Source organism: Terrimonas ginsenosidimutans, from assembly GCF_022012415.1.
In the GTDB taxonomy this organism is placed as follows: domain Bacteria; phylum Bacteroidota; class Bacteroidia; order Chitinophagales; family Chitinophagaceae; genus Terrimonas_A; species Terrimonas_A ginsenosidimutans.
The window spans coordinates 1-57,671 of record NZ_JAKLTR010000028.1 but is presented as its reverse complement, the minus strand read 5'-3'; the positions used below and the strand labels follow the sequence as shown (position 1 = coordinate 57,671).

At 45.2% G+C, this 57,671-nt stretch carries 54 protein-coding genes; 26 read left to right on the top strand and 28 right to left on the bottom strand.

The genetic code is table 11. The annotated features are described in order from the left end of the window. The first annotated feature begins 8 nt into the window (after positions 1 to 8). The 3 genes from LZZ85_RS26905 (at position 9) to LZZ85_RS26895 (ending at position 2,878) form a co-directional block, all read left to right on the top strand. Entirely contained in the window at positions 9 to 1,436 is a 1,428-nt protein-coding gene (locus tag LZZ85_RS26905; RefSeq protein ID WP_237876952.1) for a S41 family peptidase, read from the top strand. A gap of 162 nt (positions 1,437 to 1,598) precedes the next feature. Continuing rightward, positions 1,599 to 1,823, top strand: coding sequence for a hypothetical protein (locus LZZ85_RS26900; protein WP_237876950.1), 225 nt, complete (start codon positions 1,599 to 1,601; stop codon positions 1,821 to 1,823). 56 nt (positions 1,824 to 1,879) lie between these two features. After that, entirely contained in the window at positions 1,880 to 2,878 is a 999-nt protein-coding gene (locus tag LZZ85_RS26895) for a glycosyltransferase family 2 protein (RefSeq protein WP_237876948.1), read from the top strand. On the opposite strand, the gene LZZ85_RS26890 is transcribed toward LZZ85_RS26895, so the two are convergent. Together LZZ85_RS26890 and meaB are read right to left on the bottom strand one after the other, a co-directional pair. Next, positions 2,875 to 3,711 (bottom strand): glycosyltransferase family A protein, encoded by an 837-nt coding sequence (locus LZZ85_RS26890; RefSeq protein WP_237876946.1) that lies wholly within the window; start codon positions 3,709 to 3,711, stop codon positions 2,875 to 2,877. The two genes, LZZ85_RS26895 and LZZ85_RS26890, sit on opposite strands and share 4 nt — an antisense overlap. 30 nt (positions 3,712 to 3,741) lie before the next feature. Continuing rightward, positions 3,742 to 4,650 carry a methylmalonyl Co-A mutase-associated GTPase MeaB gene (gene meaB, locus LZZ85_RS26885; protein ID WP_237876944.1) on the bottom strand — a complete coding sequence of 303 codons (909 nt, stop codon included), beginning with the start codon at positions 4,648 to 4,650 and terminating at the stop codon, positions 3,742 to 3,744. 28 nt (positions 4,651 to 4,678) lie between these two features. On the opposite strand from meaB, the gene LZZ85_RS26880 reads away from it, so the two are divergent. From LZZ85_RS26880 to LZZ85_RS26855, 6 genes are all read left to right on the top strand, one after another. After that, the gene (locus tag LZZ85_RS26880) at positions 4,679 to 5,911 is read left to right on the top strand and encodes an O-antigen ligase family protein (protein ID WP_237876942.1); all 1,233 of its coding nucleotides are present in this window, start codon (positions 4,679 to 4,681) and stop codon (positions 5,909 to 5,911) included. 51 nt (positions 5,912 to 5,962) lie between these two features. Beyond that, positions 5,963 to 6,613 (top strand): LON peptidase substrate-binding domain-containing protein, encoded by a 651-nt coding sequence (locus LZZ85_RS26875; RefSeq protein WP_237876940.1) that lies wholly within the window; start codon positions 5,963 to 5,965, stop codon positions 6,611 to 6,613. Between the two features lie 119 nt (positions 6,614 to 6,732). After that, positions 6,733 to 7,458, top strand: coding sequence for a type III pantothenate kinase (locus LZZ85_RS26870; protein WP_237876938.1), 726 nt, complete (start codon positions 6,733 to 6,735; stop codon positions 7,456 to 7,458). A 19-nt stretch (positions 7,459 to 7,477) separates the two neighbouring features. Continuing rightward, entirely contained in the window at positions 7,478 to 8,860 is a 1,383-nt protein-coding gene (locus tag LZZ85_RS26865; RefSeq protein ID WP_237876936.1) for a porin family protein, read from the top strand. Beyond that, entirely contained in the window at positions 8,853 to 9,446 is a 594-nt protein-coding gene (gene lptC, locus LZZ85_RS26860; RefSeq protein ID WP_255724362.1) for an LPS export ABC transporter periplasmic protein LptC, read from the top strand. The genes LZZ85_RS26865 and lptC overlap by 8 nt, the downstream gene beginning before the upstream one ends. Before the next feature lie 1,683 nt (positions 9,447 to 11,129). Next, on the top strand, positions 11,130 to 11,951 hold the full coding sequence (locus LZZ85_RS26855; protein WP_237876932.1) for an SDR family oxidoreductase: 822 nt from the start codon (positions 11,130 to 11,132) through the stop codon (positions 11,949 to 11,951). A gap of 79 nt (positions 11,952 to 12,030) precedes the next feature. Here the strand turns inward: LZZ85_RS26855 and lysS are convergent, their stop codons facing one another. Beyond that, the gene (gene lysS / locus LZZ85_RS26850; protein ID WP_237876930.1) at positions 12,031 to 13,578 is read right to left on the bottom strand and encodes a lysine--tRNA ligase; all 1,548 of its coding nucleotides are present in this window, start codon (positions 13,576 to 13,578) and stop codon (positions 12,031 to 12,033) included. 410 nt (positions 13,579 to 13,988) lie between these two features. Here lysS and LZZ85_RS26845 point away from each other — a divergent pair, with 410 nt between their 5' ends. Then, the gene (locus LZZ85_RS26845) at positions 13,989 to 14,711 is read left to right on the top strand and encodes a DUF4197 domain-containing protein (protein ID WP_237876928.1); all 723 of its coding nucleotides are present in this window, start codon (positions 13,989 to 13,991) and stop codon (positions 14,709 to 14,711) included. Positions 14,712 to 14,965: 254 nt separating this feature from the next. On the opposite strand, the gene LZZ85_RS26840 is transcribed toward LZZ85_RS26845, so the two are convergent. Further along, positions 14,966 to 15,847, bottom strand: coding sequence for a flavin reductase family protein (locus LZZ85_RS26840; protein WP_237876926.1), 882 nt, complete (start codon positions 15,845 to 15,847; stop codon positions 14,966 to 14,968). 210 nt (positions 15,848 to 16,057) lie between these two features. On the opposite strand from LZZ85_RS26840, the gene LZZ85_RS26835 reads away from it, so the two are divergent. Next, complete coding sequence (locus LZZ85_RS26835) at positions 16,058 to 16,762, top strand: head GIN domain-containing protein (RefSeq protein WP_237876924.1); 705 nt, start codon at positions 16,058 to 16,060, stop codon at positions 16,760 to 16,762. Between the two features lie 894 nt (positions 16,763 to 17,656). On the opposite strand, the gene LZZ85_RS26830 is transcribed toward LZZ85_RS26835, so the two are convergent. After that, positions 17,657 to 18,151, bottom strand: a complete 495-nt coding sequence (locus LZZ85_RS26830) for a hypothetical protein (protein ID WP_237876922.1) — start codon at positions 18,149 to 18,151, stop codon at positions 17,657 to 17,659. A gap of 223 nt (positions 18,152 to 18,374) precedes the next feature. Between LZZ85_RS26830 and LZZ85_RS26825 the strand changes: the two genes are divergently transcribed. After that, positions 18,375 to 18,623 (top strand): helix-turn-helix domain-containing protein, encoded by a 249-nt coding sequence (locus tag LZZ85_RS26825; protein WP_237876920.1) that lies wholly within the window; start codon positions 18,375 to 18,377, stop codon positions 18,621 to 18,623. 377 nt (positions 18,624 to 19,000) lie between these two features. Here LZZ85_RS26825 and LZZ85_RS26820 read toward each other — a convergent pair whose 3' ends face one another. Further along, the gene (locus LZZ85_RS26820; protein WP_237876918.1) at positions 19,001 to 19,531 is read right to left on the bottom strand and encodes a hypothetical protein; all 531 of its coding nucleotides are present in this window, start codon (positions 19,529 to 19,531) and stop codon (positions 19,001 to 19,003) included. Between the two features lie 486 nt (positions 19,532 to 20,017). Between LZZ85_RS26820 and LZZ85_RS26815 the strand changes: the two genes are divergently transcribed. The 5 genes from LZZ85_RS26815 (at position 20,018) to LZZ85_RS26795 (ending at position 26,810) form a co-directional block, all read left to right on the top strand. Continuing rightward, a complete protein-coding gene (locus LZZ85_RS26815; RefSeq protein WP_237876916.1) occupies positions 20,018 to 23,467 on the top strand; it encodes a response regulator in 3,450 nt (1,149 codons plus the stop codon). Between the two features lie 99 nt (positions 23,468 to 23,566). Then, on the top strand, positions 23,567 to 24,382 hold the full coding sequence (locus tag LZZ85_RS26810; protein ID WP_237876914.1) for a CheR family methyltransferase: 816 nt from the start codon (positions 23,567 to 23,569) through the stop codon (positions 24,380 to 24,382). Then, positions 24,383 to 24,961: a chemotaxis protein CheB gene (locus tag LZZ85_RS26805; protein WP_237876912.1), complete on the top strand. Its 579-nt coding sequence runs from the start codon at positions 24,383 to 24,385 to the stop codon at positions 24,959 to 24,961. Continuing rightward, entirely contained in the window at positions 24,958 to 26,385 is a 1,428-nt protein-coding gene (locus tag LZZ85_RS26800; protein ID WP_237876910.1) for a response regulator, read from the top strand. Before LZZ85_RS26805 ends, LZZ85_RS26800 begins: the two co-directional genes overlap by 4 nt. 17 nt (positions 26,386 to 26,402) lie before the next feature. After that, positions 26,403 to 26,810 (top strand): response regulator, encoded by a 408-nt coding sequence (locus LZZ85_RS26795; protein WP_237876908.1) that lies wholly within the window; start codon positions 26,403 to 26,405, stop codon positions 26,808 to 26,810. A 225-nt stretch (positions 26,811 to 27,035) separates the two neighbouring features. Here LZZ85_RS26795 and LZZ85_RS26790 read toward each other — a convergent pair whose 3' ends face one another. Together LZZ85_RS26790 and LZZ85_RS26785 are read right to left on the bottom strand one after the other, a co-directional pair. Beyond that, positions 27,036 to 28,040, bottom strand: a complete 1,005-nt coding sequence (locus LZZ85_RS26790; RefSeq protein WP_237876906.1) for a fumarylacetoacetate hydrolase family protein — start codon at positions 28,038 to 28,040, stop codon at positions 27,036 to 27,038. A 130-nt stretch (positions 28,041 to 28,170) separates the two neighbouring features. After that, the gene (locus tag LZZ85_RS26785; protein ID WP_237876903.1) at positions 28,171 to 28,680 is read right to left on the bottom strand and encodes a GNAT family N-acetyltransferase; all 510 of its coding nucleotides are present in this window, start codon (positions 28,678 to 28,680) and stop codon (positions 28,171 to 28,173) included. 176 nt (positions 28,681 to 28,856) lie between these two features. Here LZZ85_RS26785 and LZZ85_RS26780 point away from each other — a divergent pair, with 176 nt between their 5' ends. After that, a complete protein-coding gene (locus tag LZZ85_RS26780) occupies positions 28,857 to 29,531 on the top strand; it encodes a sterol desaturase family protein (RefSeq protein ID WP_237876901.1) in 675 nt (224 codons plus the stop codon). 53 nt (positions 29,532 to 29,584) lie between these two features. Here the strand turns inward: LZZ85_RS26780 and LZZ85_RS26775 are convergent, their stop codons facing one another. Next, positions 29,585 to 29,905, bottom strand: a complete 321-nt coding sequence (locus LZZ85_RS26775; protein ID WP_237876899.1) for a hypothetical protein — start codon at positions 29,903 to 29,905, stop codon at positions 29,585 to 29,587. A gap of 233 nt (positions 29,906 to 30,138) precedes the next feature. Between LZZ85_RS26775 and LZZ85_RS26770 the strand changes: the two genes are divergently transcribed. Further along, positions 30,139 to 32,952, top strand: coding sequence for an outer membrane beta-barrel protein (locus tag LZZ85_RS26770; protein ID WP_237876897.1), 2,814 nt, complete (start codon positions 30,139 to 30,141; stop codon positions 32,950 to 32,952). A gap of 170 nt (positions 32,953 to 33,122) precedes the next feature. On the opposite strand, the gene LZZ85_RS26765 is transcribed toward LZZ85_RS26770, so the two are convergent. The 3 genes from LZZ85_RS26765 to LZZ85_RS26755 form a co-directional block, all read right to left on the bottom strand. Then, on the bottom strand, positions 33,123 to 33,881 hold the full coding sequence (locus LZZ85_RS26765) for a TIGR02757 family protein (protein ID WP_237876895.1): 759 nt from the start codon (positions 33,879 to 33,881) through the stop codon (positions 33,123 to 33,125). Positions 33,882 to 33,894: 13 nt separating this feature from the next. After that, positions 33,895 to 34,041, bottom strand: a complete 147-nt coding sequence (locus tag LZZ85_RS26760; protein ID WP_237876893.1) for a lmo0937 family membrane protein — start codon at positions 34,039 to 34,041, stop codon at positions 33,895 to 33,897. Between the two features lie 78 nt (positions 34,042 to 34,119). Then, entirely contained in the window at positions 34,120 to 35,259 is a 1,140-nt protein-coding gene (locus LZZ85_RS26755) for a cystathionine gamma-synthase (protein WP_237876891.1), read from the bottom strand. A gap of 14 nt (positions 35,260 to 35,273) precedes the next feature. Between LZZ85_RS26755 and LZZ85_RS26750 the strand changes: the two genes are divergently transcribed. Together LZZ85_RS26750 and LZZ85_RS26745 are read left to right on the top strand one after the other, a co-directional pair. Beyond that, on the top strand, positions 35,274 to 35,441 hold the full coding sequence (locus LZZ85_RS26750; protein WP_237876890.1) for a hypothetical protein: 168 nt from the start codon (positions 35,274 to 35,276) through the stop codon (positions 35,439 to 35,441). A gap of 211 nt (positions 35,442 to 35,652) precedes the next feature. After that, positions 35,653 to 36,099: a hypothetical protein gene (locus LZZ85_RS26745; protein ID WP_237876888.1), complete on the top strand. Its 447-nt coding sequence runs from the start codon at positions 35,653 to 35,655 to the stop codon at positions 36,097 to 36,099. 74 nt (positions 36,100 to 36,173) lie between these two features. Here the strand turns inward: LZZ85_RS26745 and asnB are convergent, their stop codons facing one another. The 7 genes from asnB to LZZ85_RS26710 form a co-directional block, all read right to left on the bottom strand. Beyond that, positions 36,174 to 38,045, bottom strand: a complete 1,872-nt coding sequence (asnB, locus tag LZZ85_RS26740) for an asparagine synthase (glutamine-hydrolyzing) (protein ID WP_237876886.1) — start codon at positions 38,043 to 38,045, stop codon at positions 36,174 to 36,176. A 107-nt stretch (positions 38,046 to 38,152) separates the two neighbouring features. After that, a complete protein-coding gene (locus tag LZZ85_RS26735) occupies positions 38,153 to 38,794 on the bottom strand; it encodes a DUF2911 domain-containing protein (protein ID WP_237876884.1) in 642 nt (213 codons plus the stop codon). A gap of 12 nt (positions 38,795 to 38,806) precedes the next feature. After that, the gene (locus tag LZZ85_RS26730; RefSeq protein ID WP_237876882.1) at positions 38,807 to 39,370 is read right to left on the bottom strand and encodes a DUF2911 domain-containing protein; all 564 of its coding nucleotides are present in this window, start codon (positions 39,368 to 39,370) and stop codon (positions 38,807 to 38,809) included. Between the two features lie 96 nt (positions 39,371 to 39,466). Continuing rightward, positions 39,467 to 40,069 (bottom strand): acyl carrier protein phosphodiesterase, encoded by a 603-nt coding sequence (locus tag LZZ85_RS26725; protein ID WP_237876880.1) that lies wholly within the window; start codon positions 40,067 to 40,069, stop codon positions 39,467 to 39,469. A gap of 154 nt (positions 40,070 to 40,223) precedes the next feature. Beyond that, positions 40,224 to 41,645 (bottom strand): alpha/beta hydrolase family protein, encoded by a 1,422-nt coding sequence (locus LZZ85_RS26720; RefSeq protein WP_237876878.1) that lies wholly within the window; start codon positions 41,643 to 41,645, stop codon positions 40,224 to 40,226. Between the two features lie 2 nt (positions 41,646 to 41,647). Beyond that, positions 41,648 to 42,313, bottom strand: a complete 666-nt coding sequence (locus tag LZZ85_RS26715) for an SdpI family protein (RefSeq protein WP_237876876.1) — start codon at positions 42,311 to 42,313, stop codon at positions 41,648 to 41,650. A gap of 1 nt (position 42,314) precedes the next feature. After that, positions 42,315 to 42,578: an autorepressor SdpR family transcription factor gene (locus LZZ85_RS26710; protein ID WP_237876873.1), complete on the bottom strand. Its 264-nt coding sequence runs from the start codon at positions 42,576 to 42,578 to the stop codon at positions 42,315 to 42,317. Positions 42,579 to 42,874: 296 nt separating this feature from the next. Between LZZ85_RS26710 and LZZ85_RS26705 the strand changes: the two genes are divergently transcribed. The 3 genes from LZZ85_RS26705 to LZZ85_RS26695 all read left to right on the top strand — a co-directional run bounded on the left by LZZ85_RS26705 (position 42,875) and on the right by LZZ85_RS26695 (position 45,650). After that, positions 42,875 to 43,312 carry a hypothetical protein gene (locus LZZ85_RS26705; protein ID WP_237876871.1) on the top strand — a complete coding sequence of 146 codons (438 nt, stop codon included), beginning with the start codon at positions 42,875 to 42,877 and terminating at the stop codon, positions 43,310 to 43,312. Between the two features lie 437 nt (positions 43,313 to 43,749). Beyond that, positions 43,750 to 44,193, top strand: coding sequence for a hypothetical protein (locus LZZ85_RS26700; protein ID WP_237876869.1), 444 nt, complete (start codon positions 43,750 to 43,752; stop codon positions 44,191 to 44,193). Between the two features lie 482 nt (positions 44,194 to 44,675). Continuing rightward, on the top strand, positions 44,676 to 45,650 hold the full coding sequence (locus tag LZZ85_RS26695) for a deoxyhypusine synthase family protein (protein ID WP_237876867.1): 975 nt from the start codon (positions 44,676 to 44,678) through the stop codon (positions 45,648 to 45,650). 128 nt (positions 45,651 to 45,778) lie between these two features. Here the strand turns inward: LZZ85_RS26695 and LZZ85_RS26690 are convergent, their stop codons facing one another. From LZZ85_RS26690 to LZZ85_RS26670, 5 genes are all read right to left on the bottom strand, one after another. Continuing rightward, entirely contained in the window at positions 45,779 to 46,255 is a 477-nt protein-coding gene (locus tag LZZ85_RS26690; RefSeq protein WP_237876865.1) for a hypothetical protein, read from the bottom strand. A gap of 83 nt (positions 46,256 to 46,338) precedes the next feature. Next, on the bottom strand, positions 46,339 to 47,874 hold the full coding sequence (locus tag LZZ85_RS26685; protein ID WP_237876863.1) for a M28 family peptidase: 1,536 nt from the start codon (positions 47,872 to 47,874) through the stop codon (positions 46,339 to 46,341). A 223-nt stretch (positions 47,875 to 48,097) separates the two neighbouring features. After that, entirely contained in the window at positions 48,098 to 48,553 is a 456-nt protein-coding gene (rpiB, locus tag LZZ85_RS26680) for a ribose 5-phosphate isomerase B (protein ID WP_237876861.1), read from the bottom strand. A 181-nt stretch (positions 48,554 to 48,734) separates the two neighbouring features. Further along, a complete protein-coding gene (tatC, locus tag LZZ85_RS26675) occupies positions 48,735 to 49,592 on the bottom strand; it encodes a twin-arginine translocase subunit TatC (protein ID WP_237876859.1) in 858 nt (285 codons plus the stop codon). Positions 49,593 to 49,757: 165 nt separating this feature from the next. Next, positions 49,758 to 51,005: a hemolysin family protein gene (locus tag LZZ85_RS26670; RefSeq protein WP_237876857.1), complete on the bottom strand. Its 1,248-nt coding sequence runs from the start codon at positions 51,003 to 51,005 to the stop codon at positions 49,758 to 49,760. 195 nt (positions 51,006 to 51,200) lie between these two features. On the opposite strand from LZZ85_RS26670, the gene gmk reads away from it, so the two are divergent. Continuing rightward, on the top strand, positions 51,201 to 51,776 hold the full coding sequence (gmk, locus tag LZZ85_RS26665) for a guanylate kinase (RefSeq protein ID WP_237876855.1): 576 nt from the start codon (positions 51,201 to 51,203) through the stop codon (positions 51,774 to 51,776). A gap of 166 nt (positions 51,777 to 51,942) precedes the next feature. Here the strand turns inward: gmk and LZZ85_RS26660 are convergent, their stop codons facing one another. From LZZ85_RS26660 to LZZ85_RS26645, 4 genes are all read right to left on the bottom strand, one after another. Continuing rightward, a complete protein-coding gene (locus LZZ85_RS26660) occupies positions 51,943 to 52,368 on the bottom strand; it encodes a cupin domain-containing protein (RefSeq protein WP_237876853.1) in 426 nt (141 codons plus the stop codon). A gap of 99 nt (positions 52,369 to 52,467) precedes the next feature. Further along, positions 52,468 to 53,778 carry a UDP-N-acetylglucosamine 1-carboxyvinyltransferase gene (gene murA / locus LZZ85_RS26655; protein WP_237876851.1) on the bottom strand — a complete coding sequence of 437 codons (1,311 nt, stop codon included), beginning with the start codon at positions 53,776 to 53,778 and terminating at the stop codon, positions 52,468 to 52,470. 141 nt (positions 53,779 to 53,919) lie between these two features. Next, positions 53,920 to 54,645 carry a DUF4290 domain-containing protein gene (locus LZZ85_RS26650; protein WP_237876849.1) on the bottom strand — a complete coding sequence of 242 codons (726 nt, stop codon included), beginning with the start codon at positions 54,643 to 54,645 and terminating at the stop codon, positions 53,920 to 53,922. A 294-nt stretch (positions 54,646 to 54,939) separates the two neighbouring features. Continuing rightward, on the bottom strand, positions 54,940 to 56,139 hold the full coding sequence (locus LZZ85_RS26645) for a choice-of-anchor E domain-containing protein (RefSeq protein WP_237876847.1): 1,200 nt from the start codon (positions 56,137 to 56,139) through the stop codon (positions 54,940 to 54,942). Between the two features lie 308 nt (positions 56,140 to 56,447). On the opposite strand from LZZ85_RS26645, the gene LZZ85_RS26640 reads away from it, so the two are divergent. Beyond that, positions 56,448 to 57,590, top strand: coding sequence for a glycosyltransferase family 4 protein (locus tag LZZ85_RS26640; RefSeq protein WP_237876845.1), 1,143 nt, complete (start codon positions 56,448 to 56,450; stop codon positions 57,588 to 57,590). Positions 57,591 to 57,671 lie beyond the last annotated feature (81 nt).

The following is a 57,671-nucleotide window of genomic DNA, read 5'->3' as shown; positions in this document are numbered from 1 at the left end:
ATAATTTTATGAAGTACTTAATTCTGATCTGTTTCTCTGCGGCATTTCTATCCGCACAAAGCCAGCCAGCCTGCACTGCGGCGAAATCCTTTGATAGTTTACACTTATTCCTTAAAGAGAATTACGCGGGTTATTCTGATAAGGTGAATGCATCTAACAAAAAAGAATTTGCATTATTTACAGAAAAACATATCCGTGCCATTCAGAAGACAAAGAAGAAAGCATACTCTTACCAGGTTATCAAAGACTGGCTGAAATTCTTCAAAGATGAACACTTAAGCATGTCAGTTCAATTTGACACAGCTAATGGAAAACTGGCAAGAGATATTGCGGCAGTCGAGCAGTTTCCTATGGAAGGAATTTCCACACCGTTCCTGGAGAAGACGACTTCTGCTTCGATCGAAGGGATTTATTACACCAGTGATTCTTCCTACAAGGTAGCCGTTGTTAAGAATGATAACGGTTTCCGAAAATATGCCGGTATCATTTTATCCGCAAAAGCCCCCGAGTGGAAGCCCGGCAATGTAAAATTCGAGCTTGTTCCGGGTAAAGGCAGTAACGAGTATGACGTGATCTGGTACAATCGCTATCACTATCCCATATTTGGGGAGCTTGATTTTTCAAAGGGAAATTCATTTCACACGCAAGGGTGGTATAAAAGCAATTACGAAAAACCGGGCCTTTCGAATTCCTACACTCCGTTGTTTGAAGAAGAAAAGCTGCATAATGCGTTCTTCAGGCAATTAGACGATCAGACTTCTTATATCCGTATCAGCAGCTTCGATGCAAACTTTATCCAGTCGATTGATTCGGTGATCAAAACCAATACCGCATTGCTGGAATCGCTTCCGTATATGATCATCGATGTTCGTGGTAATGGGGGCGGCGCTGATATTTCTTACAGGCCGTTAAAGAGGTTTATGTATACGGACCCTGTAAAGAACATTGGTGTTGATCTCCTTGCTACGCCGTATAACATTGACATTACTCTTCAGCTGATCAACAGTATTTCAGGAATGCCTGAAGCTGATAAAAAAGAGTATAGCGACCTGATGGAGAATGCAAGAAAAAGTAATAAGCGGATGTTCAATTTTTTCCCGGATACAACGATAACATCAGAAGCTATTCCTTTCCCAAAGAAAATTGCTGTAATAATAAATGGCCGGTGTGGCAGTACAACCGAGCAGTTTCTTCTTGAAGCAAGGCAAAGTAAGAAAGTGAGATTATTCGGAACGCATAGCATGGGGGTGCTTGACTATGCGAACGTGCGGGAAAAGGAGATCTGTAACGATTTTACTGTTAACTATCCAACCACCCGTTCACGAAGGATAGACATAGGAGAAGGGATAGATAATGTAGGCATCAGACCGGATGTAGTCCTGGATTTTAACAATCCGGATTGGTTGATAACGGTCCAAAAGGAAATAAAAAAATAATATGTTCGCGAACGGGTGATTTCATCTAAGTGTTTTCTCCGGAACGTGTAAATAACAGACAGAATAGCCGGAATTTCCGGCTATTCTGCATTTGGGGATGACAGATCATTTAATCAGATTTTTTCAGTGTGCTTTCACTATTTTTGCGGTGAAATTGAACTGATGAAAAAGAGGGTATTGGTTTATTGTCTGATTGCATGTTTTTCAATTGTTCTGCCTGTTGTGGCAGAAGCACAATGTTCTATCTGCACAAAAACAGCTCAGCAACTCGGTGAGAAGCCTGCACAAGGTCTTAATTCAGGGATTTTGTATCTGGCCTTCACACCGATGCTTCTTATAGGTTACATCAGCTATAAGTGGTGGCAGAACAATAAGCAGCAGCAGTAGTAGCGTCAGTATCGCCTACGTTCACCGGGGAAACCCTTTAAGGGACGATCACCAACATGCAACAAAGTACGATTGTATCCGGCGTCTCCGTCGTCATACCAAACTATAATGGTCTTTTGCTGTTGCAGGACATACTACCGGCAGTCGTGATCGCTATAGAAGAAACCAAGCTCCCGTTTGAGATCATCATCAGCGATGACTGTTCCTCCGACAACTCGATCCCTTTCCTTACACAAGAATACCCTGATGTGATAATTCTGGAAAACGAGACCAACCAGGGATTTTCACCCACCATTAATAAAGGTATTTTCAAAGCCAGGTATTCACATTTGCTTTTGCTGAACAGTGATGTGAAGCTTGAACCCGGTTACCTTGTTCATCTTCTCCGTTATTTTGATAAGCCCGATACGTTTGGTGTAATGGGAAAGATAATCGGTTGGGATGATGACTATGTACAGGATGGCGGCAAGTTTCCTTCTTTTCACGGCCTTAAGATCAAGACCTCCGGGAATTATTTACCAGTAAAAAAAGAGTCTGGGCAGTGGCTTTACAGTATGTATCTGTCAGGTGCCGCTGCGTTTGTTGATAGATCGAAGGTTATTTCACTTGGAGGATTCAATGAGTTGTTTGCTCCTTTTTATGTGGAAGATTATGATCTTTCACTAAGGGCATGGCGGATGGGCTGGAAGTGTTACTACGATGACTACGCGGTCTGCCGGCATAAAGTTTCAGTGTCTATAAAGCAAAGTCACCGGAAGAAAAGTATAAAAGTGGTGTACGATAGGAATAAGATGTTCCTGCATGCTATTCATCTTAGTTATTTCAAGCGATTTCAGTGGTTTGTACAATTTTCCTTTGAGAGCCTGGCCTATCTCTTCATGTTCAGGATCACCTGGCTGAAATCCCTGCTGTCATTTATCCGGCATTATAATGGGGTGATCGAAAGCCGGAGAAATCTTTTGAAAGCCGCTAACGGGCGGGAATTGCTCACGGTGAATCAAGTGGTAGAGTTAGTGAGATCTTCGGTTGAAAAAAATGAGATCACCCGATTCTAGCTGCGTTTGCCCTCCGTAACAGTTTTCCTGTAATGCTTTTTGTGATTTGTTCTGCCGAAAAAGAGCTTGATCCCTTCTATCCATTTTACCAGGAAAAAAAACGGGCCATTGCTAAGCCGGTTGCTTCTTGGCGATTTACACAAAACAAATTTGGTGCTCGGTGTTTGAATAAACCGGCTACGCATTTTATAGCCATACTGATCAAGAAAATTCTTTTTGTGGAGTGCAAGGTCTTTCAGATTTCCAAGGCTAAGATGCTCTGCCATAAATGGGATAACATAGCAATTATAGCCGAGGTGATCAGCGAGAAGACAAAGATCGGCTGCATACATGTGAAAGCCTGATAGGTTTGACGAAACAACAATATTCGCCGAACGGCGAATGATCAGCAGGTTCTCATCGAGTGAAAAAACCCTCATCGGAAGGTTCTCATGAGTGATAGTTTTTCCCGCATTTACGATATAACGCACATCACGGTGGTAGCCCGCAGCACCTGCATTTCCGCACACCGCCCATTTCGGATCTTTTGCAGAAAGATCATTCAGTATTTGAGATAACGAATCTGCCCTGTCTATACATCTCACATCCTGATGGACGATGATGATGTACTCTCCTTTAGCTTCCCTGATAAAACGGTTAATTGCCGTATATGCATCAAATTGATTGCCCTTTGTATTATCTGCAATGATGTATTCGCAACCCTTTTCAAAACCACACTGCTCAAAGCTGATTTTCATTTCTTCGAACTCCTGCGTGTTGGTCACAATACTGCAAACAGAGAACCGTAGTTCCGCCGGAGAAGGTGTGACAGAAAGAGATGACGTGATAGCCATGATTAAAAATACAAAATTAGGGCGTGCGTATTAAACAGAACTGCGGTTGTTCACCTCGTTTATAAATGAGAACAGGTTAAAGTCTCCTTTTGTAAGTTTATAAGTGATCTCCTGCGCAAGACTTCGCTGATCGAGGTCTTTCATCCGGAGTTTTTGAAGAATATGCCAGGCTTTCGAAGCCAGCAGAAAAGCTTTGCGTTGAGTGTTGGCCGTGGAAGAATGGTTATTGATAGCTTTTGCTAGGAGATCAATGCCGGTCTTTTTTGACGCGACGGTTTTTAGGATAGGCACTTCTTCCTGTTTATTGAAGGAAGGCGCCAGCATAAGCCGGAGATTTTTTACAAAATGATCAGCATCCGGGCGGTCGGCCTTGTTCACCACAAAAATATCCGCGATCTCCATCAGGCCGGCTTTCATCGTTTGGATCTCGTCACCAGCTTCGGGTACCAATACGACGACAGTTGTATCTGCGAGACCGGCAATCTCTACTTCACTTTGTCCAATGCCGACTGTTTCAATGATAATATGATCGAATCCCGCTGCCTTTAACACATAGGTGATCTCAATGATCATCGGATGAAGGCCTCCCATGCTGCCCCTGCTCGCAAGAGACCTGATGTATATGGATGGGTTAGTGTACCAGTCGCTCATCCTGATCCGGTCGCCAAGCACTGCTCCAAGATGAAACGGTGATGAAGGATCGATACAAAGTACCGCGATCTTTTTACCGGCGGTAACCAGTTCACCTATTAAAGCATCTACAAGTGTACTTTTACCTGCACCCGGTGGCCCTGTGATACCGATAATGTTTGTCTTATGTTCCGGTAGTTTTTCAAGAAATGTATCATATCCGGCAACAGCATTTTCGACAAGAGTGATCGCTCTTGCCAGAGCCCTGATGTCTCCGCTTTGTAATTGTATGGATAGCTCCTGCCACATCGAAAACTTGTTGTAGGTTTACAAATGTATGAGGATTCTTGTACAGAATGAATGGCGGAACAAAGCCATTTTCGCTGTGATCATTTTAATGCTGGGGAGCTTATTTGTTTCCCGGGCAATGCTGTCAATGAGCATGGTCCTCTTTATTGCGATGACCACCCTGCATAGTGGTTTTGTGCAACAGTGCAGGATTTTTATGAGATCAGCATTACTGCTGAGTATTTCCTTTTTATTCCTGATCCCGCTTATTTCGGGTTTGTGGAGCGCCGATTCACGGGAATGGGCGGAGGTGATGGTCATAAAACTTCCATTTCTATTATTGCCACTCGCTTTTGCCGGGAATTGGAAATTGGCGTCCAAAGACAACCGCCGGATCGCAGTATGTTTTATTGTTTTTACTATAGCAGCATGTAGCTGGAGCCTGGCTCAGTATTTCATGAATGCGGAACTTATCAATGAAAGTTATCTGCGTGCAAAAACGATCCCCACGTTGTTGGGCGATGATCATGTAAGGTTCAGCTGGATGGTATTTCTCGCTATCTGGATAGCGGTTTTTTTGGCCGGTGACAAAAATGCTGCAGGACGGAAACGGGCGTTCCTTCTGCTTGCGGTAGTATTTCTCGTTATCTATTTGCATTTGCTGGCAGCGCGTGCGGGTTTGGTGATGCTATACCTGTTTGCCTTTTGCTATGCCCTTCATAAAATAAGAACAAGACCGCGTCTGGCATTCACTGTAGTGACGGGCATCGTTGCTTTATTGTTGATCGGCTGGTTTTGTTTTCCCACATTCAGAAATCGTATCAGCTATAATCTGTATGATCTTTCTTTTATCATCAAGAATAAGTATCGGTCAGGCACAAGTGACGGCAACCGGGTCGCGTCTCTAAAAGCTGGTTGGGCACTTTTAAGCGAGCATCCGTTTACCGGGGTTGGTGCTGGTGATGTGTGGCATCAGGCCGATCGCTGGTATGATAAGAATATCAACGGGATCCAGCATAGCGATAAGCTGTATCCAAGTAATGAATGGCTGGCGCATGGATGCATGGCAGGCTGGCCCGGGATTTTATTCTTCAGTGGAGTTGTTTTTCTGCCACTATTGCGGCGAAGAATAAAAAACCGATTCTTCTGGGTCACGTTTCATCTTTCATCCATCTGCCTTTTTGTGGTCGAAACAAGTCTTGAAATGCAGCATGGCATCTTTATTTATACATTTTTTAGCCTGTGGTGGTGGAAATGGCATTGTTTTGAAGCGGACTATTAAGCAAATTGCGGGTACGGAAAACACGTTTTTGCGGGAAGACAATTTCTAACTATGACTAATTTCATTCCGATATTTCCTCTTGGTATTGTGGTATACCCGGGAGAGCAATTGAACCTTCATATTTTTGAACCCAGATATAAACAATTGATCAGGGAGTGTCATGAGCAAAAGAAGCCGTTCGGTATTCCGACTGTGATTGATAACAACCTGCAGGATATGGGTTCGCTTGTCGAGATCCATGAGATCTCAAAGATCTATGATAATGGAGAAATGGACATCCGCACTGTTGGCAGCCGTGTATTCCGGATCCTGGAAGTGATCAAAGAGATCCCGGACAAATTATACAGCGGTGCGATCGTCAATTACCCGGATAACCGGGAACAGGGCAATGTTGAACAGATGCGCAAAGTGATGGCCAGCATCCGTGAATTACACCAGCTATTGAACCTCTCCAAGGATTTTGCAAAAACGGATGAGCAGATCAGCGCTTATGATGTGGCGCATCATGTAGGTTTTTCCTTACAGGAAGAGTATGAGCTGTTAGGTTTGCTGGACGAACGTCAACGCCAGGAATACCTGAAACGACATTTGGTCAAGACACTTCCCATGGTGTCAGGCATGGAGCAGCTGAAAGAGAAGGTAAAGCTGAACGGACACTTCAAGAACCTGGGAGGGTTTGATTGGAAGTGGAAGGAGGTGTAAGGATCACTCGTTGAATGGTTTAAAAGCGTACAATTTAAGATGCGCTGGAAAATGGTGAACGAGGGAGCGAACCTTAAACTTTTGAACAAAAAAAACTTTCAACCCTTATCTTGCAGCCCATGGTTACCTTTTGTTTTGATTTTGGCAATACAAGGAGAAAGCTCGCGGTATTTACCGGCGATGTGATCGAGAAGGTGATTGTACTGGCGGATGATAATGCAGAGACGATCGGGGAATTGCTGGATACATACCGGCCAGGAAAAGCGATACTTTCGTCGGTGATCGATCATGATCCGATGCTGGAAGAACAGTTGGCAAAACATACCCGGTTCCATAAACTGAATCATTTAACCAGGCTGGATTTTACTACCCTCGTTGGCAAACCCGAAACGATAGGGGCAGACCGGCTGGCGCTTTTAGCCGCGGCAGTGAGGTTTTACCCTAAAAAGAATAACCTGATCATCGCCTTAGGGACCTGCATCACCTATAATTTTATTGACAAATATCATCGCTTTTCAGGTGGAGGTATCTCTCCGGGCATGGAAATGAGATTAAAGTCGCTTAACCATTATACCGCCAAGCTGCCGGTGGTCAGGGCCGATAGCAATGTGCCACTGATCGGCTACGACACGGTTACCAATATCCAAAGCGGAGTGACCCTCGGAATGGTCTACGAGATCGACGGATTTATAGACGAATACGCTAAAAAATTCGACAACTTTAACGTGGTCTTAACCGGGGGTGATATGGTACATTTGGGTTCGCACCTTAAAAACAAGATATTTGCAGACCCTGATTTAATATTTAAAGGTCTTTATGCCATTAGCGAACTTAATAACCCCTAAGAGAATCAACAAGTTAGGTGTGTTTCGTTTTTCAATAAGCGTTCTACTGACAACTGCTGTACTACCTGCTTTTTCACAGGATAACTCACCTTATTCGCGATATGGCATTGGTGATTTGACGCCCGGAGCAAATATTAATTCCCGTGGAATGGGAGGAATTTCCGCGGCAATTTTTGACGCCCCGGCGCCATTGTCAATTAACTACAGTAACCCTGCTTCGTACGCCTTTTTCCAATCGAGAAAAGAAAGCAAGTCAAACAAGCTTGCGGCTGGCCGTGCGATCCTGGATGTAGGTATCAATTTGGATAACCGCAACCTGATTGAGCCCAATAACACCAATAAATTCGGAACGAGTAACCTGCTTTTTTCGCATGTGCAACTTGGTGTTCCCCTGCGTCAGAATTGGGGTTTGTCGTTTGGCATCCGTCCGGTGTCAAGAGTGAGCTACCAGATCGCGTCTACAGAACGCCTGGTTGATCCTAATACCGGTCAATCGATCGATACGGCAGGTACATTGTATCAGGGAAGTGGCGGTGCATTTTTGCCAAATCTCGGGATGGGATATAAATTCAATTTCGGAAAAAATGATCAGCTGGCAATTGGCGCTGGTGTAGGCTACCTTTTTGGATCCAAAGACATCAGCTCCCGTCGCTTTTTCCTGAACGATACTGTGTCCTATAACGCCGGTAATTTCCAGACTAAAACCACTTACGGAAACATCATGTTTAATGGTGGTTTGCAATACACGCACGCGTTCAATAAAGGATATGCGCTTACACTGGGTGCTTTTGGAAATATGCGACGCAAACTGAATGCGTCCCAGGATGTGATCCGCGAAACATATTATTACGATGAGAACCTGGGTAATACGAGAATTGACAGCTCATATGAAACTAAAGATATAAAAGGTGATATCATTTATCCGTCATCTTTCACAGTAGGTTTTGCCTTACGCCGCAACTTTGATTTTGAGCAGAAGAAAGGTGACTGGCTGGTGGGTGTTGATCTTGTGAGAAGCAACTGGGATGAATACCGTGTGTATGGAGCCGCAGATCCTACCGTGAAATCTAACTGGCAGGTACGTGTAGGTGGCCAGTTGCGTCCCTTCCCTGCAGCAAATTACTTCAGCAATGTTGCATACCGGGCGGGTTTCTTTGTAGGACCTGACTATGTGCAGGTTGAAAGCCGCAAGCTCAACACATGGGGTGCGTCCTTAGGATTTGGCCTGCCATTATCCAACTTCAGCCGTACTACTGCGCCTAACCAGATCACCGTGATCAATCTTGCACTAGAATACAGCAGAAGAGGAGATAATCAGAGTGCGCTGAAGGAAAGTTTGTTCCGTGTTTCAATAGGACTTTCACTGAGCGATCTTTGGTTCATGAAGAGAAAATATGATTAACAACGTGATCAGATCCTTTCCAAAATATTATCCCATAGCAGCTTTTTGTATAAGCTGCTTTTTTTTATGGGGTTGTGAAAACGATCAGAAAGTGATCAATGATCTGACGAGTGACGTTGCCTCCGTCGAGGAAGCAAGATCGATCGAGAGCTTTATCAGTTCAGAAGGAAAAATGAAGGCAAGGCTGACCGCCCCGGTCATGATCAGGATGGCATCCGGGAAATCTTCAGATACGCAGTACGTTGAGTTTCCCAAAAGTCTTCATGTTGATTTTTACAACGACAGCCTCGTGAAGGAAACCCGGCTTGACAGCAAATACGGCAAATACTACGAGACATATAACAAAGTTTACCTGCGCGATAGCGTAGTGGTCATCACGCTTAAAGGCGACACACTGAAAAGCCCGGACCTTTGGTGGGACCAGAACCTCGGCATCTTTTATACAGATAAATATGCGGAGTACCGCTCGAAAGATCAGCAGGTGCAGGGCCACAAAGGGCTGCAGGCGACACAGGATCTGAAAACGGTCACGTTCATTGAGCCAACAGCCTTACTGGATGTGAAGAGTAATGGGTTGACACCATAATGGATCAGGTTTAAGGACGAATGCGCCCCCCGGAACCCCTCCCGTCAGGAACCGGTCGTTGCCCATCAAGTGGTAAGCGACTCAAAGCCCATCCACCTCAGCTTCCCCCACGTTAATTAATGGGTACGTATACGCTGGATCTGCTTATACATCTCCCGATGCCCTGCCACTTCGGGAACCGGCAAACCTTTAGATTTCTGTCAGTCTGAAAAGAGTTCAAATTGACGGTATATTTCTTCCGCGCTCCAAAAACTGCCTCATTTTGCCGGGCCTGTGACGCAAAGCTGCCTTACCTGACCTGTGTTTGTCCTGGAGCCAGAAACAGGCTCTTTTCTTACGAGAAGAACACTACAGATTGAGCCGCAAAATCATGGAAGAACAACCATGTGACCGTTTGGGAGATTGACCTGGGCGGAATTCTTCGCGCTTGAGCTAAGCTCCAGCCCTATGATTAGAAGGCCAGCCCTGATGAGGACCCTCCCTGGCATACAGGGATCTCGTTTTCTCCAATCACCCCCTCAAAGCTTCCCGGTTGCCTGGTGCTGGTTAAGCAGGGTGGAAATATCCTTTGATCCCTGCTTTCCTTGACCCTGACAGTGACTTACCGCTTTAATATTGGGGGGCAGGGTTTAGATTTTCAGACAGACTTTACTTTCCCGGCTAAGCTGCGCCTTTCTGTATGGGCATCAAGCCAGGGTATAAATTCAATTTCACTGCGACGTGATTTTAAGTCGTTTAGGAAGTAAACGCGGAGACATACAGGTGATCAATTATTAACCCGAGATCATGGCCGGGGTAGTGGGCCGGGGGGCGACAGGCTGCGCTGCCTGATCGGGCGGCGTTGGATTTTGGTCCAACCCGACTTTCATTGTCCTGAACATTTTCTCATGCGCAGGCCAGCGCAAATCAGCGCAGACTTGCGCAGGCCAGCGTAAATCAGCGCAGATCAGCGCAGGCTATAAATGGGCATACGACGGCATCCGCATTGCTGCGTTTTGACCGTCGTCGCCCACTTTCATTTGTATAATTCCACATTTCCTATCTCACTATCCCTTTTTTTGATCATACCAACAATGAAAAAAAATTGCACCGCCCTTTTCAGGACTGCCCTCCTCCACCAGTCCTGAAAATGACGGTGACTAAGAAATTTCTCTGTTGTAAAGATCGCTTTAGGCCAAAGCGAATCCATGAGAAAAACACAACATCTTGCGGGAAAATAACGGGAGTATGCCGTTGAAAAAACTGCTTTCTGGATCTAAGAAAATAAGCCTTCTTAATTCGGATGAAAGCTGGCTCTCCGGCATTTCGGATGGACCTAACTACTTCCGGGAATAGTCTAAAAAGATTCAACCCCGGACTATCCGGGGTTGAATCTTTTTAGGGCCAAACCAAAGTGTTCTTCATGTTGCAGTTAGTCGGCTCAGAGGTTTTTCATTAGTACAGCTGTTGCCATTGCTTCAACTGTCAAAGGGTATATTGGAATAAAACGGGACTCACGGTTTGTACTGCCGGCCTGTTATGAACCGGTAACAGCATCAAATATAGAGGCGCTTTTTTATCGGCACCAGCGCAGATGTAACCATTAATATCCATTCCGGATTTACGGGTCATCTAGTGTATATACGAGGTAAAATGCTATTCCCCGGCGGCTTTTCATATCTTCAGGCAAACAAAAGATCTGCTATGTCATTGAAGAACAAAACGATCATCATTACAGGAGCGACCCGCGGTATAGGGAAAGCCATGGCATTACGTTTTGCGGCGGATGGAGCCAATATTGTAATAGCCGCAAAATCTGTGGAAGAGAATGCCAAACTCGGAGGAACGATCTTCAGTGCGGCTGCCGAGGTAGAAGCCGCCGGAGGAAAAGCGCTCGCCGTACAATGTGATATCCGGTTTGAAGACCAGGTGCAGAATGTGGTTGACAAAACCCTCGAAACCTTTGGTGGCATTGACGTGCTGATCAACAATGCTTCTGCGATCTCTCTCACCCCGACGGAACAAACAGAATCGAAGCGGTTCGACCTGATCTATTCAATAAATGTGCGCGGAACCTTCTTTGTTACAAAAGCTTGTATTCCTCACCTGAAAAAATCGGATCATGCGCATATTCTCACATTGTCGCCGCCGGTGAACATCAAGCCGAAGTGGCTTGCCGGCCATATTGCCTATACGATGACGAAATACAATATGAGCCTGATGGCAATGGGATGGGCCGAAGAACTTAAAAGCCACAACATCGGTTCGAATGCTTTATGGCCAAAGACAACTATCGATACAGCTGCTGTAAGAAATCTGCTGGGAGGTGAAACGCTTGCCAACATGAGCAGAACCCCGGAAATACTTGCAGATGCCGCTTACCTGATCCTCAATAAATCGCCCAAAGAATGCACGGGAAACTGCTTTATCGACGAAGAGCTATTCGCGGCAGAAGGAATTATTGATCTCGAAAAATATTCGGTCGTACCGGGTGCAAAATTGTACAGGGATCTGTTTGTCGACTGATCCGGTGCAACCACTTCAAAATTAAAAAAGCTCGTATCCGGGGATAACCAGGATACGAGCTTTGTCTTTGAAACTTTACTTATTTACTTTCTTCCTCTTTCGAAGTCTCCTGTGTTTGTTCAGGTCTCATCTGCGGGAAGAACAACACGTCCTGGATGGATGCTTGGTTTGTCAGCAGCATACAGAGGCGGTCAATGCCAAAACCGATACCGGATGTTGGAGGCATGCCGTACTCGAGTGAACGGAGGAAGTCATGATCGATGAACATGGCTTCGCTATCACCTCTTTCCAGTAAGCGAACCTGCTCTTCAAAACGTTCGCGCTGGTCGATCGGGTCATTCAGCTCGGTGTAGGCATTGGCGATCTCTTTACCGTTTACCATCAGCTCAAATCGCTCTACAAGCCCTTGTTTATCGCGGTGTTTTTTAGTCAGTGGACTCATTTCAACCGGGTAATCGATGATGAATGTCGGTTGCACATAATGTTGTTCACACTTATTGCCGAAGATCTCGTCGATCAGTTTGCCTTTGCCCATGGTATTGTCAACCTGGATATGCAACTCACGGCATACCGCACGTAATTGCTCTTCGCTCATACGACTTACATCATGCCCGGTATGTTCTTTGATCGCATCGTAGATACTGATGCGCTTGAATGGTGCCTTGAAAGAAATGTCTTTACCACCAACAACAATTTCCGTGGTTCCGCAAACGTCACGGGCAGCTTTTTCAAGCAATTGCTCGGTCGTTTCCATCATCCAGAAATAATCTTTATAAGCCACATAGAATTCAAGTACGGTAAACTCAGGGTTGTGTGTCCGGTCCATACCTTCATTACGGAAGTTGCGGCTGAACTCATACACCCAGTCGAATCCCCCGACGATCAGTCTTTTCAGGTAAAGCTCATTGGCGATACGGAGATAGAACGGGATGTCCAGTGCATTATGATGTGTAATGAACGGACGAGCCGCAGCGCCGCCGGGTATCGCCTGAAGTACCGGCGTGTCTACTTCGAGGGCATTATGGCTATTCAAAAACTCACGGATCGAGTTGATCAGCTTTGTCCTTTTGACAAATGTCTCTTTTACGGATGGGTTGATGATGAGGTCCGCATAGCGTTGCCTGTAGCGGAATTCAGGATCTGTAACAGCATCAAATGTTTGGCCTTCTGCCTCTTTCACGATCGGCAGTGGACGAAGAGATTTGCTCAGCAGCGTCAGTTCGGTTACATGTACGGAGGTTTCTCCGGTTTTGGTTACGAACGCATAGCCGCGGATCCCGATAATATCGCCGATATCAAGCAATTTTTTCCAAACGATGTCATACAGGCTTTTGTCTTCGCCCGGGCAGATATCGTCACGGCGGATATACAGCTGAATTCTGCCGGCGCCATCCTGGATCACGGCAAAGTTGGCTTTTCCCATATCGCGGACACTCATGATCCGGCCCGCCAGGCACACATCCTTGAATTGCTCCTTCGTTTCTTCCTTGAAGTTTTCTTTTATATAGACAGAAGTGCTATTAACCGGGTACAGAGGGGCCGGATAGGGTTCGATGCCCATCATGATCAATTCGGCCAGTTTCTCCCTGCGGAGTTGTTCCTGTTCAGACAAATGTTGCGTGCTCATATAGTGAAAAATTGGCTGCAAAGGTAGGGATATTCGTTGTCCGTTGACCGTTGTCCGTTCACCGTTGTCCGTTGACCGGATGCACAGATGGTCAATTTTCTGGCAGCAGGCATCTGTAATTCTTATTGGGGCCGAAAACTTTAAACCCCAGCACAACTATTATATGGCAATCCAGACAATGGTCTGGGGTCTCGGGTCTTCGGTCAACGGTCAACGGTGAACGGACAACGGGCAACGGACAACGAATCTTCCCCTTCATGCAGCGGATTTCATGAAACTATCGTCAATTCACTGTCTGCCTATTGGATTTTAACGGATTGGCGGTTAACTTGAGGCGCTGTTCATTCTGAATGATGGTTCAGACCCGTTGGAGAACAGACCAATCCTATTTTAAACATTAAAAACATCTGATGAAAACCTATCTCGTCGCTCTTCTTTTTGGTGCAGCAATCCTGCCGGCTACAGTTGACGCTCAAATAAAACTTCCTAAAATCCTGAATAAAGGCGGGTCTTCTGGTGTTTCTGAAGACGAGGCCGGCCAGGGTATTAAAGAGGCCCTGACCCAGGGAGTGGCAAATGCAGTACTGAATCTCAATAAAACAGATGGCTTCTTTGGCAGTGAGCTTTATAAAGTGCTTCTTCCGCCAGATGCTCAAAAGATCGAAAAAACATTACGCTCTGCAGGGATGGGAGCTCAGGTAGATAAGGCTGTTCTTGCGATCAACCGCGGTGCGGAAGATGCGGTGGCCTTCGCTAAGCCGATCTTCATTGATGCGATCAAAGAGATGACCGTAACCGATGCATTAAAGATCCTTACGGGCCCGAAAAACGGTGCCACTGAGTACTTCAAACAGAAGACCACACAGAAATTGGTTACGGCGTTTACTCCCTCAGTTCAATCTTCGCTGGAAAAAGTAGATGCCACAAAATATTACGGTGATATCGTTACAACGTATAACAAGTTCCCGACAACGATCAAGAAAGTGGATCCGGATCTCACTTCTTTCGTAGTTGGAAAAGCAGTTGACGCGCTGTTTGACCAGGTAGCAAAGGAAGAGGCCAATATCCGGGCTAATCCAATGGGCCAGGCATCTGCGCTCCTGCAGAAAGTATTCGGAAGTGTAAAGAAATAACTCTCCCGTTTTTAATCCCTACTCCACATAAGGGCTGCCACTGGCAGCCTTTTTTATTTTGAACGTACTCTTGCTCTTATCGATGGCCGATGATCGATGGCCGATGGCCGAAAATACACAGATCTATCAGACGGGATCATCTATACAGACTGGCAGCGATAACTTGAATCCTAATGGAGTCATCGGTCATCGGTCATCGGCCATCGGTCATCGGCCATCGGTCATCGGCCATCGGTCATCGGCCATCGGCCATCTCATACTCCTGCTAATAAGACCTGCCAGGCTTCCCTTACAAGCCCGAAATCCAGTAATTTCTTCGCGTGTAGGTGCAGTTCCTTCTCCATATCGTCAGGGTTCAGGCTGTAATACTGAATGATCTGTCTTAAATGATTGTCCTCATAGGCAGCGTCTACAACAGGCATTTCGTGTACGTTTGCAAGCTGACCCAGATGATTTCCGGTCAGGATCTGGCTGTTCCGGATAGAAGAAGGGAGGCTATCGAGCCCAATCCCAAGCCTTGTGTTTGGCTTTTCTACCTGGAAAAGGTTTGCCTCACTTACAGCACAGTACCAGTCGCCACCAAGCCTGGCCACATGATTGATCTTTCGCTGATCCATCTTCCGGTTCCCGTCAAGAAGCTCATCGTTGATATGCATGCGGATCACTTCCGCTATGACGAGGTTGCCTGCGCCACCTTCAGTTCCCAGTGATTTCACCTCCAGGACCCGGCATTCCATTTTGATCGGACTTTCCTTTACCATCGGTGGTCTGATGAGGGAAGCCGGTTCGGCAGTAAAACCTGCTTTGTAAAATTCATCCACACCTTTAGGATACTCGCAACTGGCGAGAGAAACCTGCTGTACCATCTCAAACGTCACAATATTGATCACCACTTCCGGTACTTCGAGAATATTCTCTAAGGTGTGCTTGGTCGTGTTATCACGCACGCGGCGTGCGGGCGAGAATACCACTACCGGCGGATTGGAGGAGAAAAGGTTGAAAAAGCTGAAGGGGCTAAGATTTATTTCCCCTTCGCTATTGATGGTGGATGCAAGGCAGATGGGCCTTGGGGCAATAGCATGCTGCAGAAAATATTGTTTTTCGGCCGCGGTAAGGCCGGCAAGATCAAGGGTCATAATTGTTATACCGGGCGGCTCTTAGCCCGATATGCAAAAGTGAACAGTTACGATCAAAAAACAACCAAAACCGCCGTGAATTTCCACTCAGCGGGTTTAAAAGCCATTCGTAATTATTTTGAAAATGCTGTAACAAAAAGAAATGCATCTTCGTTCTACGAAGGATTTCGTCATTAGCCATAATCAAAAAAACAATAAAACCATTTTATTATGAGAAAGATGTTAGCAATGCTTGCAATTACAGCCATGACCCTCCCTGGAACGGTTAAAGCACAGGAAAATGAAAAGTATGAAGGCAGTGGAAATGTGATCACGAGGGATGTTCCAGTGAAGTCATTCAGTCGGCTTACCGTTGGCGGTGTCTTTAACGTGGTTCTGTCCCAGGGGAGCACAGAAGCTGTAAAGGTTGAAGCAGAAGACAATCTCCAGGAACTGATACAGGTAGAGCAAAGCGAAGATGGATTAACTGTCAATATGAAGAAGCATACGAATATCAAGTCAAAAAAGAATATGACGGTTTATATCACGTTCAAACAGCTGAAATCAATTGATCTGAAAACCGTTGGCAACATCACCACCACGGGCACGCTTACCTTTGACGATCTGAAGATGAACAATTCAAGCGTTGGTAATGTAGAATTGAAGTTGTCTGCGCGTTCCCTTGACCTGGAAAACAAAAGTGTGGGTAACCTGGAACTGGAAGGTAAAGCTGATAATGCCGTGATCCGAAACAAATCAGTAGGCAGCCTTGAAGCAGCGAAATTTGTTGTGCAGACGATGGACATCGATAATAACGGCATTGGTGGCGCTGAAGTGAACGCGGAAAAAAGTTTGAAGATGAAGTCTTCCGGCCTCGGCGGTGTGAAGAATAAAGGAGGCGGAACTGTTACGAAGCGGAATAAAGTAGTGATATAGTGGAAGATTGCCGGGCGGGCAAGGCGCTTTTTTTTCGATGGGAGAATTGAAAGGGGCCTTCGGTTTTTTTGCCGGAGGGGCAAGGCGTTTTTTTTCGACGGGAGGTCGAAAGACTCCGTTTACTTTTTTTGCCTTGATGCAAAAAAAGTAACAAAAAAAGATCAAGGCTGGGAAAAAATGGCTAAAAATGGGAGGATGTCACCTGCACCAAAAAAACTCGCCCGTCCAGGTTTAGGATTGAATGGCGTGTTGGGCTCAGACAGTTTTTGGCGCCTTCGCACACCTGCGGTGTGGCTCAGACGGTGCCAGCCTCCCATTTTCTTAACGCCATTTTTTCCAAGGCCGGGGGCGTTGAGAGAGGGGGAGGCTTTTGCGGAGAAGATTCGTTATAGTTCCGATTCTGTATTATAATTTGAAGAGTTAACTTTTATGCTAAAGAAGAAATAAAGCCAGCGAAAACCGTTAGGCTACATTTCTATAAAGGCCTTCTCCCCGCTTTAAGAGGGGGCGGCATAGCGCAAATGGCGTTAAAAAAATTATGGGCGTAACCGACGAGCCGAAGGCGAGGGCGCTAAAATATTGTCTGAGCCAGCACGCCAATCAATTCCAAAACATTCTTCCGGCGAGTTTATTTTAGTGCCAGGTGAAGCCCATAATTTTTAGCCCCCGCATCGAGTGCGGGGCTGGCTATTTGCGCGTAGCCTTGATCTTTTTTTGTTACTTTTTTTGCCTCAAGGCAAAAAAAGTAAACGGAGTCTTCGAGGCAACCCCTCGAAAAAAAAAGCGCCTTGCCCGTCCGGCAAACTCCAAACAGAGCCCTCAACGCTCCCGTTAAAAAAAACTCCTTCCCCCGCAAAAGAAAAAAGCGCCCCGACCGCCGTCGAAAAATGACGGTTAGTACCTCGCAAACTCCCCCATCGACTTCATCAATTTCTCCATCCCATTAACAAAGGGGATCATTTCTTTTGGATTCCCCGTCTCTGCAACACTGTTGACTGATAATGCCGCACGCACCCAGTCGCGCAAGATCCGTTTCCAATCGGCTAACGAATACACAGTGAAAAACTGTTTGATCTCTGCAGGATGATCAGCATCTTGCCGCCTCCGCTTGTCACGATACAGGAGATAGCATGATTCGATAAGCTTTTCCATTTCCTCACTGAACTTCAGCAACACTTCCGGGTTGCGACCCGGCCAATAACAGGCAGGAGCAACAGCTGCTTCGCAAAACTCTTCGAACATTTCCTGCATTACCGGTAAAGGCGTTTTAGCAAATAACTGCTGAATAACCTGTTTGGGCTCAAGTGAAAGACAATCCGCAGAATGCTCCAGTGCGAGCCTGTTAAGAAAATAACGGGGATTAACAATTGCCAATGCTGATGTTGTCATAATAAATATTTTGAGCGGCTTGCCGCGGTGAATAATATGAATCATGGATCCCGGAGCTATAATATCGCGCAGGATCAATCAATAGAAAATAAAATGCTGAATGGGGGAAAAGTCGTGCTTAACAGTATATAGTCTAAGAAAGAATTGCTGCTGCAATTATTCTTCCACTAATCTACCGATTTTTATAAAAGACTTGATAAATCAGGTCAGTTATTTTTTTTAAATGAGTGATCTTACTATGATGCCGAGAAATAATAAGGATCAGAAAATGTTGAATGCATTCGGGCGAAAGCTGAAGCAGTTGCGCGAGGAACGTGGATTGTCAACACGCGAATTTTCCTACGCGGCAGATATTGCGTATAGCCAAGTGTGGACACTGGAAAGTGGTAAAGGTGATCCTACACTAACAACGCTGGTTGCCATCGCAAAGGCGCTGGACCTGCAATTATCCGAACTTGTACCAAAAGACTGAACTGAATTTGCCCGATCAACTATGGGCAGACAAATGGAAAAGAAGAATTACCGAAAAGAAACAGAGCCTTAACCCGGAACAATAGTTCCAACTTAAAAAAAATGAATCTTCATACGTAATGGCTTTGTTATTGTAAACTACCGAAAGAAAATTCAACAAATACAAGTTCAATCAGTTATTTCGAAAATTAAGGGTTAATTGTTTTTACTTTAGGTGTAAGCACTTAAGTTATGGCAAGGCTCTATCATAACAAAGAAATTGTATCAAACATTACACGAAGACACTGGGAACTGCCTGGGCGACTGATCGTCTCTACAATAACCCGGATAAAAAAGAAGCTGCCTCACAATGAACGGCAGCCTCTTCTCTGTTAGGCATTATTTAGGAATGCCATATCTCTCACAAACCGCTTCATAGCTCATGTCCATTCTTCCGGTAAGAGGTACTCCACCCGGAATGATAATGTAGCGGACATCATTACTATTGGCCGGCGTTCCGCTGGGAATAACATCTGCTATCACCCTGACCTTTGATAACATCAGGCCATGTTGAAATCTGTATTGGGTAGACGCTCCTCCCAAATTGTAGTAAACACTTGGCAGCGGTTTCGCAATGCCCGTTCCATCCGGATCATTTACGAACTTCATATATACGATCACGGTACCGCTATCAATGATCCCCTGCGTCACCTGTGGCGCATTGATATCAAAATAAAAAGTGCTTTTGCCCGATCCCGTTGATGTGGTGGATGGGATCCATGAAGTGGTTTTCATCCATGGTGAAAAAATTACGTTGGCCGTACCAGGCTCGCCTGCTGGTCCTTCATCGCCTTTTTTGCAGGCAAATACGATCGTCATTAAACTGAATAATAAGATTGCTGCTTTAAATCTTTTTGCTGTGTGTTTCATATTATGGTTTTTGATTAGAAAATTTATCCGTGAGCCTGGAATGAAAGCCCCGGGGTTTCTACGGATGAAAGGCTATATCGCTCGAAACAATCATTTTTGTATACCGGGTGATGGCTAATTTGACCATTTTGAGAAATTTCACTCAATTGAGGTAGCGCATTCTGAAAAGACAGGCTGCTTTTTTTAAGGAAGATCATCCGGATAAGATACATGTGAAGTGTTATCTGGAACGGCCAGTGTGCTGCTGTGATTTAATCTGATGCGATCATTATAAGAGTTTATGCTAAAACAAATGGAATGTTTCGGGGATTCACCACTGTTGAACACCGTATCGGTTCATAATGAACGAGATTGTCCATTTTTTACGCATGTGTAAGTTGATTTCTGTTAAACATGTTTTATTTTTAGCAGGGACATTTTCAGCACAGGAAAGAAAATGTATTCCGGCTGATCTGTACCTCCACTATCCCCAAAATTCAAGGTTTTATGAAGATGAGTTTAAGTCGCAGGATCTTGCTCGGATTTGCTGTTTGCACGTGTATTCTGGTGGCTGTAGCCATTTTTTCTTTTCGGAACAGTGAACGCTTTATGCGTGCCAGCCAGATGGTGGCTCATACGCATGAAGTCATGTATGAATTTGACCTGATACTGGCGGCAACTCTTGATGCTGAAAGTGCTGCGCGTGGATACATTATTACGGGGGATCGGGATCATCTTCAAAACTACCGGTCGGCAACTTCCTCCGCTGTTCAGCATCTTGATAACGCCGCCGAACTCACGCGGGACAATTCCATTCAGCAGGACAATGTGGCAAAACTTCGCCCTCAGTTAGAACTGCGGCGTAAGAACCTGGACGAGGCTATCAGCCGGAGAAGCCAGGACCTCACTGATGCCAGCACATTTATCAGCAAGGGAGAAGGAAAGTTAATTCAGGATGAAATAAGGAGGATCACCATTAACGCCCGCAACATCGAGATCCGGCTGCTTGAGCAAAGGAAGCTGATTAGCGAACATGATGCAAGCAACTTTACGATCGTCTTTATTTCCCTTCTTATTGTCATTGGCCTTACACTGCTTATTGTTTACTGGATCATTACTTCCAACCTTAAGGCTCTTAGGAGATCAGAACAGGAAACGGCGGAAAAGAACTGGATCCTTACTGCAAACCTGCAGCTAAATGAAAAGATCCGTGGAGAGACAGTCACAGATTCGATCGCACAGGCCGCACTTGAACAACTCTGTTCTTACCTGGACGCCAGGGTAGGTGCTATATATGTTGCCAATTACATCGGTCAGCTTAAGCTGGCAGGCGCCTATGGCTTGCCTGCCGGAACACCGGATACGCTGAGCCTGGGTGAAGGACTTGCCGGGCAGGCTGCCGCACAAAAAAAGCCGGTCCTTTTCAAAGAGGTTCCGCCAGACTATTTGCGTATAAGTTCCGGTACTGGTCAGACGGTGCCCCGGGAGATCATCTGTCTCCCATTGCTGGCGGGCGATGAGATCCGTGGCGTTGTTGAACTTGGGTCCGTACACAGCTTTTCTGCGATCGAGCAGGATCTGCTGAACAGGTTAAGCGAAACGATCGCTATTGCTATTGCCGCCTCGCAGTCACGTCAACGAACAGAAGAGCTGCTCGCAGAGTCTCAGCAGCAGGCAGAAGAACTCGAGGCACAACAGGAGGAGCTCAAGCAGTTCAACGAAGAGCTGCAGGAGAAAACAGATCTCCTGGAAAAATCAGAAGGAGAGCTCAAGGCTCAGCAGGAAGAACTTCAGCAGATCAATGAAGAACTTGAAGAAAAGGCAAACATGCTGGAGGAACAGCGTAATCAACTTGAAAATGCCCGGATAGAGCTTGAAACAAAAGCCAAAGAGCTTGAGCTGACAAGTAAATATAAGACCGAGTTCCTGGCAAACATGTCCCACGAACTGCGTACACCGCTGAACAGCATCCTTATTCTTTCCAAGATCCTATCCGAGAACAAAGAGCACCGGCTTAATGACAAGGAAGTAGAATTTGCCAGAAATATTTATAATTCAGGAAATGATCAGCTTAAACTGATCAATGAAATACTCGACCTTTCGAAAGTGGAAGCTGGAAAAATGGAACTGGAGATCAGTGAACTCACTCTTGATGAGATCGAATCCGGCAACCATTCGACGTTTGATGAACTGGCGAAAAGCAAATTCATTGAGTTTTCGATCGATCGTGATCCATCGATAGACAATTATATCGTTACAGATAAACAGAGGCTCCAGCAGATCCTTCGGAACCTTTTGTCCAATGCATTTAAATTCACTGAAAGAGGTGGCAAGGTTGTATTGTCTGTTCAGAAGGCGCCTGCTACACTTCGCTTTCGCAATCCGGCCCTGGGTATCCATGCTGAAGTGTTGTCTTTTTCGGTAAAAGATACGGGCATAGGAATTCCGGAAAATAAACTTGAAATGGTCTTTGAAGCGTTCCAGCAAGCCGATGGAAGTACAAAAAGAAAATTTGGAGGCACGGGGCTAGGGTTATCGATCAGCCGTGAACTGGCACATGCTCTCGGAGGAGAATTGATTGTGACCAGTGAGGAAGGGATCGGAAGTACATTCACCCTGTTTATTCCGCAACGGTTCAGCGAATCGTTCAACGTATCGGGCGACAGACGCTATGAGGCTAAAGAGAAAGAGCCACAACAGAAAATAACAGAGGAGAAAACGGTCACTATCTTCCCAAAAAAGGAAGGAGAAGTGAATGATGACCGCCATTCCATTTCTGAAAAAGATAAAGTGGTGTTGATCATGGAAGACGATCCATCGTTTGCTTCACTGTTACTTGACTTTGTAAGGGAGCGTAATTACAAAGCGATAGTGGCCGTGCAGGGTAATACAGGCCTGAGCTATGCCAGATACTATAAACCGGATGCGATCTTGCTGGACATGAAACTTCCGGTGATGGATGGTTCAGAGGTATTGAAATACCTGAAGAATGATCCATCCCTGCGGCATATTCCTGTACAGATCATTTCGGGGTATGACCTGAAAAAAGAAAGTCTTGAACTTGGAGCATTTGATTTTCTTCAAAAGCCGGTGGATCCAAACAACCTGATGAATGCATTCGATCGTATCGAGGAATTCACCAACAGGAAAATGAAAAAGCTGCTGGTGGTAGAAGATAATGAACAGCAGAATACTGCGATCCGGGAGCTGATAGGAAATGGAGATGTGAAATCATATCCCGCATTTTCCGGTCAGCAGGCAGTAGATATGCTGAACGGAGATCATTTTGATTGCATCATTGTTGATCTTGGCCTGCCGGATATGTCAGGATTTGATCTGTTGGAAAAGATCAAGGATACAGAAACACTGAAACGTATCCCGATCATCGTTTATACAGGCAAGGACCTCACGCGTGAAGAGAATATGCAGCTGATGAAGTATGCAAATACAGTAGTGCTGAAAACGGCGAATTCCCATGAACGCCTTCTTGATGAGACGATGCTGTTCCTGCACCGTGTGGAGTCAAGATTGCCGAAAGAAAAACAAACGATCATCCGCAAACTTCATCGCACGGATGAAGTGCTCGTGAAAAAGAAGGTACTGGTAGTGGATGATGATATCCGGAATATTTATTCCCTCACAAATGTGCTGGAAGAAGAAGGAATGGAATGCATTGTAGCCGATAACGGAAAGAGAGCGGTGGAAGAATTGCAAGAGCACCCTGAAGTGGATATCATTTTAATGGATATCATGATGCCGGAGATGGACGGCTTTGAAGCAACGCGTGCGATCCGGGCCATACCACACTTTGAAAAATTGCCGATCATCGCGCTTACGGCCAAGGCGATAAAAGGCGACCGGGAAAAATGCCTCGATGCGGGTATGTCTGATTATATTTCAAAGCCGGTGAATATTGAGCAACTGCTCTCCCTGATGCGCGTATGGCTTTATAAGTAAAAAAAGCAACACATTTTTTGACACCAGAATATTTTGTGTATCAAAATGGAGGTAAAAAGATGGGAACGATATTGGATGAATATCTGTAAAAGAAACTGAATGGAGTTAGATAATGGAGCCTTTAGAAATCTGTTGAAAGCGGTCCATTCTTCTTACGGATACGATTTTACAGGTTATGCCGAAGCCTCAGTGAAGAGAAGGATCATTCATTACATGGGAATGCACAGGATCAATGAACTGGCGGACCTGCAGTCATTGATCTTAAGAGATGAAAACATTTTCCGGGACTTTTTGCAGGAGCTGTCAGTGACCGTTACTGAAATGTTCCGCGATCCGGGATTCTATAAAAGTTTACGGGAAAAAGTGGTGGAAAGGCTGGCCACCTACCCGTTTATTAAGGTGTGGGTGGCAGGTTGCGCAACCGGCGAAGAGGTTTACTCCCTGGCGATCTTGTTCAAAGAAGCAGGAATACTCGACAGGTCGGTCATTTATGCAACAGATATCAATCAGCAGTCTTTGCAGATCGCAAAGGACGGAATGTATGACGCATCAAGTATGAAAGCATATACCGGCAACTATCAGAAGTCGGGAGGCACTGGTTCTTTTTCGCAGTATTATATGTCGAAGTATAACTCAGTGATGTTTGACAGGTCGTTAAAACAAAATATTGTCTTTTCTGCCCATAACCTGGCAATGGACAAGGCGTTTAATGAGTTTCAGCTGATCCTGTGCCGCAATGTGCTTATTTATTTTAACCAGGAATTGCAGAAGCGTGTGCTGGATCTTTTTCATGGAAGCCTGTGTATGTTTGGATACCTGGGGTTAGGTAACAAGGAATCTTTGCGCTTCGGAGCACAGCAACGGTCATTCGAAGAGGTTGACCGGAAGGAAAGGATCTATATGAAAATAAAATAAGTGCCTGGAGGAAAACGATATGAAGCGATTGTGATCGGAGCGTCAGCTGGGGGACTGCATGCTTTGTTCTATATCCTGGAGCATTTGCCCGAAAAATTTTCCCTGCCGGTGATCATCGTTCAGCACCGGATGGCAGAACAGCACGAATTGCTGGAAGAATTATTGCAATCAAAGACGGGGATGATAGTGAAACAGGCGGATGAGAAGGAATCGATAGAAAAAGGCATCATATACCTGGCACCGCCCGGTTATCATTTGCTGATAGAAACCGACAGGACGTTCTCGCTGACTGTGGATCAACCGGTAAGTTACAGCCGCCCTTCGGTGGATGTAATGTTTGAAACGGCAGCAGTCGCTTATCGCGAAGGATTGGTAGGGATAATTCTGACCGGAGCAAACAGGGATGGTGCTGCGGGGATAAAACGGATCAGTGATTATGGAGGGTTTACGATTGCGCAGGATCCAGCTGAAGCGCAGTTCCCATCGATGCCAGCTGCAGCGATCGCTACAAAGAGTGTGAAGAAAGTAGGTACGCTTAAAGAGATATCATTTTTTTTATCGAAAATTCCGGAGGTATGATGGAGAACGGCAAAGCTGTCATTTTAATCGTAGACGACAAACCCGCAAATATCCTGGTATTGGAAAGCTTGTTGGGGTCTCCCGACCGCACGCTTATTTCAGCTAATAGCGGAAGTGAGGCGTTGAAGAAAGCATTAGAAGAAGAAGTGGATCTGATCATTTTGGATGTTCAGATGCCGGATATCGATGGGTTTGAGGTAGCGCAATTACTGAAACAAAAGAAGCGCACCCGGGATATTCCGATAATTTTCGCTACTGCGGAAAGCAAGGAACACAGTTTCGTGATGCAGGGTTACAGTGAAGGCGCCATCGATTATTTATTCAAACCTCTTGATCCGGATATCGCGCGCGCTAAGGTGGCTGTGCTTCTCAAGCTCCAAATGCAGCAGAAAGAACTGCGGGAGAAGAATATTTCCCTGCAGAATGCGGCGCTACTGATCAACAACTCTGCGGATATTATAGGCATTATAGATGCAGAAAGCTTTATGATCGAAGAGATCAATCCCGCATTTCAGGTGATACTCGGGTTTTCACCACAGGAGGCGATCAATAAAAGTCTGTTCTATTTTCTTCAACCGGAAGATGAATCGCGTGTAAAAGAAATGCTCGATGCGCGGAAGGACCGCCTGTCTTTTGAAACCTATACGCTTTGTAAGGACCAGACATGGAAATGGCTTCACTGGAATATCGTTGTCAGCAAAGAAAAATGGTTTGTGAACACACGTGATATTACCGAACAGAAGTTTGCTGAAAAAAGAAAACAGGAACAGGAAAGGGCAGAGCAATCATTAAAACAACATAAACTGATCACCGAAGTAACGATACAGGCTCAGGAAAAAGAACGTACAGAGCTTGGACGTGAATTACATGATAATATCAACCAGATCCTGGCAACAGTAAGGATGTATCTGAAGATGTCTGCCACCAATCCTTCCAAGCAGGAAGAGCTTATCGCCCGCAGTGCAGATAACCTGGATCATGCTATTGAGGAGATCCGGAAATTATCAAAATCACTTGTTGCGCCATCTCTTGGAGATATGGGTTTGCTCGTGGCGTTGAAGGAACTGGCCGAGGAGATCAATATCGCCGGCGATCTGAAAGTGAGTGTGATCACCGAAATCACAGAGAGTATCAAGATCGATAAGAACATGGAGGTGATGTTGTACCGGATAGCGCAGGAGCAGCTTAACAACGTAAGAAAGTATGCGAGTGCGACTCATGCAGTTATTTCCCTTTCAATGGATAGACGCCACCTCTCCTTTTCAATAGCTGATGACGGCATTGGATTTGACACAACACAGAAGGCCAAGGGCATTGGTTTGAAGAATATCAGCAGCCGGGTTGACTTTTATTCAGGAGATCTTTCCATTAATTCCGAGCCGGGGAAGGGGTGTGAGTTGGAAATATCGATCCCACTGCATTAACTTGTGCATTCGAAACTATGAAACAGATAACCCTTGCTTTTGTTGAAGATCACAAGTTGGTACGTCAGATGTGGATGACTCTATTTGAAGAAATGCCGGAAGTTAAAATTGCCGGAGAGAGTGGTTCCCTTGCTGAGGCTATTCCAATGATCACCGAACAGCAGCCCGATATAGTATTACTTGATATCAACCTTCCGGACGCTTCCGGCCTGGATGCCGTGCCGTATATTCTTGAGTCTTCTCCCAAAACCCGCATCGTCGCAGTATCCATGCATAACCAGGCATCTTATGCACGGCAAATGCTTGAGCTGGGCGCCCGCGCATATGTCACCAAAAACTCTTCACCCGAAGAGATCTTTGAAGCCGTCAAGGCCGTGATGAGGGGGGAGCAGTATATCTGTGAAGAGATCCGCAACGCTAATTAACCACATAACGCGAATGAGCACGAATGGCCGCGAATGAACGCGAATGCGCACGAATGGCCGCGAATGAACGCGAATAGTGTCTGTCAGGTAAAGAAGACCCTATGACGCTGTTACAGGATATTTCTCCTCAGTAGGGCAGCATTCGTGTTCATTCGCGGCCATTCGTGCGCATTCGTGTTCATTCGCGTTCATTCGCGGCCATTCGTGCTCATTCGCGTTCATGGTTTATTTGCGTAGAGCGAGGAGACTCCAATCCCCTTCTTCCCTGGTTATGCTGTTGCTTAATGTTCCAAGCTGATCAATGTCCATTTCGACGATATCGCCGTCCTGGAGCCATTGTTCGGTGTAGTTGGGGTCGTTGAGTTTGCCGGTGCCGTTGAGTTCGAGGAAGCAACCGGTGCCGACAGTTCCGCTGCCGATCACGTCGCCGGGATGAAGGTCTACGCCGTAGGAAGCCCGTTCGATGATCTCTGCAAATGTCCAATCCATGTCGCCCAGATTTCCGAGGCTCACCTGCTGACCGTTAACACGGCATTTCATGGTCAGGTTCCAGTTTTTACCAGTATGATTTTCTTTGGGCGCGATCTCAAACTCTTTCAATTCGTCCAGTGTGACCAGCCATGGCCCGATAGTGGTGGCAAAATCTTTTCCTTTTGCGGGGCCCAGGTTCAGCAGCATTTCTTCCATCTGTAGCCTGCGCGCACTGAGGTCATTCATGATCATCAGTCCGCCAATATATTCATCTGCGTCTTCCGCTTTGATATTTCGTCCGTGCTTACAGATCACGATCGCAGCTTCCAGTTCGAAATCCAGTTTTTCGAAGTGATCAGGCATACAGGTCACCGGCCCTGGTCCTTTAACGCTATGATGATTGGTGAAATAGAAGATCGGGTATTGATCAAACTCGGGGATCATTTCCACTTTGCGGTTGCGGCGGGCCGCTGCGACGTGCTGGCGGAAGGCATATCCGTCACGGCAACTCGTAGGATAGGGAACGGGTGCGAGTAACTGAACCTCGCTCACCGGAGTGCGGCGGTTGCTGGAGCGTGATCCTTCGCGCAGCATCAATTCGCCGGCGGTGGCAATCGGAAGATAATCTTCCCAGTATTGTAAGAACATATTCATCGTTCCCGGCAGCTCAGGGTGCAGGGTCTCCATATCGTACACAAATCCATCGATGAGTACGCCTAATTGTTCGCGCTGATCTTTAACGTAAGAAACTAATTTCATTGTTTATTATTTTCATTGCAAGTGCAGCAAAGGTAATGGAGGAAGAGGTTTGCAGGACATCGCAGTCAGTTTAACAACGTCAACCCATACCCTGCTTGTTATCTTATACGATCATGGCAACAGGGGACCTTTACACCGCCAGTACTTTTTCGAAAGCTTTTCTTGGTGATCCTCTGAACGTGACTTCACCGCAGTACACATAACCCATCTTTTCAAAAATTCGAAGCATTCCTGCATTGTCAAAATTCGTATCGGCTTTCAGGCTGTTTATATGATTATCCAGTGCGTACTGTTCAATTGAACGCAGCATTTCCTGAGCAAGCCCTTTTCCGAGATGGTTTTCCGAAATGGCAACCCGGTGGTACACAACAAAATCTCCGTTTGTCAGCCATTTGCCTTTAATGTTGGCATACTCCGGCTCATCATTGATAAGTATGGCACAATAGCCAACAATGGTATTATTCTCAGTCAGAACGAAGCCATATCGATTGTCAATATCCTTACGGACAACATCAGGGTTGGGATAGCCGTCCTGCCATTGATTGCTGCCATCCAACCGGCGGCGCTCGATGGCCTGCTGCAAAATTTCCCAGATTGGATCAAGGTCGCCGATCTCCGCCTTTCTGAATAAAAGTTTCATAACAGGATCATTTTTGTAGAACCGGATGTTAAGGCCGGAATATTCTTTGCGCGGCAAAATAGCGATAATTGTGCAATTGCACCCCGTCGCACCATCCATGCATATTCACTCCCAGTTGATTATATATTAACACGTTAAGCTCCCGTTGCACACTACAATATCCTTATATTTGCCGCATGCAGTTTGAAAAGATCCATAACAAAGGTCAGGCACGTCTTTTCAAGAGTGACTACCTTGAAATGTTAACCAAAACCCACCCATTGGTGATTTGGGGAATGTATCTTCCTGTGATAGGATACATGTTGTATCATAGCAATGCCAATTTGAATTATCCGGTTCTTCGTGTCGCGCTGACTTTCGTTGGCGGTATGTTTTTCTGGACATTCTTTGAATACCTTGCCCATCGTTTCCTGTTTCATTGGGTAAGTGAGAACACAAAGGCGCAAAAATTTATCTACACGCTGCATGGTAATCACCATCACTATCCAAGGGATAAGCAAAGATTATTCATGCCTCCGGTTCCAAGCATTATCATTGCTTCTGCAATTTTTGCTTTGACCTACCTGTTTGTCCGTCAGCAGGCATTTATGTTCTTCCCTGGTTTTATCCTGGGATACCTGATGTATGGTACAATGCACTATGCAATTCACGCATGGAACCCTCCGTTCAAATGGATGAAGGGTCTATGGCGAAATCATCACCTGCATCATTACAAAAATGAACACAATGGATTTGGTGTCAGCTCCACGATCTGGGATCACGTGTTCGGAACGATGTTCGATCTGAAAAAGGAGAAGGAAGACAAAGAGAAAGTGAAGGAGTTAATGTTCGGGAAGGAAAAACAGAAATAAGAGCGATAAATAATTATTCAGACCCACGAATTCCGTGGGTTTTTTAATGCATGTCACCAGCGTTCATCTTCATTAATTTGATCATCGGAAGAATTGAACTCTCCTCTGGATCTGATCTTCTGTTGCTGGCGTTCTATCAATAATGAAGCGATAAGTTTCGCCGCATCTTCACCAGATTGTTTCTTCAGCAAGTCTTTCAGCTTATGTTCACTTACATCAACCCGGTAAAGTATGGCGATCAGCCTGTCAAAGTCGTGCACCAGCAGGCGGTTGATCTCCTCTTCCAAAGCGCCCAACAGATCAGGCCGATCCTGATGCCGAACCTCAAGACCGAGCTGGTCGCAAACCTGAATCAATGATTGTTCTCTCTCCACCTATGCTTTTTTAGGTCATAAAGATAGGGCTATTGCGTACGTATGAAATAGTTCGTACGAAATTGTTCATATTTCTTACATATGACGAATTTTATTATTAAAGGTTGATTAACAATACATTATCTAGAATTTCCTGGCCAATAAAATTTGCAAAATAAAAGTTAAAGCAGATGTTCGATGACTTTCGTACGAATATTATCGTAGTTTAGCGTCACTAAACCACTACCAATCGAATGAGAAAGATCTTATTGATGCTGGCCGTTATTTTCGGTCTGATCAGCATCGCCTCGGCACAGGGGACATTAAAGGGCAGGGTCATTGATTCTACAAACAAACAGCCTCTTAGCCTCGCAACCGTTACCATTTTCAAAGCGGTCGATACCGTTATCATTACCTACCGGCTGAGTGATCCTGAAGGGAACTTTAAAGTCCCGGGCATTCCATTTGACGTTAATTGCCGTATGGTGATCTCGTTTTCGGGATTTGGCGTTTATCGAAAGGAGTTCATTATAAGCGCTGGTGACGGAGTGAAGGATCTGGGCGATGTTTATATGGCGCCTGATGCAAAATCACTTGATGAAGTACTTGTGATCGCGGAGAGACCTCCCGTGATCGTGAAAAAAGATACGATCGAATTTAATGCATCAGCCTTCAAAACGCTTCCGAATGCACTTGTGGAAGACCTTTTGAAGAAGCTTCCCGGTGTACAGGTAGACAAGGATGGAAACATCGCCGTAAATGGTAAAGTTGTTAACCGGATCCTGGTAGATGGGAAAACATTCTTTGGGGATGATCCGAAAATGGCCACCCGAAACCTTCCTGCAAACGTGATCGATAAAGTACAGGTCACAGATGATAAAGATGAACTTATGCGCAATGGCGATGATAATATCAACAACGTTGGTAAAGTCATTAATATAACATTGAAGAAAGGCGTGAAAAAAGGATGGTTCGGAAAACTGTATGCAGGCGGCGGAACGGATGAGCTATACGAAGCGGGTGGGATTGCAAATATCTATCGCGATACCTTGCAGCTAAGCGTCCTTGCTTATGCAAACAACCTGAACAGACCTGGATTTAGTTTTTCTGAGCTGATGCAAACCGGGGGGATGCAGCGTAACCAGGCAGCGAGTAGCGGATCAAGTATTACCATTAACAACAGCAGTTCCGGATCTTCCAGCGTATCCATCAACGGTGTCAATTTTGGCGGAAGCCAGAACGGAGGTGTTGCGTCGAGTAAAGGTGTAGGGTTTAACCTGAACCATGCTCCTTCCGCAAAAAAATCTTTATTCCTCCAGTATTTTTATGGCAATGTGCGTAACAACCGTATTTCTGAAAGCGAAACACAGCAATTTAACGGAGATACCATCGTCTCTAACCAAACGGCCCTTCGCAGTTTAAGTATAACCAATGCGCATAATATTGGTGCAGGCGCCCGGTTAAAGCCTGACTCAGTAACAAATATCCTGATCAATGCTAATTATACGCTTGGCCTGACGAACGAGAACCGGGCAAGTGTGATCAATAGCTCCAGCAATATCCTTGGTGCGTTAAGTGCGGGAGATGTTATCCAGCGGAATCTTTCTGATAACCATTATTACAGACATTCTGTGAGCATTACCCGTATGTCAAAGACAAAAAAGGGGCGAAGGTTTACAGTCAATCATAATCTTGATATTAACAATCGTTACAACGATTTTAATACCAATACAGGACTCGATTTTTTCTATCCGACGCCTTATGATAGTCTGGCTGCTCAGTTAAGGAACGAGCGGATCCCGAGAACTGACGCAAGTGTTGCATTCAACTATAGCGAGCCGCTCTCAAAAAAAATGACCATCCGCATGGGCGGCAGGTATGAATATGGGAAGGTCAATAATGACGTCAATACTTTCAGCAAAGATCCGAACAATCAGGCGCCTGATGTACCGGATGCATTGCGTACAAGCAGCTTCGAACGTAATAGCAACCGCATCCTGCTGACACCAGGGCTTGAATTCAAATGGAAGAATCTCACTGTTACACCAAGTGCCAGAGCATTGTTCCAGTATGTAGATAATGACCTTGCGTCATTGCCAGCACCTCTTAAACAGAAAAGCACCAACATTCTTCCTGCGCTGGGTATCGTGTTCAAGCAAATCAACCTGAACTATAGCCGTGACGTGATATTGCCCTCTTACACTTACCTGATCCCCGTAACGGATAATACTAACCCATATTATATCTCTAAAGGAAACACGTCGCTTGAACCTTCCAGAAGGGATAACTTTTCTGTAAACTATTACTTCAATGACCCGAAACGTTTTATAAATGTCAACTTCTACGGTAGCGGATCATTTACCAGGAATGACATCATCCAAAGTATTATGGTAGATGAAAAAGGTGTACAGACCACAATGCCAGTGAATGCAGATGGCAGTAAGAATTTTTACGTCAACTATAACCTCTACAAACAATACAAGAACAATCAGAAATTCATCTTCTCCTGGAATACCGGGGCGTATTATAGCTACAACAGAAATCAGCTGCTATACAATAGTGAGATAAGCTGGCAATCTACCTGGACGCTGAATCAATGGGCCGGAATTGGCCTCAACTGGAATGATAAAATAGAATGGAATTCTAATGCTTCTCTGGGGCATAACTTTACCCGCTATTCAACTACCCGTTTTAACAAGCTGAAAGTAAATACCAGGTATTGGGATAACGAACTGATCATCAGATGGCCAAAACATGTGATCTGGGAAACACAATGCAGTTATGCCTTCAACAGCAATGCACCTGCAGGCGTACCAAAAGATGTTGTTCGCTGGAATGCTGCTGTGAACTTTACGATGCTCAAAGATGAAGTTGGCGTACTCCGTTTAAGCGTATTCGATATCCTTGACCAGAATCAGAACGCGAACGCTTATGTGAACAGGAATATGATCACATCAAGTTTTACCAACACGCTCACGCAATATTTCATGGCAACGTTTACGTATAACGTACGTGCAGCCGGAGTAAAAAAGAAGGTGGGCGGAAGAGAAAGATTCTTCCTGTTCTAACTTTTTAAGAGCTGACCACGTTAATGTGACCGCGTCCTCAATAAAAAGGAACAGATAATTTATAAAGAGCCCCTTCACGTCTTCCCGGTTTATTTTACCGTGAAGACGGAAGGGGTTCCTTCGTAAAGCAGATATCAATGACCCGGGAAATGGATATTCACCCGCCGTTGTTAATACCGATCTGCAATGCCCAATGTAAATAACGCAAAGTCATACTTCACCGGATCATCGGGATCAAGCCTTTTCAGTTGTGCGGTTAATTCCTCCGCAGCATCCCAGTCAGTTTGCTTTCGTTTCAGCATTTTGAATTTACGGGCAACTCTCGCAACATGCAGGTCGATGGGGCAGATCAATTGCGAAGGTGAAATGTTTCTCCAGATACCAAGGTCAACTCCCCTGTCATCGTTTCTCACCATCCATCTCAAAAACATATTCAACCGTTTACAGGTGGAGCCTCTATCCGGGGTGGCCACATGTTTTTTTGTACGCGGAGGTGCATCTTCCAGTGAAAAGAAGTAACGATGAAAGCCGGAGAGCATTTCTTCAATGGTGGATCCGTGTTTTGTAAATGCAGTTTCCAGTGATCGGGAAGAGCTGTAATGATGTTTGAAGAATTCTATAAAGTATAAAAGGTCGGTTGCATTAAATGTTCTGTGCTTGAAATTCAGCAGGTTTTTGAGGTCATTATCGGTGTGATAGAGACAAAACTGATGTGGCTGCATATTCATCAGTTGCATCAGTTCCCTTGATTTATTAATGATCGTTGTCCGATTACCCCAGGCAAAGGTTGCAGCAAAAAAGCCGGCAATTTCCTGGTCGGCAGGGTTGGTGAACAGGTGTGGAATGCAAACAGGATCATCTTTAATAAAAGAAGGTTGATTATATTCATCAACCTTCTTGTTTAAAAAATCTATTAACGATTTCGTCATATGTTTTAGTCCCTTAGACCGGGCTTTGACCCCGGATAAGGCGCAACAGTATCGCGATGATAGCAATAACCAGCAGGATATGTATAAGGCTTCCTACAGAAAAAACGAAAAAGCCCAGCGCCCAACCGATCAATAATATTATAGCAATAAGGTATAGCATAGTTGGTATTTTTAGTGATGAAATAATGTCTACCCTATACCTCATTTTGCAGATACAATGCCAAAACTTTCCGGACAATTATCCGATAGCTTGTTTCAGGTCGGCGATCAGGTCGTCTGCATCCTCAACGCCAACGCTTAGTCTGATCAATGAATCGGACAAGCCATTTTTGATACGCTCTTCGCGGGGAATCGATGCATGTGTCATCGTAGCCGGATGATTGATCAAAGATTCGACACCGCCAAGACTCTCTGCCAGTGAAAATAAATGTGTTGAGGAAAGGACGCGCATCGCTTCCTGCTGGCTGTCATCTTTCAGTTCGAAGCTGATCATGCCTCCAAAGCCGCGCATTTGTTTTTTTGCTATAGCATATCCTGCATTGTCCTCAAAGCCGGGCCAGTATACCCTTCCAACCTTGGGATGACTGCGAAGCCACTGGGCAATTTTTTCCCCATTGATGCAATGTTGCTGCATCCGCAAATGAAGTGTCTTGATACCTCTTAATACAAGAAAGCAATCCATAGGACCGGGAACCGCACCGCAGCTCTTTTGAATGAAGTAAAGTTTTTCACGAAGCTCCGGTGAATTCATCACCAGCGCGCCCTGGATCACATCGCTATGTCCACCCAGGTATTTGGTGGAAGAATGCATGACTATATCAGCTCCAAGATCGAGTGGGTTCTGCAGGTATGGGGAAGCAAACGTATTGTCGACACAAAGCATGGATCCTGCTTTCTTTGAGATAGCCGCAACGCCTTCAATGTCGGTAATATTCATCAAAGGGTTTGTTGGCGTTTCCAGCCAGATCAATTTTGTTTTTGGAGATACAGCCGCTTCGATTTTAGAAAGATCTGTTGTATCTACATAAAGGAATTTTATTCCGAATTTCTCGAACACTTTTGTAAAGAGACGATAAGTGCCGCCGTACATATCAGCAGCTGCTATTACTTCATCTCCGGGTTCCAGCAATTTGATCACAGCATCGGTTGCTGCTACTCCGCTTGAGAATGCCAGACCGAATTTTCCGTTCTCAATTTGCGCAAGCGCCTCTTCAAGTGCTTTCCTGGTGGGATTTTGACTGCGGGCATATTCGAATCCCTGATTTTTACCCGGAGCTTCCTGCACATACGTAGAGGTTTGAAATATCGGAGTCATAATAGCACCTGTGGAAGGGTCAGGAGTTGCTCCTGCGTGAATGAACTTTGTTGCAAGCTTCATATCAAAATGTTAAGATGATGAATTTATACCGGAAGGATAATCATAATAGCTCTGAAAAACCGTGTAAATACGAAGTATTAGCCCTTCCCGGAATACAGGATGCAAAGATGGGAAATAATTTCAGAATGCAATATCAACAACTGGTTGCCGCTCATCCACCAGCACAGGCTTTTAACAATTAGTTTAAACGGGGAATCTGCCTTGCTGAATCACGTTTCAAGATGCTAAAAACATATTTCGACCAGCTTAAACAGCGGTTCAGCAATGAGCATGCAACACATGATATTCCGGAAACATAAACTTCATTTACCAATAATACCTAAACGCTTGCCTTATGCTCATTGATGTCGGTACTTTGTATCAGCTAACGATTAATCATCAAAAACAGTAACCATGAAAAAATTATTATTAGCAGTAGCAATGATGGCCGGTGTGATCGCTTTTGCAGCTCCGAAGCCTGAGCCAACGGAAAAAGTGTTGAAAGCATTTAAAGAAACATTTGCCCTGGCAAAAGATATAACGTGGCATAACTACACTGACTTTGTGCAAGCGAACTTCAATCAAAACCAGATCCAGGTAAGAGCGCAGTTTTCAGATGACGGTACTTTGATCAAGACGATCCGTTATTATGGGGAGAGCGAGCTGCAGCCGAACATCCTGGCAAAATTGAAAAAAAAGCATAGCGGAAAAGAGATCTATGGTGTAACAGAAACAATGGCAGATAACGAAGTACAGTTTGTGATCAATCTGCGTGATGAGGAGAACTGGTACACGGTGAAATCTGATATCTACGGAAACCTTGAGACGGTTACGAAATTTAAACGTGCCGATAACAAATAAGCTTAGTTTTCTCAGCGTGTATAATGAAGGGAGTATGGCGAGCAGCGTACTCCTTTCTTCTTTAGTAATGTAACTCAGGCTGATGTAAACAAAGTGCTGGCAGCACTAAGATATCGCCAGTCATAATTATTCTTATCATACGCATCCGCAGGTTGAAGGGGTTTTGACAGCACTCTTTTATCCAATACATTTTCCGCTACCAGTGCAGATCTTGCCGCGTGCACCATCTCCTGCATTACTTTGTTTTGAAGCCATTGTTTCTGTGGCGGTTCGAAACCCGTTTTGTCTTTTCTCCAGGTAATTTCACCAGGAAGTTGGGGATCCATTTTTTGCCGCAGGATCCATTTCGTCCAACCTTGCCTGATCTTGTATTCCGGCGGAAGCGAAAAGACGAATTCCACCAGCTGGTGGTCAAGGAATGGAAGCCTTACTTCTCTTCCATGTGCCATCGAATTACGATCTGCATATCTCAATAATTCATTCAATCCGTGAATACAGGTATTAAAATGAAGTATCCCATTCAGGCTGCTTAATTCAGGCGTACTGTAATAAGCTTCTTTGCTTTGCAGCCTGACGAAGTCGCGATCAAGATCTTCCTGCGCCAATGCGTGGAACAGGTATTGTTTTTCGAGGATCACAGAGGCAAGGTCGGGAAGCAGGCTGGCGAGTACATTCTTTAGTCCAAAAGGTTCCTGAACGCCCAGCCTTCTCGCTGCGTCAATTTCTTTGCCGCGGATGAGCTTTCGCTGATGAAACAATTCCTGCCAGTACCATTTATAATACTTGTGATACCCGGCCAGGGTTTCATCGGCCCCCTGCCCATCGAGTAACACAGAGATATTATGCTGCTTTGCCAGTTCAAATACTTTGAATTGAGCAAAAGCGCTGGCCGAACTCACGGGTTCTTCCTGATGATGGCAGAATATTTTCCATTTATCCAGAAGATCATTTACTGTTACATTGGTAATATGTTGCTGCAGGCCGAATTTATCTGCTACAAGCCTGGCAAAGGCGATCTCATCTTTTCCAAAATCCGGGAAACCTGCCGTAAAACAATGTTGTGAGAATGTTTGACTGCTGATTGTATTGACCATGGACGAGATAGAAGAGCTGTCCAGCCCGCCGCTTAACGAAGTGCCCACAGGCATATCACTTCTTAGCCTTCTTTTTACCGATCCTTCCAGCATTTCTCCAAACCGTTCTATTGCCTCCTTTTCATTTTCGGGGCGATGTATGTCTGTGGACAATTCCCAGTAAGGTTCAATTACCAGTTCGCCGGTGGATGGGTAGAAGAACAAGGAGGATGCCGGCGGAAGTTGTGAGATATTATCAAAAAACGTCTCTTCCGGGCGTTCAGGATTATCAACATATCCGATGGTGATGAAATTGAAAAGCATTTTCAGGTTAGGAACTTTCCTGATCCCCGCGGCCCAAAGCGCTTTCATTTCAGATGCGAATAACAAAGCGTTTTGATCCCGGCAATAATAGAAGGGTTTTTCTCCAAAGCGGTCACGCGCGGCGAAAAGTTCTTTTTCTTTTTCATCCCAGATGGCAAATGCGAACATTCCATCAAACCGTAAAAGGCAGTCTTCATCCCAGCAATCATAGGCGGCCAGTATCACTTCCGTATCTGATGCCGTTTGAAAGCTATAGCCAAGCTTTCTCAGCTCGTCTTTCAGTTCCTGGTAGTTATATATTTCCCCATTGTAGACGATGCTGTAACGTTGATCAAATCCGGTGGGAGGTGTATAGTGAAGTGGTTGAGCGGCGGCGTCACTTGTATCGATGATCGCGAGGCGCAGATGACCGAGAAGGCAGGAGTTGTCTGCATTTTGCCAGTAACCCTCACCGTCGGGGCCGCGATGAGCCAGCACATGCATCATTTGCTGCACATGCTGTTTGTTATAGAGAGGCGCGTTTTGTATAGTCCCGGCAATCCCGCACATGATGTAAATATCTTAAATATTTCGGAGTGCTGGCCGTTTCCGGATCTAATAGGGATGGATATGATCAAGTATGTGACGTAAATATGGCAATGACCGTAAAAAGGAGATCAAAAACTCATTGGCATCTTTACAAGCACATCATCCCAACCAATAATAAGATCCGCTCCTGTATTTGTTTTTTCAAAAACGATGGTGAAATATTCCAGTGGTGGATTCCCGCTGGTGGCTGGAACGCGGAAACGTTCTACGTCTTTCGCCGGGTCCTGCTTCAGGCCCCATGTGTCAATGTTGTTATTGAAAATAATGGTCCACGCATCCTGGTGAGGGATGCAGTACATGATATATCTGCCGGCTTTGACTTTCTTACCCTGGATAGTTGCTTCTTTAAAAAGTTCGATCTCCGTTGATTCGTTGGCACCCAGTCGCCAGGGCTCATCATACTTAAGAATTCCTGCGAACAGGCGCCGGCGCTGAAGATGGGGACGGCTATACACTACCCGTGCAAGCGGTTGCGCTGCTGAACTATTGGCCATTTTGATCTTCGGATAATCAACAGGAAAGTAACTCATGTCCATCGGAGAGATATCAACCTGGGCATATGAATTCCCGCCGGGAATGTCCGGCGCGAGGTTAGGGATCGTATCCGCGGGAATGGATGTCTTTTCTGTGGTCTCTTCTTTCTTTTCTTGATCACAGGACAAAGCCAAAAACATGGTCAGAAAGATGATCGAATGCTGAAGGATCTTCATGGTTATTGTTCGTTAGAGCGTAATCGGAAGTTCTGTCTTCACATTTTCCCAGGCAACCACCAGGTTTACGCCTGATGCACTTCTTTCGAAAGTCATTGCTAGTGATTCAACCTGGTCTTTCATTGTCTGAACAGGAACATCCAGTCTTAACACATCATTCGCCTGTTTATATTTAAAAGATCCCCAGATATCTATGTCTTTGTTAAGGATAAATGTCCAGCTTTTTTCGTTAACAATAGCATATAAAGTATAGCGGCCTTTCGCTACTTTCTTCTGCCCGATCATCACGGGTTTGAAAAATTCAATTTCCGTCGCCTCATTCGCACCAAGCCTCCATAGCTTTCCATATTCCACCAGATTACCAAACACGGGCCGGCCTTCTTTCTTTGGCCTGCTGTAGATGACCCTCGCCACTGCCGGATCGATGCTTTTTGCCTGTGTCTTTAATTGCGGATACTCGGTCGGGTAATAGCAGATATCCAAAGGAGACTTATCAATCTCCGGAAGTGATGTCTGGGAACTGGCAGTATAGCCCAGCATGATCAACGCTGCAAAAACGGTAAGGGCTTTTTTCATATATAAAAAATATTTGCAAAAATATAGAAGTGCAGGCAATTCCCACAAGACCATAACGAATTAACGAATGGTTATATTTCGGTGACGGGCTGATTCTTATCCGCCGATCTCGTTCTTTAATCTTGTGAATTGTTCAAATGCATAAGGCTTCATGTCACTCCAGAACTGACGATAACAATCTTGTAATAGTTGGTAATGGCTGTCAAGTAATTTCATGGCAGTATCACTTTCGGTGAGATAAGTTGCGCGGCGGATAAGTCCATGCATGCTTTTGCCTATTCCCCATTTAGACTGGTAATTATACAGCCAGTCTTCCTGTTGCATATATGGAAGCATTGCCCTGAAGTTGGCAGGCAGCGAATGAAGCCTGCTATTAAGGATCGTGTAGGTTTTTTGGGAAAATGCAAAGAGTGATTCATCCGGGAACTCGTCCACGTCATTTGCCAGGAAATGATCATAGATCACATCCATGATCGCTCCGCTGTACAGCCGATATGCAGGACGAAATGGCTCTTTGGCAGCCCGTGTTGCCGGATGCTCATCAGTATAAGAATCTATAAGCCGGTGAAGCATAATGCCTACCTGCATTTCTGCGGGATAATCCAGTCTTTGCCTGCCTTTAACGAAGTCGCCGATCATGTTTCCTGCGAGCACTCCCGGATCATCAAAGGACAGAAATGCGTGTGCAAGAAAATTCATTTCTCAGAGTTTAAATATTCCCGGAAAATGTCCAGGGATCAAAATCTTACCCCGGCATATTCAAAAAAACTGCCGGATTCGGCAGTTTTCAATTTTTTTAACCTGTTCAACTTAATTTTTCGACCTAAAAATTAGTTCTTTTTTCAAATAACGTTCACTTTACATTTTTATTCAACCAATTGTTGATCTCTTCCAGGGCAGCCGGAGCGAAGGTTTCTTCAAGCTGGCCGTATTCGGTGGTTGAGCAGGTTTTGCAGGTTTGGAACAAATGGTTCAATCCGGGCATTTCTTTCACTATGAATGATCTGCTCTTGCTCTTTTTCAAAGAAGCTTCGATCGCGGGCAGGTTGGCTGACGAGAGAACCTGTATATCCTTACTACCATTCAGGGCAAGTACTTTGCAACGCAGGTTCTGAAGATAGCCGGTTGGATCAAACGAATAGAAATAGCGGAACCAGTTGTCACGCATGGCACTTGCAAACGCGGTCGCCATCTCCCGGTCTGTCTCATCTCCATTCACACGCAATTCTCTTAATAGTGCAGTATCTGTTTTAAGTCTCCAGCTTCTGATCAGCTCAATGCTTTTGTTAAGTGCAGTGAGTGAATCTGTAGTGCTGACAATATGCTTTGCTACGTTGGTATAAATATCGATATAAGATGTGATGGCCGGTTCGCTCATACCAGCCTGGCGGAATATTGCTGCGTTTTGGTCGGCCATCAGTTGAGAGACAGGAACGCCCGGTCCGGCGAGCAAAACGATAAAATCGATATCGTCCCGGTTTGCTGCAACCATCGGTGCGATCATACCGCCTTCGCTATGCCCGATCATACCGGTCTTCTTTTTATTTACCTCTGGCCTGGATTGCAGGTATTGCAGTCCTGTACGGGCATCATCGGCAAAGTCGGCAGTGGTCGCTCCGGAGAACGGCCCGGTTGTTTTGCCAATCCCCCGGTCATCAACCCGCAATACAACAAATCCATTCCGGGTTAATGCGTCGGCAAGTACCGCGAATGCCTTATGACCGAAAACTTCTTCATCCCTGTTCTGCGGACCACTTCCGGTGATCAGCAAGGCAGCCGGGAAAGGTCCTTTTCCCTGGGGGATGGTAATGGTGGCGCCGTATTGACGGGCTCCTTTTGGATCGTGGTAAACGATCTCTTCACTTTTGTAGGGAAACGGAGGTCTGGGTTCCTGTGGCCTCTTCGCAGCCGGGGCCGCGCTGGTTTTTGTGAGATTGAGCGGTATTTCCATTCCCTGGGAGAAGGTGCCCACAAGCGTTGTATCACCGGAAAGCCGGCCCTTATATGAAGCATTAAGGCTTTTTAGCTCAACAGTGATCTCAGTGCCGGCAAACCATGCTGAATCGCATTTTATGCCAAACACACCCTGGTCAGGACTGTCGGCAGTGGCAGTCAGTCCGCCGCGACCATTATCTGTAACATTAATGACAAATGTCAGTCCATTACCGCCGACAGCAATTTTCCCTTCCCAACGTCCATGAAAAATTTCACCTTTTTGAGCACTTGCCGTAAAGATTCCTGCCTGGAACAAAAAAATAATTAAGAAAGATCTCATTTTCATAGTTGGTTTTTTTGATTTCGTTCTTTAATAAATAGTTTATAAGAATAGATAATAGGTATGGTGGTAATGAGAAAAGTACCGGCAAAGAATACGATCATGCCTGGTGTTGTTGGAAGAAGCAATGTGAGTATTGCCATAATAATACCAGCGACAAACCACATCCGTGATGCCAGATGATGCGTTTTTTTCCAATTGTCTTCACTCTCCAGCGTCCAGGGCACACGAATGCCGATGAAATAATTGGGTTTGATATTATACATATAATTACCCATCACGGCGAACAAAGCAGACACGAGTGCGAAAACTACTCCAGGTGAAAAGCTGATCCTGCCGCTCGACGCACTGCTGATCACAAAAAAATGGATAACAGAAAGAAACAGCGCGATAGCCACGGCCATCTTATCATATTTATCCTGCATTTCTTTAGCATATCGCTTGGGGTCAATGCGGTTAATATTCGTAATCATCAAATAAACGCCAATACTTACGCCCAGCAGGAGAAGTGCGGAACCCCACAATTCTTTCTTGCTGCCATACCGGTCAGGGTTCCCGTTGATATCAAAGTGTAAAGCAACGGATTCAGGCAGTTGCTGCCAGATACTAAACAGATAAACGATCGGCGCCAGCATAAATAGCCAGATAATTTTCTTAAGGATCTTCATGCTATTTCTTTTTTAGTTTGAACTGCATAAACCATTTAACTATTTCATCCACCACAGTGATGTTCAATGAATAATAAACGTACTGACCGTCCTTTTCTGAAAAAACAAGGTTTGCCTGCTTCAACAGATCAAGATGGTGTGAAATGCTTGGGCCAGAGATATTGAAATGCTCTACTATCTCACCCGCAGTCATATCTCTTTCCTGCAATAACTCAAGGATCTTCCTTCGGGTGGGGTCATTCAACGCTTTGAAAACCGTATTCATTTACCAGTTGATTCATTAAATATTTAGACAAATATCTAAATACTATCGTAAACTTCCTAATCATAACTGTATCAAATGTGAAATTCTGGTTTACGGATGGTATTAAGAAAGGATGTGCGGTTAACAGGCAATAACACGCGTTAACAGTGTTTAACACTGGTTTCCATTAGTCACAATTAGCTTGCAGATGGATGTAACCTAATCTACTTTTGCCACGTCTTAGATACACAACACGGTTAATAACCGGACATATTTAAAAGGAAATAAAAACCTGAAACCACAAAAAATAAAAAATTATGAAAAAGATCATCCTCACCCTCGCAATCGCCATCAGCAGTATGGTTGTATTTGCAAAAGATGTAAAAGTCAGCACAGTAGTATTATCAGCATTCAATACAGAGTTCGGTGATGCAAAAGAAGTACAGTGGACAGTTGGTACCGGCTTTTACAAAGCAGCGTTCATTTATAATGAGCAGTATGTAACAGCTTTCTATTCATTTGATGGCCAGATGCTGGGTCTTGCCCGCAATATCAGCTCACTGGATCTGCCGGGCAACCTGCAGACTTCACTGAAGAAAGATTACGCTGACCGTTGGATCACAGAGCTGTTCGAAGTTTCAAATGAAGATGGCACACATTATTATATCACGCTTGAGCAGGCTGATTCAAAGATCACTTTGAAATCAAGCAATGGCGGCAAATGGAGTGTATACAAGAAATCAACAAAAGCATAATCAACGCAGTTAGTTTTGGTGTGTGGTAAATAAAGCCCCGTTCTCTCTTCCAGGAGACGGGGTTTTCCTTTTTCTGGAAAGGGTTATAGAAGATCGGTAGTGAAAGCGCTGAAGAGGAGAATGAAAAAGAAACATTTAGTAAATGACAGATTTCTTTAGTTATTAGTTAAGTGAAAGGATCCTCTGTTATATAGTTTCGATGAATGAAAACTCTTCGTTTAAAAATATTCTTCCTTCATTGTCACATCAGATCTTTAGGCGGTAACATCGCCAACCTTCTCCAAGGTTAATGATTGTTATTCCCATTAACATTCGCTACCACCAATCCCAATTTACTTTTCTGAACCTGTAACCTAAGGTACTTTTGATACGTCTTAATAACAAACAGACAAATACAAACACAATCTCGAAACCATTAACCAATTAAACCATTAGTCATGAAAAAGTTTTTTTTAGCAGCAGTAGTACTTACAGTAAGTATCGTTTCTTCTTTTGCAAATCCAGTTGAGAAAGCAGATCCTAAAGCGGAGCAGGCATTTAACAAGCAGTTTGCGGGAGCGCAGAACATTATCTGGTCTCGCACTGACCAGGATGTGATGAAAGTATCTTTTGTTTGGGGTGGCCATAGCACAGTTGCCTACTTCAACTCGAATGCGGAGTTCGTAGGTTCAATACGCAATATGTTCTTTGATCAGCTTCCAATGATCGTGATCCGTGCCGTGGATCAGAAGTTCAAATCACCTGTTGTAACGGAAGTGAGAGAAGTTTCTACAGATGAAGGCACCACCTATGCATTGGCGATCGAAGAAGGAGTGAAAAAGTATACCGTTAAATTCAACAGCCTTGGTGAAGTGTTGAGTAAAGAGCGCGTGAAAAAATAAGCACATGTTTTTAGGCTTGTTGTTTATAGCCCTGGTTCCAATCTACCTTATCCAATTGATCGTTCAGAAAAAACAGGAAGCCGCCTACCGGCAGTCGGATCTGTCAGGACAACACGGAATCAAAGCATAAACGGTAACAGTGATTTAATATGCCGGCAGAAACCCGCTCCTTAAGAGCGGGTTTTTTTAATTAAAAATTAAAAAGGGTGTAGACCAATCCATGTAAGCATATAACCGGCCGCCTCAGTCTGATTACCTGGAAAGGATTGTTGAACAGACTTTGCGCAAAGACAGCTTTCCGGCTCGGTTGTCAGTTTTGACATCTTCTTAAAGAATATTCGGCACCTGTAAAGCAAATTCAACCTCCCGCCGGGTATTTTTTTACTTTTTAATTTTGACTTTTGACTTATTCTTATTTTTGCCGCTCATTCCCGCAATGTCTCCGCTGAAGCGGATCTGAAGGCGGTCTAAAATCATATAACATGAACAAAGGACCAGTTTCAAAATTCATCGAGCATCATTATCGCCATTTCAACGCAGCAGCATTGGTAGATGCCGCAAAAGGGTATGAAACCCATTTGCTGGAAGGCGGAAAAATGCTTGTATCTCTTGCCGGAGCCATGAGTACTGCCGAGCTTGGCATTTCACTGGCAGAAATGATCCGTCAGGATAAGATCCAGATCATCAGCTGTACAGGTGCGAACCTGGAAGAAGACGTAATGAACCTTGTAGCGCATTCTCACTACAAGAGAGTTCCAAACTACCGCGATCTTACTCCGCAGGATGAGTGGGACCTGCTTGAAAATCATTACAACCGCGTAACAGACACATGTATCCCTGAAGAAGAGGCATTTCGTCGTTTACAGAAACACCTTGTAAAGCAGTGGAAAGACGCTGAAGCAAAGGGCGAGCGCTATTTCCCGCATGAGTTCCTATATAAAACTGTATTAAGCGGCGAGCTTGAACAATACTATGAGATCGATCCGAAGGATAGTTGGATCGTTGCCGCTGCTGAAAAGAATATTCCGATCGTTGTTCCGGGTTGGGAAGACAGTACCACTGGTAACATCTTCGCGAGCTACGTGATCAAAGGCGAACTGCAGGCAAGTACGGTAAAGAATGGTATCGAGTACATGGTTTGGCTGGCTGACTGGTACCGTCATAACTCTTCAGGTAAAGGCGTTGGTTTCTTCCAGATCGGAGGCGGCATCGCAGGAGATTTCCCGATCTGTGTTGTGCCAATGATGTACCAGGATCTTGAGTGGCATGATGTTCCTTTCTGGAGCTACTTCTGCCAGATCAGTGACTCTACCACTTCATTTGGTTCTTATTCAGGTGCAGTGCCCAATGAGAAGATCACCTGGGGTAAACTGGATATCAATACACCGAAATTCATTGTGGAAAGTGATGCTACGATCGTAGCGCCGTTGATCTTTGCGTGGATCCTGGGGCAATAAGCCAGGAGAGTTAAGTTCAAAAGTTTAAGGTTTAAATGTTCAATGTTATTCTCCGGAAAGGCATTGAACATTTAAACCTTTATTTTTTTCAGGTACTTACTATTAAGAGCACCTGATCAGTCAAATAATTATTTAGCTATTTTTTCTTCTTTTGCCCGTTGCAATTCTTTTGCATCACTAAGCGGGCGGAATAACTGAACAAATATGACGACGGTAAAAATAATACCGCTCATTAAACCTTTGACAATCCCTTCACCTCCTTCAATGTATCCGTTTGCAGCTATTACAAGCAATTTATAGAGAATGAAGGCAATGATGCCGGAGACCAGTGCCGTGTATGGCTTCTTTTTGGTCCATAACGCAAGTGCGACAAATATTCCGGACACGATGACCGCAAATGCAGTGACGGTGAAATCCAGTGAACCCGCATCACGATAGCTTGCATATAATTCCCAGAACAGGATAAGACCTGCTACAAGAAATAAAGCATTTCTTGCTTTCTTAACGGCAAGTTCATATCCTTCCAATTCGATCTGTCTTAATTCATCGAAATGATCTGCGATCACATCATTGTTGTTTGTGACAGGAGTTTGTTCGTTTGACATATAGTGGTTTTGGTTCTTTCACAAAATAATAAAGGCAGCCGGAATATCCGAGCTGCCTTTATTATTATTTATTAGACACTGAATTAGAATCCTTTAGGCTTGTCCAGCTTTAGGTCACGCTTCAGCATTTCATTCCTGTTAGCCATTTCCCAGGCTGTATAGAATACAAGTTGACCTCTTTTCGCCATCAACGGATAGTTGATCTTGTCAGGCGTATCTGTTGGACGGTGGTAGTCCGCGTGTACACCATTGAAGTAGAAAATGATCGGAACTCCTTTTTCTGCGAAGTTGTAGTGATCACTGCGATAGTAGAACCGGTTCCTGTCATTCAGGTCGTTGTATTTCCTGTCGAGTTTCAGCTTTACGTTTTTGTTCGCTGCGTCGGTGATCGGAGTAAGATCTGTGCTTAGTTTATCATCGCCGATGATGTAAACGAAGTTCGCAGAGTCTTTATCTTTCAGGTATTCTTCGCCGATACGGCCGATCATGTCGATGTTCAGGTCAACAGATGTTTTTTCCAGTGGGAAGATCGGGTGGTTTGCATAGTATGCAGAACCCCACAGGCCTTTTTCTTCACCGCTTACAGTCATGAATACAACCGTTCTGCGCGGGCCTTTACCAGCTGCTTTTGCTTTTGCGAATGCTTCCGCCAGCTCGAGGATGCCGGTTGTGCCGCTACCATCATCATCCGCGCCATAGTAAATAGTGCCATCAGGTCTTTTACCTACGTGATCATAGTGTGACGTGAGGAAAATGTATTCGTCTTTTTTATCTGTTCCTTCCAGTACTGCGATCACATTTGATGCGCTTGCTGTGAGGGTTGTTTTTGTAAAGCCCATATCGATGTTCGCTTTGTAAACAGCCGGGGCGATAGGTTCTGCTTTCATTTTATCGATCACATTCGTGCCGGTCAATCCGAGGATCGTAGCAGCAACGGAAGAGGAAATGCTGAATGTTTGCGGATAAACTGAAGCAGGATAACCATTCATATTGTAGTTACCCGAGGCATTGAAAGTATTACGCGGGAAATTGCCATACACGACCAGTACCGCAGCAGCACCTTTTTCCTGTGCTTTTGCCACTTTAGCGGGCATACCTGCAGGAGAGTTGAATCCCTGGGTGGTTGGTTTGTAGGTAGCAGGAGCTCCGTCTACGATCATAACCAGTTTACCACGAACGTTAAGGTCTTTGTACGCGTCAAGCTCACCATCCACGATACCATAACCGGCGAAGACCACCTCAGAGAAACGAAGCTCAGAAGTATGGCTCATCGAAAGCTGTGGCTGGAAGTCTTTGGTCAGCGTGAAACCAGTGCCATTTACTTTCAGCGTGGCAGACGTCATAGAGTCTTTATACAGCGGATAAGTCTGGCGGTAGCTTCCGTTGTTGCCTGGCAATAGTCCCAGTGATTTAAAATGATTTTCGATGTAGTCAGCTGCTTTTTCCAGGCCTGGTGAAGGGGTGTCACGACCTTCCATTTCCGCGCCCGCAATAATGTAAAGGTGACGCTTCATGTCCTCTGCAGTGATTGATTTGGCAAAGCTTGCCGGGTTACCTGTTTTTTGTGCCGTAGCAAACAGGCTCAGCCCCAGGGAAACCGGGAGCAGTAATCTTCTCATGGTTGTAATATGTTTTGTAATTGAAAAAGAATAGCCTCAAACTTAAGGGAAAAAGTGGAAGTGAGTGGAAGGTTTTGATAAATGGCTGGATGGATATCTGGTCAACCTGACCGCCCTCGTTTTAAAAAGAGCCGTACGAAAAAATAATGCAGAAGGTAAAATGTGCATCATTTCCCCGGCAACCGGTCAACGGAGAACGGTCAACGGTTAGCGGTCAACGATCTCACGAGCAGGCGATCTTTCCCACCCTGTTCGCATGTCTTCCGCCCTCGAATGGGGTTGTAATAAACGTGGTCACCATTTTCTCGGCATCCTCTTCGCGTACGAAGCGAGCGGGTATGCAAAGTACATTGGCGTCATTATGCTGCCGGACCAGCTGAGCGATCTCATCGCCCCAGCAAATACCTGCCCGGATCTGCTGGTGCTTATTGGCAGTGATCGCCACGCCATTGGCACTGCCGCAAAGCAGTATCCCAAAAGCGCAATCACCACTTTCCACTGCCTCCGCAACCGGATGGGCGTAGTCAGGGTAATCAACAGAATCCCTGGAAAACGGACCAAAATCTTTATAAGACAATCCCTTTCCTTCCAGGAAGGAGATCAATTGCTCTTTGTAATCAAAACCGGCATGGTCACTGCCGATGGCTATGGGCTTATTCAGGTCAAATGAAGATGTCATAATGTACAATTCTTTTACGCGACGCCTGAGATGGATGGCGCCCGGACGGTAAAAGTAAGAAAGTTCGGGAAAATCAATGTTTGATACCCCATGGCGGGCGAAAACATCTGCCTCCCGCAAATACCGGTTTTTTCAAACACCATTTTCTGATCTGAGCGATGTTTTTCTCAACAACGATCGCCTAGCTCCATTCCTCCTTATCCTTCAACTCCTGCTTCCTGTTCACTCTTGATGCCACGGCAATACTTGCTTCGAACAGCACATAAAGCGGAATGGTCACGATCGTAAGACTGAATGGATCCGTTGACGGCGTGATGATCGCTGCCGCGATAATGATCAGAACGAAGGCATGGCGGCGGTACTTGCGAAGGAACTTCGCGGTAACAAAGCCGACTTTCGCCAGCACCATTACCAGCAGCGGCATCTGGAAGAGGATACCGATACCAACCGTTGTATATATCAGATTTTCCAGGTAATCGGAAAATGTAGGCATGATCGTGATCTGAGCACTCAGCTTGTAGTTAAAATAGAAGTTCACCATGAATGGCGTCAGAATGAAATAACCAAAAGCAACACCCAGGAAGAAAAGAAATGAAACCCAGAAGATCACCCCGCGCGTGTTTTTTCTTTCTTTATCAGAAAGCGCAGGCCTTACAAAACGCCAGAATTCCCAGAATACATAAGGGAATGCAACAATAAATCCACCAATAAAGGCCACCGTGAACGAGGCGATGAACTGCCCGGTCATGGTGGTTTCAAGGAAGTTCACTTTCACTTCTTTGAAGCATATCGCATCTCCCAATCCTATTTTCTGCCCTGCTGCGCAAAGCCATTGTGCGGAGATAAAATCAGGCTTGGTTGGCCCAAACAGGATCGTATCAACTATATATTCAGAATAGATAAAAGCAACAATTGCACAGGCCAGGATGGCAATAACGGAACGGACCAGGTGCCAGCGCAATTCCTCCAAATGATCTATAAAAGACATTTCGGCGTTGGGTACCTTCTTCCGTTTATTAAAAAAATCCATTAAAGCCATTAGTGCGATTTATAAGGTGCGGGCAAAGATACGGTAGAATCGATGTTGGATGATCGATGGTCGGAATGGCCATAAACGTATATGTAAAGTTTTTACGCCAAAAACCGCTTTGACTGAGCGAGGCCCGGCCCGGCCAGTGGCCATCTACCGTCGATCATTGATGGCTCACTTCAGCCGCTTCATCTTCACCGTCTCGATCCTCGTATCACTTACACTGATAATATCAAACTCATAATCATCAATGATGATGCGATCCTTTTGTTGCGGGATCGTCTCGTGATAGTTAATGATGTACCCGGAAAGCGTTTCCGATTCATTTTCCGGAAATTCAAAACGGTATTTTTCTTCGAGATAATCCAGTTCCAGTCTGCCTGAAAAGATATATTCATTCTCTGCAATCTGTTTCTCCACAAATTTTTCCGTATCGTATTCATCCTGGATCTCACCAAACAGCTCTTCCAGAACGTCTTCCATGGTAATGATCCCGGCTGTTCCCCCAAACTCATCCACTACCCAGGCGATGCTTTTTCTTTCCCGGCTGAACTTGCCGATCAGGTCGGCCGCGCTCATGCTCGCTGGCACTGCCGGTATCGGAAGAAGGATCGATTTGATATCAGACGGCTTCTTGAAAAGGTCAAGCTGGTGTACGTATCCAACAATGTGGTCGATATTATTTTCATATACGACCAGTTTGCTCAGTTTGGTTTGCACAAATTTTTCCTGCACATCCTGGATGCCCGCACTGCGATCTATACCAACGATCTCTTTCCGGGGAACGAGGCACTGGCGGATCTTTACCTTCGGAAATTCCTGGGCGTTCTCCAGGAGCTGTGCATTCCTGTCCTGCCGGTCCTCATTCATCGATTGTTGAAACAGGTTTTTCAGTTCCGCATGGCTCAGCGGCTCTTTATGCTGATCGATCCGTACGTTGAATACATATTTCAGCAGCCACTGGGAAAGGCGGATGAAACCCTCCGCGATCGGCGAGAAGATCTGGTAAAAGAAATCGGTGATCAGCGCGAGACGGCTCAGCGCACTGTTCGCACGGGCACGATACACCGCGCGCGGGATGAATTCAGCAAATACCAGCACCATCAGCGTCGCCGCAGCGATCTCAATAATAATGCGGACCACATCATGCACATGCGCATAATCCCAGATCGGCTTCATCACAACACTGAACACTAACCCGAAGAATACAAGGAACAGGGTAAACCCGATCAGGGTCGTGCCGATAAAGCTCGTGGGCGCATCGATGAATTTAGATAACAGGTGACCGGTAGTGCCGCCCTGTTTTTTCTTCAATTCTATATTAAGCCGGTTGGCGCTGTAATAGGCCATCTCAATCCCGGCGAAAAAACCCATCAGGAGCAGGGTGATCACAAACCAGATTATTTTATTCCATTCTGCCATTCAGTAAAGATAGTAAAGCGGGCGTGAAAGAGAAACAGGGCAAAGAAAGTCAGAATTCGAAAATAAAAAAGGCCTTCTAAGGGATGAAGGCGGTACCTGGGGGCCAACCGATCCGGTGTTTAAATGAACTTTGACCATTCTTAAGGCATTTCTACTTTTTAGTTTTGAATTTTGACTTTTTGCCTTTCTTTGCACATGTCTTCTTTTCAAAATAAGATCATCATTATTACAGCACCATCAGGTGCCGGAAAAACGTCTATTACCCGTTATTTGCTGGAGAAATATCCTGAGCTTGCTTTTTCGATCTCTGCGGCAACACGAAGCAAACGGGCGTATGAAACTGATGGGGTGGATTATTATTTCCTGTCGGCAGAAGATTTTAAACAACGGATCCAGCAGAACGAATTTGCGGAATGGGAAATGGTGTACGAAGGAAAATACTATGGTACCCTGAAGTCTGAACTACAGCGCATCTGGGATAATCACCAATGCCCCCTTCTCGATATTGATGTAAAAGGTGCGATACATGTCCAACAGCAATACCCGGAAAGCTCACTCACGATGTTTATCGAACCTCCCTCTGTTGATGAACTGAAGAGAAGACTGGAGTCCCGTGGCACAGAAACGGTCGAGTCCCTGCAGGCACGCGTGAATAAAGCCTCTTACGAGATCTCGTTCAAGCATCATTTCAACAAGATCATAGTAAATGATGATCTCTCCAAAGCGTGTAAGGAGGCAGACCAGATCATCCGGGATTTCCTGGGGATCTGAGAGATAAATGCCACAACCCCTCAACAGCGACGACTGTCGGGAACAGGCAACCCCGCAGACCGCAGACGTTTCATTTCAATGGCAAAATCATAAGTATTGCCTGTATAATTAGAGGTTATTCAGTTCATCATCGGTCGTCCGAAGTCCGGGTCTATTGTCCGCGGTCTCACTTCAATATGTAATTGATGATAATGACCAGGTCGTCTGTTCCCGCCTGCTTTAGCCCATGTGAGCTGCCCGGACGGGTTAAAATAGCGTCCCCCGGTTTTACTTCGAATGATTGGCCGTTCATTTGCATTTCGCCGCGCCCGCTGAGAACATAATAGATCTCGTCTTCTTTTTGTAAATGATAGCCAATGGCTGAACCCGGGTGAAGAATGCGTTTCCGGAATGCGAGATGAAAATCTTTTGCTTTGGAGAAAAAGTTGAAACCTGTTGTTTCGCCTCCGCCATTATGGGGACCAGCCTGTTTTACAGGAATGTCTTTTTCATTTTCCAGGATATAAGGTTCTGTGGATCTTGTTTGCAGAACCTGTGAAGCCAGTATACCGGATGCAAAAAACAATACGGCGATGAGGATATACTTTATCATAGACAATCGTTTAAAAGTTGAATGCTCCTGAATTTTAAGAACAGCGGCGAATTACGAAGTCACTGTCGGACATTAAAACTATTAAACTTTTAAATTCCTTTACCCTTCAACCCGTTTAATGTCTGCTCCCAGCTTACGGAGTCGGTCATCTATATATTGATATCCGCGATCGATCTGTTCGATATTCTGTATGACGCTTTTTCCCTCCGCGCTCAGCGCTGCGATCAGCAGGGAAACACCGGCTCTGATATCAGGGCTGCTCATTGTAATTCCACGAAGCTTTTGCTCTCTCTCGAGGCCGATCACTACCGCGCGGTGCGGGTCGCAAAGAATGATCTGCGCGCCCATATCGATCAGTTTGTCCACGAAGAAGAGCCTGCTTTCAAACATCTTCTGGTGAATGAGCACGCTACCTCTTGCCTGTATGGCGGTTACAAGTACGATACTGAGAAGGTCGGGCGTAAAACCCGGCCATGGATGGTCATAGATGGTAAGTACTCCGCCGTCAAGATATCGTTGTACCTCATAGATATCCTGGGAGGGGATATGGATATCATCGCCAGTGAACTCAAGCTGGATGCCCAGCTGGCGAAATTTTTCGGGGATGATGCCGAGATTGTCGATGCTGGCATTTTTGATCGTGATATCACCGTGTGTCATAGCGGCCATTCCAATGAATGAACCGATCTCGATCATATCCGGCAGCATACGGTGCTCAGTGCCACCTAGATAGGTTACGCCTTCAATGGTCAGCAGGTTGCTGCCGATACCGCTGATCTTCGCACCCATACGATTGAGCATTTTGCAAAGCTGCTGCAGGTATGGTTCGCAGGCGGCATTGTAGATGGTCGTGGTGCCGCTTGCCATTACGGCCGCCATCACGATATTGGCGGTACCGGTTACGGATGGTTCATCCAGCAGCATGTTCGTCCCGTGGAGATGGGGGGCTGATAAATGAAAGAATCCATCTTCGTTATTATAGTCGAAATTTGCGCCAAGCTTTTCAAAACCAATGATGTGCGTATCCAGGCGACGGCGGCCGATCTTGTCTCCGCCAGGCTTGGGAATGAATGCCTTACGATAGCGTGAAAGCATTGGTCCGGCAAGCATGACAGACCCGCGCAGGCGACCGCTTTTCTTTTTGTAATCGTCGCTGTGCAGGTAATCGATATTTACATTATCGGCCTGGAAAATGGCTGTATCGCGCGATGTACGCTCTACTTTCACATTCATTTCCTGCAGGAGTTCGATCAGCAGATTAACATCGAGAATGTCCGGAATATTGGTAATGGTCACTTTTTCAGGAGTGAGCAAAACCGCGCTGAGGATCTGAAGAGCCTCATTCTTTGCCCCCTGTGGGATGATCTCTCCCTGTAATTTCTTACCACCTCGTACTTCGAATGAATGCATGGTATAAGTAAAAATTAAAAATAAAAGCCGTTTGGCGGACAAACTGAGCTATGCAATCCAAGTCATCTATAATTAAAAAAGCCGCAGAAACCCGCAAGTTTAAGTAGCTTTTTAAATGTTTAATGCTGACGGTTACTTTACTTAGTAGCGTTTCTTTTTGAAGTTACCTCCGCCGCCGTTGCCACCGCCGCGATTATCGCGATTGTCATTTCTGCGTTGGTTATTGTTGCCGTTTCCTCCTCCGCCGTTGTTGTTGTTGCTTCGATGCTGGAATTTGCCGCGTTGCTTTCCGAAGTTGCTTCTGTCCCTTTCGCGGTTGTCCTGCTGGCGGAAGGCTTTTACATACGGAGTGTTGGTGAAGGTAAGTTGTCCGTTTGTAATACCTGAGAGTTCTCCCTGGATGGCGTCATCGTGTACCATTTCCTTATGCCAGTTATTATAGGCGAGTTTCATGTAATACGCGATCGCATTTGCAAAGCCGGCGCGTTTTTCCATATCCTCTTCTACCAGGGCTTTCTTAATGATCAGCTCAAGATTTTTACCCAGGTGGGAATGCCTTGGATAACGTTTTGGGTAAGGCAGTGGCTTAGGCCTTTCGCTTAAGGATTCCCGGGTTGGGATCGGGTAAGGAGATTTCACCTCCAGTTTAAAATCGGAGATCAGGAACAGATGGTCCCAGAGCTTATGGCGGAAATCCTCCACATTTTTGAGGTGGGGGTTCAGAAATCCCATCAATTCGATCACAGCATAAGCATTGCGCTGTCTGCGTTCAGGATCTTCAATGCTCAGCAAATGTTCGATCATTTTCTGCACATGACGGCCATACTCTCTCATGGCCAGGTCATTTCTCGTAGTGTTATATTCCATAAAAAAAATAGTGGAAAGCAAATGTAAGAATGTAGCGGTGAATGTAAAGGTACGGCCAATAATAGAAATTTATTATTTAAAATGCAAATCGGCTTTTTTGAGCGGGAAATTCGTCGCCGGTTGACTGTTCACCGGGGAAGCTTCTTTTGAACAAATCTTTGGAGTTTACCACTAACCGGGCACTGGACAAAGGCAAGCGGACAGCGATCTTTTTCCGTTCACGTATGGACATAAAGAAAGGGGCCCCGAACCAAGGCCCCTTTTACAAGCCACCATCCTCTTCCACCTAAGAGGTCATTTAGTAATGAGTTGTTGTACGCTTGAAGCACGGTCTTTCTTACTTATCACTCTCACCCAGTATGCACCTTTTGTAAGGTTCCCTAACTGCACGTAAGAAGGCCCATTTACCACGATCTCTTTAGTCAACACTTTCTGCCCTTGCGTATTGAAGATTTGTATAACAAATTCTTCTGCCGAAATATTATCAAATTTGATACCAACTATGCCATTTGATGGATTTGGATAGATAGAAAATGAATTTTTTTCGAAACTTTCCAAAACAACCTGACGTGTGTTGCTGAAACGAACATATCCATTTGCATAAACCTGCTTCACACGGAAATGGTATACACCGGTCTCGCCGTGTAAAGCTGAGAAATTCATTTTAAAATTACCAGATATATTATCATTTTTTTCTAAAATACCTACACGGGTGTAGTCGTAAGCGTTTCTACTTACTTCTACTTCATAATAGAAATCCATTCCAGGATCATCAGTGCCGCTCCACTTTAATTCGGCTTTGTTAGCGCTCGTTTTATTTACATTGAATGAATAAACATTTAATGGAAGACTTACTGCGGGACAATAACAGAATTCAATTCGATAGTGTATAGAACCGGATGCATCAACTCCCCCAAACCAGTTACCGGTAGTGCTGATCGCAGATGATCCATTCGCTGTATAATTATATACAAGGGAATCTCCCGGAGGGCCATAGAATTGAGAGAGATCGCTGATATCAGTGATAGTAATGGTCTTCGTTGTATTAAAAATAGTTTCAGGTCCAACGCCTATATAATCCGGTCCAGTGTTAGGTGTGGCATCCCGGGGTGAAAGGTTATACGGCCCAAATCCATTTGTTTCACTGTTTGTCATCGGCGAACTCAAACCGGGCCCGCTTATGGCGTCCGTTCTGGTAAAGTTCACACCCGCAGTGTTAGGAAAGTTGTCCCTGTTTTCGAAATACATAAAATTCAACGTCGAAGAAATAGTCATACTCAATCTTGCACAGGTAACCATGCCCGTGGTTCCGTCAAATTTGGGAAACTTTATGACTGAGGAGTGATTACCATCCGTGAAGTTGATCGTCGTATCAAATGCAATTCCGCTGGGCACATAGCCGCCAGGGCACTGAGCAGAACTTTTAACGCCGGCGAAAATGCCCGATGTTAACAGTGTTGCATGAATAAAATGACGTAAGTAAAAATGCTTCATAGGTTACCGGATTAAAGTTCATAGTTGGTGTTTTCTTGGGTTCTCGAAAAATAAAGGTACCTATAGATGCATGCGCTTGCAATTGTAATACTTCTCTATTTTTTTCACAGTAATAGCCGAATATCCACAGAAAAATAACCTGCTGAAAAAACATGCCTTCCCTGTAATCTCTCTCGTAAAAGCACCTGCCCGCCTCCGGGTAGTTTTGCGGACGCTGCTGGATTTTGTGAACCTTTAGGGCCGCGCGGTTTTACTGATCGTATTTGGTTTCGTCAGCCGCGGGCAAGACTTTAACTTTGCACTACACCATGAATATTGCAGTCAACACAAGGTTTTTAGTAAGCAACACGCTCGAAGGATATGGATATTACCTTAAGGAAATGCTGAGCAGGCTTGTTGCAAACCACCCTGAACATCAGTTCATATTTATCTTCGACCGGCCATACAGCGACGAATTTATCCAGGCAGCTAATATCACACCGGTTGTTGCAGGCCCGCCGGCCAGACACCCCTTGCTCTGGAAATGGTGGTATGATATACGCATTCCTTCGGTGCTGAAAAAATACAAGGCGGATGTGTTCTTATCCTGCGATGGATTCTGCTCACTTTCCACCTCGGTGCCGCAATGCCTCGTTATACATGATCTTGCTTTTCTGCATCATCCGTCTTTTATTTATCGCTCGCACTTGTTATTCTATAAAAGATATACTCCAAAATTTCTTAAGAAGGCATCGTCCGTTGTAACAGTATCACAGTTTTCGAAGAATGATATCATAGCACATTACAAAACAGATCCTGACGGAATAGACGTAATATATAATGCGGCAAGATCCTCTGTGCGACCATTAAGCTGGCAGGAAAAGCAATCTGTTACGCATGAATTCACTGCTGGTAAAAACTATTTCATATATGCAGGCTCCATCCATCCACGTAAGAATCTTGTGAATCTGTTGAAAGCATTTTCCATCTTCAAGAAACGGCAGAAGAGCGACTGGAAGCTTGTTATCGCAGGCAGAGCAGCGTGGCAGAGTAAAAAATTTATGGAGAGCCTAAGCTCCTATAAATATCGCGATGATCTCGTCCTGACAGGCTACGTAGATGACCAGAAGCTTTCACAGCTGACCGGTGCTGCTTATGCGATGGTATACCCATCTTTATTCGAAGGCTTTGGTATGCCCGTTGCAGAGGCGATGCAGGCCGGCGTGCCGGTGATCACTTCCGAAAATTCTGCCATGCAGGAAATCGCCGGAGACTCGGCCCTTTACGCAAACCCTGCCAGTCATGAAGACATTGCTGATAAAATGATGCGGCTGTACAAAGATGAAGTTTTGCGTGACCGGCTTATTCAAAAAGGGTTGGAAAAAGCAAAGGAATATGACTGGGACAGATCGGCGGCCATGCTGTGGCGGAGTATTGAGAAGGCGATAGCGGCCGATCGCCGGCGGCCTTGAGGGATGCCGGGCAGGCAAGGGCGCTGTTTTTCGAGGGGGCCTCGAAGACTCTGTTTACATTTTTGCCGGACGGGCAAGGCG

Excerpts from the sequence above, each read along its gene's own strand:
- LZZ85_RS26905 (WP_237876952.1), top strand. The coding sequence starts at position 9 with ATGAAGTACTTAATTCTGATCTGTTTCTCTGCGGCATTTCTATCCGCA.
- LZZ85_RS26900 (WP_237876950.1), top strand. The coding sequence starts at position 1,599 with ATGAAAAAGAGGGTATTGGTTTATTGTCTGATTGCATGTTTTTCAATT.
- LZZ85_RS26895 (WP_237876948.1), top strand. The coding sequence starts at position 1,880 with ATGCAACAAAGTACGATTGTATCCGGCGTCTCCGTCGTCATACCAAAC.
- LZZ85_RS26890 (WP_237876946.1), bottom strand. The coding sequence starts at position 3,711 with ATGGCTATCACGTCATCTCTTTCTGTCACACCTTCTCCGGCGGAACTA.
- meaB (WP_237876944.1), bottom strand. The coding sequence starts at position 4,650 with ATGTGGCAGGAGCTATCCATACAATTACAAAGCGGAGACATCAGGGCT.
- LZZ85_RS26880 (WP_237876942.1), top strand. The coding sequence starts at position 4,679 with ATGAGGATTCTTGTACAGAATGAATGGCGGAACAAAGCCATTTTCGCT.
- LZZ85_RS26875 (WP_237876940.1), top strand. The coding sequence starts at position 5,963 with ATGACTAATTTCATTCCGATATTTCCTCTTGGTATTGTGGTATACCCG.
- LZZ85_RS26870 (WP_237876938.1), top strand. The coding sequence starts at position 6,733 with ATGGTTACCTTTTGTTTTGATTTTGGCAATACAAGGAGAAAGCTCGCG.
- lptC (WP_255724362.1), top strand. The coding sequence starts at position 8,853 with ATGATTAACAACGTGATCAGATCCTTTCCAAAATATTATCCCATAGCA.
- LZZ85_RS26855 (WP_237876932.1), top strand. The coding sequence starts at position 11,130 with ATGTCATTGAAGAACAAAACGATCATCATTACAGGAGCGACCCGCGGT.
- lysS (WP_237876930.1), bottom strand. The coding sequence starts at position 13,578 with ATGAGCACGCAACATTTGTCTGAACAGGAACAACTCCGCAGGGAGAAA.
- LZZ85_RS26845 (WP_237876928.1), top strand. The coding sequence starts at position 13,989 with ATGAAAACCTATCTCGTCGCTCTTCTTTTTGGTGCAGCAATCCTGCCG.
- LZZ85_RS26840 (WP_237876926.1), bottom strand. The coding sequence starts at position 15,847 with ATGACCCTTGATCTTGCCGGCCTTACCGCGGCCGAAAAACAATATTTT.
- LZZ85_RS26835 (WP_237876924.1), top strand. The coding sequence starts at position 16,058 with ATGAGAAAGATGTTAGCAATGCTTGCAATTACAGCCATGACCCTCCCT.
- LZZ85_RS26830 (WP_237876922.1), bottom strand. The coding sequence starts at position 18,151 with ATGACAACATCAGCATTGGCAATTGTTAATCCCCGTTATTTTCTTAAC.
- LZZ85_RS26825 (WP_237876920.1), top strand. The coding sequence starts at position 18,375 with ATGAGTGATCTTACTATGATGCCGAGAAATAATAAGGATCAGAAAATG.
- LZZ85_RS26820 (WP_237876918.1), bottom strand. The coding sequence starts at position 19,531 with ATGAAACACACAGCAAAAAGATTTAAAGCAGCAATCTTATTATTCAGT.
- LZZ85_RS26815 (WP_237876916.1), top strand. The coding sequence starts at position 20,018 with ATGAAGATGAGTTTAAGTCGCAGGATCTTGCTCGGATTTGCTGTTTGC.
- LZZ85_RS26810 (WP_237876914.1), top strand. The coding sequence starts at position 23,567 with ATGGAGTTAGATAATGGAGCCTTTAGAAATCTGTTGAAAGCGGTCCAT.
- LZZ85_RS26800 (WP_237876910.1), top strand. The coding sequence starts at position 24,958 with ATGATGGAGAACGGCAAAGCTGTCATTTTAATCGTAGACGACAAACCC.
- LZZ85_RS26795 (WP_237876908.1), top strand. The coding sequence starts at position 26,403 with ATGAAACAGATAACCCTTGCTTTTGTTGAAGATCACAAGTTGGTACGT.
- LZZ85_RS26790 (WP_237876906.1), bottom strand. The coding sequence starts at position 28,040 with ATGAAATTAGTTTCTTACGTTAAAGATCAGCGCGAACAATTAGGCGTA.
- LZZ85_RS26785 (WP_237876903.1), bottom strand. The coding sequence starts at position 28,680 with ATGAAACTTTTATTCAGAAAGGCGGAGATCGGCGACCTTGATCCAATC.
- LZZ85_RS26780 (WP_237876901.1), top strand. The coding sequence starts at position 28,857 with ATGCAGTTTGAAAAGATCCATAACAAAGGTCAGGCACGTCTTTTCAAG.
- LZZ85_RS26770 (WP_237876897.1), top strand. The coding sequence starts at position 30,139 with ATGAGAAAGATCTTATTGATGCTGGCCGTTATTTTCGGTCTGATCAGC.
- LZZ85_RS26765 (WP_237876895.1), bottom strand. The coding sequence starts at position 33,881 with ATGACGAAATCGTTAATAGATTTTTTAAACAAGAAGGTTGATGAATAT.
- LZZ85_RS26760 (WP_237876893.1), bottom strand. The coding sequence starts at position 34,041 with ATGCTATACCTTATTGCTATAATATTATTGATCGGTTGGGCGCTGGGC.
- LZZ85_RS26755 (WP_237876891.1), bottom strand. The coding sequence starts at position 35,259 with ATGAAGCTTGCAACAAAGTTCATTCACGCAGGAGCAACTCCTGACCCT.
- LZZ85_RS26750 (WP_237876890.1), top strand. The coding sequence starts at position 35,274 with ATGATGAATTTATACCGGAAGGATAATCATAATAGCTCTGAAAAACCG.
- LZZ85_RS26745 (WP_237876888.1), top strand. The coding sequence starts at position 35,653 with ATGAAAAAATTATTATTAGCAGTAGCAATGATGGCCGGTGTGATCGCT.
- asnB (WP_237876886.1), bottom strand. The coding sequence starts at position 38,045 with ATGTGCGGGATTGCCGGGACTATACAAAACGCGCCTCTCTATAACAAA.
- LZZ85_RS26735 (WP_237876884.1), bottom strand. The coding sequence starts at position 38,794 with ATGAAGATCCTTCAGCATTCGATCATCTTTCTGACCATGTTTTTGGCT.
- LZZ85_RS26730 (WP_237876882.1), bottom strand. The coding sequence starts at position 39,370 with ATGAAAAAAGCCCTTACCGTTTTTGCAGCGTTGATCATGCTGGGCTAT.
- LZZ85_RS26725 (WP_237876880.1), bottom strand. The coding sequence starts at position 40,069 with ATGAATTTTCTTGCACACGCATTTCTGTCCTTTGATGATCCGGGAGTG.
- LZZ85_RS26720 (WP_237876878.1), bottom strand. The coding sequence starts at position 41,645 with ATGAGATCTTTCTTAATTATTTTTTTGTTCCAGGCAGGAATCTTTACG.
- LZZ85_RS26715 (WP_237876876.1), bottom strand. The coding sequence starts at position 42,313 with ATGAAGATCCTTAAGAAAATTATCTGGCTATTTATGCTGGCGCCGATC.
- LZZ85_RS26710 (WP_237876873.1), bottom strand. The coding sequence starts at position 42,578 with ATGAATACGGTTTTCAAAGCGTTGAATGACCCCACCCGAAGGAAGATC.
- LZZ85_RS26705 (WP_237876871.1), top strand. The coding sequence starts at position 42,875 with ATGAAAAAGATCATCCTCACCCTCGCAATCGCCATCAGCAGTATGGTT.
- LZZ85_RS26700 (WP_237876869.1), top strand. The coding sequence starts at position 43,750 with ATGAAAAAGTTTTTTTTAGCAGCAGTAGTACTTACAGTAAGTATCGTT.
- LZZ85_RS26695 (WP_237876867.1), top strand. The coding sequence starts at position 44,676 with ATGAACAAAGGACCAGTTTCAAAATTCATCGAGCATCATTATCGCCAT.
- LZZ85_RS26690 (WP_237876865.1), bottom strand. The coding sequence starts at position 46,255 with ATGTCAAACGAACAAACTCCTGTCACAAACAACAATGATGTGATCGCA.
- LZZ85_RS26685 (WP_237876863.1), bottom strand. The coding sequence starts at position 47,874 with ATGAGAAGATTACTGCTCCCGGTTTCCCTGGGGCTGAGCCTGTTTGCT.
- rpiB (WP_237876861.1), bottom strand. The coding sequence starts at position 48,553 with ATGACATCTTCATTTGACCTGAATAAGCCCATAGCCATCGGCAGTGAC.
- tatC (WP_237876859.1), bottom strand. The coding sequence starts at position 49,592 with ATGGCTTTAATGGATTTTTTTAATAAACGGAAGAAGGTACCCAACGCC.
- LZZ85_RS26670 (WP_237876857.1), bottom strand. The coding sequence starts at position 51,005 with ATGGCAGAATGGAATAAAATAATCTGGTTTGTGATCACCCTGCTCCTG.
- gmk (WP_237876855.1), top strand. The coding sequence starts at position 51,201 with ATGTCTTCTTTTCAAAATAAGATCATCATTATTACAGCACCATCAGGT.
- LZZ85_RS26660 (WP_237876853.1), bottom strand. The coding sequence starts at position 52,368 with ATGATAAAGTATATCCTCATCGCCGTATTGTTTTTTGCATCCGGTATA.
- murA (WP_237876851.1), bottom strand. The coding sequence starts at position 53,778 with ATGCATTCATTCGAAGTACGAGGTGGTAAGAAATTACAGGGAGAGATC.
- LZZ85_RS26650 (WP_237876849.1), bottom strand. The coding sequence starts at position 54,645 with ATGGAATATAACACTACGAGAAATGACCTGGCCATGAGAGAGTATGGC.
- LZZ85_RS26645 (WP_237876847.1), bottom strand. The coding sequence starts at position 56,139 with ATGAAGCATTTTTACTTACGTCATTTTATTCATGCAACACTGTTAACA.
- LZZ85_RS26640 (WP_237876845.1), top strand. The coding sequence starts at position 56,448 with ATGAATATTGCAGTCAACACAAGGTTTTTAGTAAGCAACACGCTCGAA.